Source organism: Pseudomonas sp. W22_MBD1_FP4 (genome assembly GCF_052113765.1).
Classification (GTDB): Bacteria; Pseudomonadota; Gammaproteobacteria; order Pseudomonadales; family Pseudomonadaceae; genus Aquipseudomonas; species Aquipseudomonas sivasensis.
The window spans coordinates 113,612-171,282 of sequence record NZ_JBGQOI010000012.1 but is presented as its reverse complement, the minus strand read 5'-3'; the positions used below and the strand labels follow the sequence as shown (position 1 = coordinate 171,282).

Below are 57,671 nucleotides of genomic sequence, written 5' to 3'. Positions count from 1 at the left end.
TTCAGCCTGCCGCTGTTCAATGGCGGGCGCCTGCAAGGCATGGTGAATCTGCGCGAAGCCCAGCAACAGGAAGCGGCGCTGGCCTATCAGCAAACCGTGCTGCGCGCCTGGCATGAAATCGACGACCAACTGACCCGCTACAACGCCAGCCAACTGCGCCGCGACAGCCTGGCCGAAGCCGTGCGTCAGAACCAGATCGCCCTGACCACCGCGCAACATCAGTACGTGGAAGGTGTGGCAGATTTCGTCAATGTTCTCACCGTGCAAAGCGCGTTGCTGGCGACGCAAGAGCAGTGGGTGGAAAGCTCGACCGGCGTGTCGTTGGCGATGGTGGGGTTGTACAAGGCGTTGGGGGGAGGATGGGAGTCGGTGTATCCGCTGCAAGCTGTTAACCGATGAACTCACGAAGTCGAGAGTAGGAAGGCTCTCTATTTTGGCGCGGGCCAAAAAATCGGGAACGCGAGCAGTACTGTGGCGGGCTATTCCTTAAAGAGCCCTCGCTATGTCCATTGCTGAAAACCCTTACGCACCGCCGCAAGCCGATCTCACCCTCGCAGCGGCCCGGCCCGCTGCCTTTTTTGTGGTGGCCCACCGCAAGCTGCTGGTGATGATGCTGTTGTCCTACGGCCTTTATGGCTTTTACTGGTTGTATAAGCACTGGGATGCCTATCGCAGCGCTACCGGTGCCAGAGTGCTGCCTGTGGTTCGGGCATTTTTTTCAATTTTTTTTGCTTATTCGCTCGTCCTGAAAATCAAGCGGGCGCTCGATTTGAAAGATGCGTCCTATCGATGGTGGCCTCGTTGCTTCGCCCTGGGCTGGATAGGCTGCGCCTTTTTACCCTATACCTACATCTGGTTTGTATCGCCTTTGACGGTAGTAAAAGTGGGTGTCTGCTTCACCATTGTTCAAGTTGCCCTGATGGTGCAGATTCAGCTTGCGGTGAACCACCTTGAGGATGATCCAAAAGGCGAAGCCAACAGCCGTTTTACATGGGCCAACGGAATTTGGATCGTCATAGGCGTGAGTTTGTGGGCGCTGGGAATAGCGTCTGCGTTCCTTACCGCTTAGTAGACGTGAGCTTGCTCGCGAAGGGCCAGCAGTCGCCGCGTGCATGCAGAATGCACGCGTATTTGTTGATGTTTTTCTAGCGTTCATCAGAGGTTCTGCAAAAACACCACATACCCCCGAAACCACTCACTCCCCTTCAAATACTCCGGCTCCTCCCACGCCCCGCCCTGGATCAAACCAATCTTGAACGCCAGCCCCAACCGATTCATACGCGGTAAATACGCCGCGTAATCCGGGATGCTGTGGCGGCCTTGATACGTTTGCACCACCACCTCATCCACCACGCCCTTGAGTTGGGCGATGGCGGCCGGGTCGGCGTTGCTGCTCCAGTCCATCAGGCCGGTGATGCTCAGGCGCAGGTCGGCGGGCAGGCGGTGGCGCAGGTCGCGCAGGAAGTCGGCGTATTCGTGCAGGTATTGGGTGCGGGCGTCGAAGTCGATCTGGATACCGACCACCGGGTTGCCCGCGTCGCGCCAGCGTTGCACCTGGCCGAGCAGTTGGGTGTAGACCCGTTCCGGCCAATGCAGGGTGTGGGCGCGGTAGACCACCCAGACTTCACCTTGAGTGATGCGCGGCACGCTGATGCCCTGGGCGATAAATTGCACGCCGCGTTGGGGCGCGCGGCGCGTTGAGTTGATCTGGCCCTGGAGGATGTACAGGGTTTTCGCCTGTTTGAGTACCGGCTGGGGCGTGACGCCGCTCCACAGCCAGAAGGCGTCATAGTCGCGAGCGTCGACGGCGGCGAAGGCCGGGCTTGCCAGCAACAGCAAGCCCAGCCACAGCTTTTTCACCAGTAGTACTGCAGGGATTTGCCCCACTGGGTGTCGCCAAACCCGGTCTTGAGTTGGCGGAACCAGGCTTTGCGCACAGCCGGTTCCACGTCCTGGCCGCCGCAGCTGTTATAGCCGGCCGGCGCGTAGCAGTTGATGGCGCGGAACAGCGCGTAAGCCTTGTCGTTCTTCGGCGCCTTGGCATTGGCGATGACCTGCTTGTAACCGTCGAGGCGCGAGAAGGTTTCTCCTTTGAAGTCCGACGCGGTGCTGCCCAGGCTACCGGCGGCGCGGGCCTGTTCCAGGGGCATGCCGTCCAAGTTGTTGCGCAGGATGAACTCGCCGAAGCAGTTCAGGGCTTGCGGGTTTTTCGCGTCAGCCTGCAACGCCGCTGCGGTTTGCGCGATGCTCGGGCAGGCGTAGCCGGATTCGGCTTTGTCACCGCTCCACTGGAACAACTTCAGGGTCTGGTTGCCGCTGTAGACATAACCCAGGCTGGCGCCCAATTTGTCCTCAGTGGGCGAGGCGGGCAGTTGCTTGAGATCTTCGGCGAAGGTGGCGTACTGGCCGCGCAGCAGGTCTTTATAAAGCAGGACGAATTGCGCGGTCTGGCGCTCCAGCGGATCGCTGGCCTGGGCGATCTGCTGGCGCAGTAACTCAGGCCCAGCGACGTTGCGCAGCAGAATGTAGCGCACCTGCTTGGCACTGATGGGCGAGTCGCTGGCAAACACCTTGGCTAATTGGCCGCTGCGTTCGTAGTTCATGGCTAGGGCCAGTTCCAGTTGGTCACGTTGCAATGGCAACTTGGCCTGAGCGAGCAGTTTCAGCCACAGTGCTTCGGCGCTTTTCCAGTCCTTTTTATCTTCAAGCGCCAATGCACGCAGCGTCTGTTGGCTGAAGGCGAAATAATCCAGGTTCGACGGCATGTCCTGGGGTAGGTGCTTCAAGGCGGTGTCGGGCTGATGCTCGACGTACAGCGCAAAGGCCGCCTGCAGGTAGTCGTACAGTGCTGGCGTGTTGGCAAACGTGGCTTTCTGCTGGGCGAGGGCTTCGCGGGTCAGGCGTGGCGGAGTGTTGGCGCGCATCAGCATCAGATCGGTGACGGTTTGCAGCAGCGGCTCTTTGAGGTTGGCGCTGTTGACCATCAGCAGCTTGAGGTCGGCTTCTTCCACCAGTTCGTCCACCGACACATTGCGCTGGGCGTCGGTGGCTTGGGTCAACTGCCAGGCGAAGTCTTCAGCCAGTTTGTCGTTGTCGTCCGCCAGCCAGTGCACGCGGCGCAGCAGGCCGTGGGCGGACGTCGCGTAGACACCTTGTGGATAAGTGTTCAGGTAGCCCAGAAACCCAGCTTCCGCCTGGCCCAGTGCAGACTTATCCACATGCTCAAGCTGCGGCATGCCGTACTCATCGAAGGCCTCAGCTTGAGCCTGGTTGAGTGAATTGCGCGCGGTCATGTACAGCGCGGTCTCCTTCAGCCAAGGGATCGTCGACAGGTTGGCGGCGGCGAATCCGCGTTCGGCGTCACTGAAGCGGCCGCTGTAGAAGTCAGCGGCGGCTTGCAGGTAGGTGCGAAAGAGCAGGCCGTGGGCGGACTCGATAGGATCGGTCACCACCTGGCCATCCCAGTCGCAGGTGGTGAGCAATTGCAGGCGAGCCTTCACCAGCGTCGTGCGCTCGGTACTCGGCATGTCGGCGTTGATGACCTGGCTGATAAACGCGGTAGCGCTGTCATCGTCATTGCTGCGGCAGCGGCTGCCTTCGCCGTCGACGAAGGCTTCGCCAGCGGTCTTGTACTCTTCGCGCTTGATCCCCAGACCGGTCAACAAGGTGTCCAGCTCGGCGGTGGGCGATTGGTCGGAGTCGGGCTGCGTCTCTGCGCTTGGGGCGGGTATCAGGCGATACACCGGAAACGGCACCGGGCCAAAGCCCTGGGACAGATCATCTTCACTCAGCGCGTTGGGCGTCAGCGCCGCGTTCTTTTTGTCGGCCAGCAATAGGCGCAGGTTGGCCCGGCTGTCATTGCCAGGGCTCAGAAACGGTAGGTTGTTGCAGGGATCGAGGCTGTCACGTGACACCCGCCAGTCCGGGTAGCACGAATCGTCTGAACTGGCCTGGGCCGGCAGGGAAACACTGGCCAGCAGGGCCAATGCCAGGGGTGACAGAAAACCGATGCGCATGACGTGTCCTTGATCCTGAGTCCTTGGAGGGAGGCAATCATAGCCTGATCCGACGCGTGCTTCGTTGAAGCCCTACACAAATTGCCGATTTGTCCGATTCCAGCAGCGACTCAGGGGCTTTTGTCCTAGAGTGGCGGGAGTTTGCACATGAGCAATCAAGGCAGTGGCAGGGGAATCGGGGTGCGTCGGTCTGTGGTAGAGCAAAATGAAAAGGTCGGGGCGTTGCCCGCAATCAACCGTCTCACGTGGGAGGGGGCTGCTTGGCTGAGCCGTCTTTGGTGGGTGCCGATCCTGGCGTTGGCCATGGCCCTGCGGTTTTATCACCTCACGTCGGCGGCGATCTGGGGAGATGAAGGTTCCAGCCTGCTGCTCAGTGAGTACGCCCTTGGCGACTTGTGGTTTCACGCCGCCCATGATGTGCACCCGCCGCTGTATTTCTTCCTGCTGCGCGGCTGGATCGAGCTGTTTGGCGACAGCATCTGGTCAATTCGCGGCATGAGCGCCATTCCCGGTGTCATTGCGGTGGGGCTGGGCATCTGGCTGACGCGGCAACTGTCCACCCGTCGCGCTGCAGTGCTGGCGGGCGTGCTGCTGGCCCTGCTGCCGACCGCCGTGCGCTACAGCCAGGAAGTGCGCATGTATTCACTGCTCGGTGTGTGGCTGCTGGGTGCCACGCTGGCGTTGGTCTACTGGGTGCGCCAACCTGAGCGCACGCGATACATGGCGGTGTATGTACTGCTGATGAGTGCCGGGTTTTATACCCACTACTTCACGGCGCTATGCGTGCTGGTGCATTGGGCGTACCTGGGGCTGTTGAGTGCCGCCCCCGGTCAGCGTTTGATCAAGCGCCCGGCGTGGTGGGGCGCCAATGTCGTGATTGTGTTGCTGTACCTGCCCTGGTTGCCGAACTTGCTGGACCTGGTGCAACACGTCGACCAGCTCAAAGTGGGCGGTGACATTGGCTGGGAAGAACCGGTCAACCTGCTGTCCCTGCCGTCGATGATCTGGCAGTTCGTGCTGCAGGATGAAGGTGTTGGTTTCTGGCCGCCGCTGTTCTGGCTGTTTCCGTTGCTGCTGGTCGCGGTCGTCGTGGTGACCGCCTGGCGCGACCGCGAGCGCTATCGACCGGCGAGCCTGCTGGCGTTGTTCTTTCTGCTGCCGCTGCTGCTGGTCTACGCCGTGTCGTTTATTTCACCGGTGTTTATCGAGCGTTATCTCACGGTGTACGCCCTGGCTTTGCCGATCCTGCTGGCGCTGGCCATCGACCGTTTGTCGTGGCTGGGTGCGGCGGTGTTTGTACTGTTTGTGGGCGTGGAGCTGGTGGGGCTGAAGAACAACTTCGCTGTGGATGAACACGACCAGTTCAACGTGCCCGTGGAATTCGTCAACCGTAACTACCAGGAAGACGACCGCATCGTGCTCAGCGACATGATGTGGTACCTCAGCTACGTGTATTACGACCAGACCGATGCCCAGTTGCAGCTCTACACCCCGCCAAAACCCGATGGCACGCCGACCCGTCCCAACGCCTACGGCTTCGGCACCCTGGTGGACCAGGACGGTGGCCGTATATACCTCGACCACTTGTCGGCATTGCCCGAAGGCACCCGCCGCGTTTGGCTGATCAGCAGCAACGAAGCCCCGGACGATTTCGCCCCACTGCCTGCGGGCTGGCGCGAACTCAGCCGCCAGGACGGTGGTGGCGCCAGGGCGCGGTTGTTCGTGCTGTGCAACGCGCCATCGGCGCAACCCGAGGGCTGCCGCTAGACTCGTTTCAACCGCCTTTATCAGGAGCTCATCATGGAATCGCCTGTGCACAGCTTGTCGTCATTGTTCAAACAGCTGGGCCTGCCGGATGACCCGGTGAGCATCGAAAAGTTTGTGTCCGTTCACTCGCCACTCAAGTCTGAGCTGCATCTGGCGGACGCGTTTTTCTGGACGGGCAGTCAACGGGCGTTTTTGCGTGAGGAGATTCTGGAGGATGCGGATTGGGCTGAAGTGGTGGATGAGTTGAACTTGATCTTGAGGGGTGGGCGAGGCTAGGAAGAATCCTATCGACTAAGCGGAAGTGGACGATAGTGGCCAGAGGGAGAGCCCCGTTACTAATAGGCGCTGACTCTCTCCTCTGGACGCTATATGAAACGTCTGATCCCTCACGACGAAATTGAGAAATATGATCTCGGAAAAATCGAAAGTCCCTATTTTGCGCGAATAAGTATCAGGGAATTTTTTCGCGTTCCTTATACGTTGCCTGGACTGAGCGAATTGCTTAGGCAGTGCAATATCTCTTCTGCCTGCTGCTCCGCAGAAAAAGACCAACGGCGCGTTTTGGAGAAGCTGGCCGCCGGTGATTGGTTATTTGTGATGGACCGTCCTTTTCTCCCTTTAAGCAGGGAGTGTCGCGTCAAGTACGGACACTTAATGGGGCGTCGACTGTATGTCGGGCCCGGCAAGTGGGAGAAGGTAAGCGTCGATTACGACGGCATCAAAAATACCGCTATCCTCACCGCCAATCGCTTAATTTCCGCAGGTGATGAAGGGCGGGTATTTTTATCGGATGGGAAAGATCTCGCAAACACCACACGAGTTATGACCCAGCGATGGGTAAGGCTGGACAGTGGGGATGATCAGCTTGGCCACCAATCAGTTGAACGTAGATATGGAGAACTACGGCATATAAAACAACGTTATCTGGAGGGAGACGACAACTGGCAGGTCGGTGGTAAGTCGTGGTATTGGCAGCCTGTCACGCCGGATGTGGCCTATGAATACAAGGAAGAAGAAACGTGATGCGCAAGCGTGTTTTTTGGTTTTGGGGAGCCATGGATGCTTTTCTTTTGATTCGATATGCAGTCACCAGTGTAATGGGAGGAAGAATTCCTTATTTAAGCGATATTGAGAATGCGTCATGGCTGCTGCGTGAGCACAGTGTGGTGCAGTTCTACATGTTCGTTTTTGCCATGCTGTTGCAAGTTTCCATTGTCATCTCCTGCGTATTGTTTTTTCTTGGCCGTGAGAGCGTTAAGTGGGTTGTCTACGTTCAAACTCCCTTCCGATTGGCTTTTATTGTGCCTTCCGTTTCGCTGTTGCTTGTAGGCGCTCAACTTTTTCGCGATTACAACCTGGTATTGATGGCCGTGTTAGTGGTCGTTTCCGAAGGAGTGAAGGTCTGGAGTGTCTGGCGATGGGGCAAAAAATCTTGAAGGGCGGTGTGGCAGATATCGCGTTCGTGCGGATGGCCAGCCAAAAATCCGCTTTACTCATCCCATACCCTTCCACCCATCCGCAAAATTGTTTCAAAACTTGACGCATCCTCCTCCTTCCACCATATTGATAGTTAGCAAACTAACTGTATGCGAACTATCCAGTGCCTCAATCCCTCGAACAACTCCAGATGAACCTCAGCAGCAGCATGGTGGTGGGCGCCCGTAATTGGCGCAAAATCTGCCAGACCACGCTGGTGAGCTATGGCATCTCCGAAGCCTGCGCCGTGCCGCTGTTGATGATCGGCCGCTTGGGCGACGGTGTGCACCAGGTCAAAGTTGCCCAGGCATCCGGTATGGAGAGCCCATCCCTGGTGCGCCTGCTCGATCGCCTGTGCAGTGACGGCTACGTATGCCGCACCGAAGATGTCCACGACCGTCGCGCCAAGGCCTTGAGCCTCACCGAGCGTGGCCGTGAGCTGGTGCAAGCGGTGGAAGTCCAATTGGTGCGCCTGCGCCGTGAAGTGCTGGCGGACATCGACTCCACCGATATGGAAGCCGCGCTGCGTGTGCTGCGGGCCTTTGAGGCAGCGACGCTTTGAACGGATTCTTTACCGGTTTTCCGCCGGCCCGCGACTGGTTCTACGGCGTGCGTACTTTCGCCGCGTCGATGATCGCGCTCTATATCGCCATGCTGATGCAAATGCCGCGTCCGTACTGGGCGATGGCCACGGTGTACATCGTCTCCAGCCCGTTTGTCGGCCCCACCAGTTCCAAGGCCCTGTACCGCGCCATCGGCACCTTGATGGGCGCGGCGGCGGCGGTGTTTTTTGTGCCGATGTTCGTGCAGTCGCCGTACATTTTGGTGGTGGTGATCGCACTGTGGACGGGCACTTTGCTGTTCCTCTCGATGCACCTGCGCACCGCCAACAACTATGCCTTGATGCTCGCTGGCTACACCTTGCCGCTGATCGCCCTGCCGGTGGTGGATAACCCGTTGGCGGTATGGGATGTGGCCGAGGCGCGAACCGAAGAAATCTTCCTCGGTATTGCGGTCGCCGCCGTAGTGGGGGCGATGTTCTGGCCGCGCCGCCTGATGCCCGTGTTCGATGGCTCGGTGGCCAAGTGGTTTGCCGATGCTCAGGTCTACAGCCAACGCTTTCTGACGCGCAATGTGCAGCGTGAAGAAGTCAGCACTTTGCGCAGCGGCATGGTCGCCACCTTCAACACCCTCGAATTGATGATCGGCCAATTGCCTCACGAAGGCGCGCGGCCGCAAACGGTGCGTAACACCAAGGAACTGCGCGGGCGCATGATCCACCTGCTGCCGGTGGTGGATGCCCTCGACGATGCGCTCTACGCCATCGAACATCGGGCGCCGGAATTTCTCGACCGCATCCAGCCGATTCTGGAAGCCACAAGCCAGTGGCTGGAAAACACTCAACAAAGTGCACCGTTGGAAAGCTGGCGCGCCCTGCGTGACCAAGTCGACGCCCTGCAACCCCAAGGCGAGGCGCTGGACGACCGCCACACCCTGCTGTTTTCCAACGCGCTGTATCGCCTGGGCGAATGGATCGACCTGTGGCAAGACTGCCGCAGCCTGCAAGCGGCCATCCAGTGCGAAAGCCAGGACAGCTGGCGCGCCGTGTATCGTCACTGGCGCCTGGGCCGGCTCACGCCATTCCTTGACCGTGGTCTGATGTTCTATTCGGCGTTTTCTACCGTCACCGCGATCATCGTCGCCTCGGTGCTGTGGATTCTGCTGGGCTGGACCGACGGCGGCAGCGCGGTGATTCTGGCCGCCGTGGCGTGCAGCTTCTTCGCCTCGATGGACGATCCGGCGCCACAGATCTACCGGTTCTTTTTCTGGACCGCCATGTCGGTGCTGTTCGCCAGCCTGTACCTGTTTCTGGTGCTGCCCAACCTGCACGATTTCCCGATGCTGGTGCTGGCGTTTGCGGTGCCGTTCATCTGCATCGGTACCCTTACTGTGCAGCCGCGCTTCTACCTGGGCATGTTGCTGACGTTGGTGAACACCTCGTCGTTCATCAGCATCCAGGGTGCCTACGACGCGGACTTTCTCAACTTCGCCAACGTCAACCTCGCCGGGCCCGTGGGCCTGCTGTTTGCGTTTGTGTGGACATTGGTCGCGCGGCCTTTCGGCGCCGAATTCGCCGCCAAGCGCCTGACCCGTTTCAGCTGGCGTGACATCGTCGGCCTCACCGAGCCCGCAACCCTGGCCGAACACCGACACCTCGCCGTGCAGATGCTCGATCGCCTCATGCAGCACCTGCCGCGCCTGGCACTCACCGGCCAGGACACCGGCATCGCCCTGCGCGATTTGCGCGTGGCGCTGAACCTGCTCGACCTGCTGGCGTACTCGCCGCGCATCCTTGGAGTGCCACGGGTGTTGCTCAACCAGGTCGTCGAAGGGGTGGGCGCTTACTTCAAAGCCTGCCTCAAGGCGGGTGAACGCTTGCCCGCGCCCAGCGGTCTGCTGATGACCCTCGACCGCACACGCCGGGCCCTCAACGGCCAGGGTCTGCAAGACGAGGACGATACTCGCCTGCACCTGTTGCACGCCCTGGCCGGCCTGCGCCTGGCGTTGTTGCCTGGCGTCGAATTTATTGGCGGCACCGAGATGGAGGCGCCGTTGCCTGATGGAGCGCCTTTATGATCGGTGATCTGGATATCAGCGGGGTGTTCCTGCCCACGCTGCTGGTGCTGATGGGCATTACGTACGTGTTGTTTCTGGTGGTGCACGGGCTGTTGACGCGCATGCACTTCTACCGCCTGGTCTGGCACCGGGCATTGTTCAATGTGGGGCTCTACGCGCTGTTGCTGGGCGCGGTGGACTCACTCAGTCGATACCTGATGACATGAAAAAACCTTTTTTGACCATCGGCCGTGTAGTCCTGACGCTGCTGATCGTGAGCTTCGCGGTCGTCGTTGTGTGGCGCATGGTCATGTACTACATGTTTGCGCCCTGGACCCGCGACGGGCACATCCGTGCCGACATCGTGCAGATCGCCCCGGACGTGTCCGGGCTCATCCAGCGCGTGGACGTGCGCGACAACCAGTTGGTGACCAAGGGCCAGGTGCTGTTTGCCGTCGACCAGGACCGCTTCAAGCTGGCCCTGCGCCAAGCCCAGGCCGCCGTGGCCGACCGCCAGGAAACCCTGGCCCAGGCCCAGCGCGAGTACAAGCGTAACCGTGGCCTCGGCAACCTGGTGCCCAGCGAGCAACTGGAAGAAAGCCAGTCCCGCGTGGCCCGTGCCCAGTCGGCCCTGGCTGAAGCGCAAGTGACGGTGGATTCGGCCCAACTGAACCTGGATCGCTCAGTAATCCGCAGCCCGGTGGACGGCTACGTCAACGACCGGGCGCCGCGTAACCAGGAATTCGTCACCGCCGGCCGGCCGGTACTGTCAGTGGTGGACAGCAATTCCTTCCATATCGATGGCTATTTCGAGGAGACCAAACTCGACGGCATCCACGTCGGTATGGCGGTGGATATCCGCGTGATCGGTGATAACTCTCGCTTGCGCGGCCACGTGCAGAGCATCGTCGCCGGTATCGAAGATCGCGACCGCAGCAGCGGCTCCAACCTGTTGCCCAACGTCAACCCGGCGTTTAGCTGGGTGCGCCTGGCCCAGCGGATTCCGGTACGCATCGCCTTTGACGACGTGCCGGCGGACTTCCGCATGATCGCCGGGCGTACGGCCACGGTTTCGATCATTGGCGACAAGCCCAATGACGGAGCCACGCCATGAAGCAACTGTTGGCAACCGCCGCGTTGGGTTTGCTGCTGTCGGCCTGCCAAGTGGTAGGCCCGGACTACCAGTTGCCGGACAAGGCCGCGGTCAACCGTGGCGACCTGCAAGGGCAACTCGCGGGCGAGGGCTCTAACGTGGTGTCAGCACCGGTGCCGACCGACTGGTGGAAACTCTACAAAGACCCGCGCCTGGATGAGCTGGTGCGCCAGGCCATGGCGTCCAACACCGACTTGCGCGTGGCCGCTGCCAATTTGCAGCGCGCGCGGTTCCAGACCCAACAGGCTGAATCCGCCGGCGGCTGGAGCCTCGGCGCCAAGGCTGAGGCGCAGCGCCTGCAGGAGTCCGGCGAAGCATTTTTGCTGGCCGACAAAGTGCCGGTGGGTAACATCGGCAGCGTCGGCATTACCACCTCGTATCAATTCGATCTGTTCGGCACCTTGCAACGGGGCATCGAAAGCGCCCAGGCCAGCGCCGATGCCGCTCAGGCCGCTGCCGATATCGCGCGCATCACCCTAGTGGCCGATGTGGTGCGTTCCTACACCCAGGTGTGTGCGGCCAACGAAGAGCTGGCGATTGCCAACGAGTCCCTGGACTTGCAAGCCCAGAGCACCAAGCTGACCCAACGCCTGCGTGACGCCGGCCGTGGCGATGAAACCCAGGTCACCCGCTCGCAAACCCAGTACAAATCCCTTCGCGCCGACATGCCGCGCTACGAAGCTGCGCGCCAGGCCGGGCTGTTCCGCCTGTCGATGCTGCTGGCCAAGCCGTTGGACCAACTGCCGGCGGGCACCGGCAACTGCGCCGAGCTGCCGCACATTGCCCAGTTGTTGCCTGTGGGTGACGGCGCGGCGCTGCTCAAGCGGCGTCCCGATGTGCGCCAGGCCGAACGCCAATTGGCCGCTGCTACCGCACGTATCGGCGTGGCCACCGGCGCCCTGTACCCAGACATCGCCATCGGCGCCACCGTGGGCACCGTCGGTTTGCTCGACAACCTCGGCACGCCTGCGACCAACCGCTGGGGTTTTGGCCCGATGATCAGCTGGACCGTGCCGACCAACGGCGCCCGGGCCCGCGTCCACGAAGCCGAAGCCGCCACCCAGGGCGCCCTGGCGCATTTCGATGGGGTGGTGCTCAACGCCATTCGCGAAACCCAGACCGGTCTGGCGCAATACACCGCGCAACTGCAACGCCGTGATGCGTTGGCCGAAGCCGGCGAGTCGGCCAAGGAAGCGGCGGGGCAGACCCATCGCTTCTTCCAGGCCGGCCGCGCGTCGTTCCTGGCCGACCTGCAAGCCACCCGCACTTACACCGATGTGCGTGCGCAATTGGCGGCGGCAAATACCCAGGTCGCCATGAGCCAGATCGATCTGTTCCTGGCCCTGGGCGGCGGTTGGGAAAGCGGACGAACGCAAGCGTCACAGCCCGGCAAACCCTGAGCGGGTAGCTATGCTTTGTCAGGTGGGCCGCCGTGATGGCCTACCTGACACTGCTCGCGTTTGCTCATGGGGATTCCAATAATGAAAAACCCTTATGCTCCCGCTTTCTGGTGCGTGCTCCTCGCACTGGTGCTGTTATCGGCCGCGTATTTCTACGGCGTCATGCTCGCCCACCAGCTCGACAAGGCCATGGTCTTTCTCGACAGCGCCTGCCTGGTGATCGGCACCTTGTCCATCGGCGTGGTGGCCTGGGCCTCTTACCAAAATCAACGGATCAAGAAAAAACTTCTCGAACAAGGCAAGACCCGCGTGGCGATCTGGGACACCAAGGTCGCGCTCCGGCGTGTGGAAACCGTGTTCGATCGTTATTTCTGGGGCAGTTACTGGCAGCCGGGTCGCACCTTTCAGGAGGTCATGGGCGACCTCACCGGCACCCCCCTGGAAAAAAGCCTCGAAGTCCTGAAAAAACAGTGCGTGGCCCTCGATCAGCAGGTCGCCGATGGTAGGCATTGGCTTAACAATGCGCGTGAATTGTCTGACGTCGCGACGCAGATGGCCCGCGAACGCTACCAACTGGATTTTTGCGACCCCAAGGCCGATACCCCCGGCAACGCGGTGATACACCGCGAATTTGAGGTGTTGGTGTACACCTGGACGGCGCGGCTGAAGAGTTTCGATCACCAACTCGACGAGATCGAACTGGAATACTCGTGAACCAACTGCTCGCCTGAACCTCTGAGAAATCTGGGCCCTTCGCGGCCGCCAGTGCTAATCTTCCCCCGTTTTCGGCGGGCTTGAGCCAACCCCATCGGGGTTCAAGGAAGACAGCCCACTTCTCACAGGATTTGATCAGGTCACTTCATGAATAAGCCAGCAGTCGTTCTTTTGGGTTTTGTTGTCGCCGTAGGCGTCGTCAGTGCAGGCGGCGCCTGGTACACCGGTAAACAACTGGAGCCGGTGCTGCAAACCGCGATCCAGAACGCCAACAAGGAACTGCAGACCTCCATGGCCGGCGTCGATGGCACTGTGGCCCTGGAGCTGGTCTCCCTGGACCGTGGCGTGTTCAGCAGCACCGCCCATTACCGCTTGAAAGGCCAGGGTTCGGTCTTCGGCGAAGAAAACCCTAATCCGGAACTGCTGTTCGTCGACCATATCGAACACGGCCCGCTGCCGTTCTCGCGCCTGGTGACACTCAAGTGGCTGCCGGTCATGGCCACCAGTCACTACGAGCTGGAAAAGAACGCCACCACCGAGAAGTGGTTCGCCGCCGCCAAAGACGTATCGCCACTCAAAGGCGTAGCCAACATTGGTTACACCCGTTCGGTCAACGGCAATATCGAATTGCTGCCCCTGGAGTTCAAAGACGATACGTCTTCGGTGAGCTTCTCCGGCGCGAACATGAATTTCGACAGCACTGCCGAAGGCCAGAAGGTCAAGGCCGACGGCTTCATGAACAGCGTCAAGGTCGCCGCGGTAGACGCCAAGGGCGAGCACTTCGAAGCTGAGCTGTCTGGGCTGACCATCGCCAGCAACCTGGAAAAATCCACCTTCGGCTTCTACACCGGGCAAAACACCGTTGAGCTGACCGACAGCAAGTTCACCTTCGGCCCGCAGAAAGCCGTGCTGACCGTCAAAGGCTTCGAGCAGAAAGACTCCAGCGAAACCAAGGACAACAACCTGGCCGGCCGTGTCGACTACAAGATCGACGAGATCGGCTACCAGGGTAAACCTGTAGGTTCGGCGGCCTTGGCCGTGAGCATGAAGAATGTCGACATCCCGGCCATGCTGGTGCTGACCAAGCTGTACCAGGACAAGATGCAACCGGTGCAAGCCGCCGCCGCAGCCAACCAGCCGGCCCCCGAGCTGCAACTGACTGAAGCCGAGCAAGCCCTGGCTGAAGCCAACGTCAATCAGGTCCTGGCTGCCAAGCCGCAAGTGGCTGTGGAAAACCTGTCGCTGAAAACCACCCACGGTGAAAGCAAGTTCAGCCTGCTGGTAGACCTGGCTAAACCGGTGTCCATGGAGCTGCCGCCAGTTGAGCTGGGCAAGCAGATGATTGCGCTGCTGGATGCCAATCTGACCCTTTCCAAGCCGATGATCGCTGACGTTTCCGCACTGCAAGCCCAACTCGGTGGCGTGACCGACCCGAAAGCCATCGAGCAGCAATCCCAGATGGCCGCCGAGATGGTCAGCGGCATGGCGGTTGGCACGCAGTTGGCAACGTTGGTCGGTAGCGACGTGGTCTCCAAGCTGCACTACGCCAACAATGAAGTGACGTTCAACGGCCAGAAGATGACCGTCGAGCAGTTCATTGGTTTTGTAATGGCCAAAGTTGGTGCGGTCAGCGGCGCACAGTAACGCCTCAACACTCGGCCTCTTCGTGAGGCTGCTTGAAATGCAGTCAAAATGTGGGAGCGGGCTTGCCCGCGAATGCAGTGGATCAGTCACCACTGCGTATTCGCGAGCAAGCCCGCTCCCACATTTGTTTTGTGCAGGCCCGACTCAGCGGCTACCCATCAATTCTGAACAATTGTTCTGAATTGGTCTTCTCCCTACTTTCCTAAGAGATAGTTCACACAGGAAAGCTAGGCCGGGTCATTAGACGCCGGCACCCTGTAGCATGTCGCTCAGGATCACCTATCGTTACAGCTTTCCGTGTGTAAGGAAGCTCACGATATGTTGCGAAACCTACCACTCAGTGCATCAGGCCGGTTGCGACTGCTCATCGGGGCAGCTTTATGCAGCCAGCTGTTGATGCCCACTTTCGCCATGGCCGATCCGGCCTATGACGCGCTGATTATCCAGGCGCGCAACGGCAACTTCACACCCGCCCTTACGCAATTGCGTCAGCTGTCTGCCGAGCGCCAGACGCCAGGCCAGGTCAGCGATCATGTGGTGATCGCCGGTTGGGCCGGGCAGGACGCCGAAGTGCTGAAGGTGTACGAAGCTGAGGGTAAACATCGCAACCTCAGTACCCAGGCGCTCGCCACCGTGGCGCGCACCTATCGCAATCAAAAGCAGTGGCCCCAGGCTGAGGCGACCTATCGCCAGGCGCTGCTTCGTGAACCGAATAACGTCGACCTGCAACTGGGCCTGGCCCTGACCCAGGCTGACGGCGGCAAAGCCAATGAAGCCGTGCAACGCACCCGCGCGCTGGTGGCCGCCAAGCCAGACGACCCCAACCGGCGCATGGCTCTGGGGTATGCGCTGACCCGCGCCGGCTTGAACTACGACGCGCTGTTTGAATTCGATCAGGCGTTTATCCGTGCTGGCGACAAGCCTGAAGTCGCCCGCGAATACATCGTCGCCCTGCAAAAGGCTCGCTTGCCGGAAGCCGCTTTGCGCCTGTCGGCCCAGCGTCCGGGCCTGCTGGACCCGGTGACCCAGCGCCGCCTCGAAGGTGACCTCGCCGCCGAACGGGTGCGCATGGCCGAGTTCGCCACGCGCAGCGAAAAAGAACGCTATGTGATTGCCGACCGCGCCCTGGCGGACTACGACAAACTGCTCGCTCGCTGGACCCCGGACGCCACCGCCCATGACGATGTGGTGCGCTGGCGCATCGACCGCCTGGGTGCACTCAAGGCGCGTGCACGTACCGCCGAGGTGATTCGCGAGTACGAAACGCTTAAGGCCGAAGGTGTGCAACTGCCGACCTACGCCGTGCGTTGGGTGGCCGCGTCCTACCTCGACCAGCGCCAGCCGGAAAAAGCCGAGCCGCTGTATCGCCAGGCGCTGAGCGCCACCGACGCGGAGCCCGAAGATCGGGTCGAAGACACCACCGCGCTGTTCTACGCGTTGCAGGAAAGCGACAAAGGCGAGGATGCCAACGAGGTCGCCAAAGGACTCGCCAACAGCCAGAACCCTCGGGTCGAGCTCAAGGGCTTGCCCATCGGCAACCCCAACGATGCGTGGATGGACGCCCAGCAACTGTCGGCCCAGGCCGGCGTCTACGGTGGCGACCTGCCGGGCAGCGAAGCCGGTTTGGAAGCGTTGGTAGCAAAAGCACCGGGCAACGTCGGCCTGCGTCTGGCCCAGGCTGACATGTATCGCGCCCGCGATCTGCCCCGGCGCGCCGAAGGCATTCTCAAGGAAACCGAAGCCCAGGCCCCGCGCGACATCGGCCTGGAAGTGAGCCAGGCCTACACCGCCATGGACCTGCAGGAGTGGCGCCAGCTCGACGTGCTCACCGACGACGTGGTTGCGCGCAACCCGGATAACCGTCAGGTGCAGCGCCTTAGCCGCCTGCGCGATGTGCATGACATGGCCGAGCTGCGCGTCGAGGCTTACACGGGTAAAAGCTTCGGCGGCGGTAATGACAGCGAAGCGGGTGCGGTGTCGGGGAGCCGTGACTGGGGCATCGAAAGCCGTCTCTACACGCCGCCTATCGACGAAGACTGGCGCCTGTTTGCCGGTGCCGGCTATGCCCGCGCAGATTTCGAAGAGGGTACCGGCCAGCATCGTTGGCAGGTTGTCGGCGTGGAGCGGCGCACCCGTGACATGACCATCGAAGCCGAGGTCTCCAACCATTCCTACGGCGATGGCTCCAAACAAGGCGCCGCGATCTCGATTGCCCGCGACATCAACGACAACTGGCAATACGGCGGCAGCCTCGGCTACCTGCTGAGCACCACGCCGTTGCGCGCGCTGAATGATCGCATCACCGCCAACGGCGGCAGTGGTTTTATTCGCTGGCGCGCCAACGAAAGCCGCGAGTGGAAACTGACCCTCAGCCCGTCCCACTTCAGCGACGGCAACGACCGCTTCGAAGCCTTGCTCAGCGGCCGCGAAGGCCTCTACAGCTCGCCGCGAGTGCAAGTGGACCTGGGCCTGGAAGTCGGCGCCAGCCGCAACAGCAAGGAAGACACGGTGTACTTCAATCCGAAGTCGGATTTGACCGTGCTGCCCGTCATCAACATCAACCATGTGCTCTATCACCGCTACGAGACCCAGTGGAGTCAGCAGTTCCAGGTCGGTGCGGGTACCTATAGCCAGCGCGATTACTCCACCGGCGGCATGGCGTTGATCGGCTACGGCCAACGCTATCGCTGGAACGATGTACTCGACGCTGGCGCCAACCTGAGCCTGATCAGCCGACCTTACGACGGTGATCGCGAACGCGATCTGCGCCTGCTCGTCGACCTCACTTACCGTTTCTAAAAGAGCCTGACCATGACCTTCCTCAGCCGTTGCTTGTTGGTTCTGGGCGTATTGCTGGCCAGTGCCTGCGCCCAGCAACCCGCACCTTTCACTCCACCCGCCGAGCGGCCGACACCGCTCAACGAACAGGCGTGGCCGAAAAACCACTTCCTGGGCATTGCCTACCACGATGTGTCGGATCGTGATCCTGACCAGGCCGTGGTGGCGGTGCGTACCGAGCGTTTGATCGAGCAGTTGGCTTGGTTGCGCGAGAACGGCTACCAGGCGGTCAGCGTTGACCAGATCCTGGCCGCCCGCCATGGCGGCCCGGCATTGCCGCCCAAAGCGATCATGCTCAGCTTCGACGACGGCTATTCGAGCTTCTACACCCGCGTGCTGCCTATTCTGCGCGCCTACCACTGGCCGGCGTTGCTGGCGCCGGTGGGCAGCTGGATCGACACACCGCTCAACCAGCCGGTGGATTTTGCCGGTTCACCCCGGCCGCGTGGTGAGTTCCTGACCTGGCAGCAGATTCGCGAAGTGTCCCAGTCCGGCCTGGTGGAAATCGCCGCGCACACCGATGCCAATCACAAAGGCATCCTGGCCAACCCCCAGGGCAACCTGGAGCCAGCTGCGACTTCCCTGCGTTATGACCCGGCCACCGGTCGTTATGAAAGCCAGGCCCAGTTCGATGCGCGGTTGCGTGCGGATGTGGTCGCGATCTCCAACAAGATCCAAACCGTGACCGGCAAGAAACCACGGGTCTGGGTATGGCCGTACGGCGCCGCCAAAGGCACCTCGCTGGCCATCGTTGGCGAGCAGGGCTACCAAATGGCCCTGACCTTGGAAGACGGCCTCGACAGCTCCGATGACCTGATGAACAGCCCGCGCTTTCTGGTGGCCTCCGACCCGGACGGCGAGCATTTCGCCAACAGCATCGTCGCTGTGCAAACCCCGGCACCGCTGCGGGTGTTGCATGTGGACCTGGATAACGTCTACGACCCGGACCCGGCCCAACAGGCGCGCAACCTCGACCAGTTGGTGCAGCGCGTGGTGGACATGGGCGCCGGCACGGTGTTCCTGCAAGCCTTCGCCGACCCCAAGGGTGACGGCCTGGTCCGCTCGCTGTACTTCCCCAACCGCCACCTGCCAGTGCGCGCCGACCTGTTCAACCGCGTCGCCTGGCAACTGCACACCCGTGCCCATGCCAGCGTGTATGCCTGGATGCCAGTGCTGAGTTTCGCCCTTGATCCCAAGCTGCCGCGTGTGACGCGCTGGGACCCGGAAACCGGCAAAGTGGGCATCGACCCGGATCAATACAAACGCCTGTCGCCGTTCGACCCGCAAGTGCGCAAAATCATTGGCGAGATCTATGAAGACCTGGCGCGCAACAGTGCCATCGACGGTGTGCTGTACCACGACGATGCGGTGTTCTCCGACTTCGAAGACGCCAGCCCCGCCGCGCTCAAGGCCTATGCCGCCAACGGCCTGCCGGGCAGCATCGAGGCCCTGCGCGCCGACCCTGCGGTGATGCAGCGCTGGACGCGCTTCAAGAGCCGCTACCTGATCGACTTCACCAAGGAGCTGACCGCCAAGGTCCGCGCTATCTCTGGGCCGCAGGTGCTGACCGCGCGCAACATCTTCGCGCAGCCGATGCTCAACCCAGAAAGCGAAGCCTGGTTCGCGCAGAACCTCGACGATTTCCTCCAGACCTACGACTGGACCGCGCCCATGGCCATGCCGCTGATGGAAGGGGAGACGCTGAAGAACTCCAACGCCTGGCTGGAGAAACTGGTGGCGACGGTCAAAGCCCGCCCCGGTGCGATGCAGCGAACGGTATTCGAACTGCAAGCCAAAGACTGGCGCACCCCGGCAGCCCCCGACCTGTCCGCCGAGCAAATGGCTGAATGGATGGGTGTACTCAAGCGCCAGGGTGTCACGAGTTTTGGCTACTACCCGGACAATTTCCTGGAAAACTCCCCGGACCTGAAGACTGTGCGTCCGGCCCTTTCCAACCAATGGAACCCTTGACCATGATCGACAGAATCCTGGCTTTATTCGTGCTGGCACTGGTATTAGGCGTGCCCCTGGGACTGATCTTCCTGGTCACCGGGCAGTTCCTGATGGACTTCGTGTTTTTCTACCCGCTGTTCATGTCGGCGCTGTGGATCTCCGGCGGCTTGTACTTCTGGCTGCACTGGGAGCGCCACTGGCCCTGGGAAGAAGACACCCCGGCGCCGACCCTGGCCGGCAACCCGCTGATCTCGATCATCATCCCTTGCTACAACGAGGGTGATAACGCCGCCGACACCATTCATGCGGCCCTCGGTCAGATGTACCCGAACATCGAAGTGATCGCGGTCAACGACGGTTCCAAAGACAACACCGCCGCAGTGCTCGACGCCCTGGCGCTGGAGCATCCACGCCTGCGGGTGCTGCACCTGGCGCAGAACCAGGGCAAGGCCGTGGCCTTGCGCATGGGTGCCGTGGCGGCGCGCAGCGAATACCTGGTGTGCATCGACGGCGATGCATTGCTCGATAAAAACGCGGCGGCTTATATGGTCGCGCCGATGCTCGACAACCCGCGCCTGGGTGCCGTGACCGGCAACCCTCGTATCCGCACACGCTCGACCTTGATCGGCCGCGTGCAGGTGGGCGAGTTCTCGTCGATCATTGGCTTGATCAAGCGCACGCAACGAGTGTTTGGTCGGATCTTCACCGTGTCGGGTGTGGTGGTGGCGTTTCGTAAAAAGGCGCTGGACCGCATCGACTACTGGTCCACCGACATGATCACCGAGGACATCGACGTCAGTTGGAAGCTGCAACTCGACCACTGGAGCATCTTCTACGAGCCCCGCGCGCTGTGCTGGATTCTGATGCCCGAAACCGTCGGCGGCCTGTGGAAACAACGGCTGCGCTGGGCCCAGGGTGGCGCCGAAGTACTGTTCAAAAACATCCGTGGCATCTGGCAATGGCGTCACCGCTACCTGTGGCCGCTGTTGTTCGAATACTGCCTGTCCACCGGTTGGGCGTTCACCTTCATGCTGTCGGTCATCTTTTGGGGCGTGGGCAAATTCACGCCGCTGCCCCAGGCGATCGCGGTGGACTCACTGATGCCGCCCGCGTTTACCGGCCTGGTGTTGGCGATGGTATGCCTGCTGCAATTTGCCGTGAGCATCCTGATCGACCGCCGCTACGAGAAAGACCTGTGGAAAACCCTGTTCTGGACCGTGTGGTACCCGATGGTGTTCTGGCTGGTCAGTCTGTTCACCACCCTGGTGAGTTTCCCCAAGGTGCTGTTCAACCAGCACCAGAAGCGCGCGCGCTGGGTCAGCCCGGATCGTGGCATCAAACCTGTTGAAGAGGAGGCGTGATCATGAAACTGGTCAGAACTCGCCAAAGTACCGTCATGTGGATCATCGACGTGGTGTTGACCCTGATGGCCTGGGCCGGATTGGTTTGGCTGCTGGCGCGAGGGATTACCTCGATGCTGGATACCCACGGCGGCCCGCGCATTGACGCGCCGATTTTTGCGGCGCTCAACACCTTGCAGATCTACCTCTGGATCGCGTTGTTCAACGCCGTGATCCTGGTCAGTTGGGCACGCTACCAGCAGCGCAAGGGGCGCAAGTTCGCCCAGCGTCGCGCCCAGGCCAAGGCCCTCAGCGACAAGAGCCTGAGCGAAAGCTTCAGCCTGGCAGAAGGCGACTTGGAGCAACTGCGCCGGCCAGGCGTGCTGGTGATTCATAACGACGAAGAGGGCGGCGTGTCGGAAGTGAAATCCCATGTCTCTCGTGACGTGGAGAAACCGGGGTTGACCTTGGTACCTGGCGCTGTCCAGAACAAAGACGCCAGCTAGTGCGCTAAACAACGCCTAAAGGCCGACCCATAACTCTGAAGTGAGCGGACTTGCCCCGCGCTGGGCTGCGAAGCCGCCCCAAAACCTGCCTCCGCCGTTTTACTGAGTAAACGCGCGGGTCTTAATGGGGCCGCTTCGCAGCCCGGCGCGGGGCAAGCCCGCTCACCACAGAGTCGTGTGGCAGCCTTTAATATTTGCGTCTATATCCATGCACCGGTAGCGGTGGGTCAGTTACAGATTTATTAGCTGACGCTCCCTCATCGGCGGCTGTTTCATCCTGCCAATAGTGATTATTGCGATCCAGTTCCCAGGCCCACCCCCGCGAACTTTTCTGCATTTCCCATTACTAATTTACTGCGCAATAACTTGGCGGCCAACTAGTGGCAGCTTCTAAGTTCTCCGACGAATCGATATCAAAACAGCTGCCGCCTGTCGGATTAATAGATTCGGTTTTAGGTCGCCAAACTTTTTGATAATTGTTTATTGTTATAAATCTATGTGTTGGGGCTTCAGGTAGCGCGAATGTCCAACTAGCTCGGATTCTTTGGTTGGTCAAAGTTTGATGTTGGTTTCCCTGCCCTTGAAATAGGGGTCAGACCACGGTTACATTAATAGTGGTCTGATCCCTGTGGTTTTCCCATTGCACTGCTAGTTGACAGAGAACCACGAATTTATCAAATAAATCAGGAAGTCACGGTGATGATCCAATGGCCTCGCTTGCTTAGATTCAAACAGGATGATGTCCTTGATATACCCGAGGGCTCCCGTTCACTCATTGATGAGGGTGTCTACAGCATTTCAGACACTCAATACTGTCTGGCCGATGTGATTAATGAGAACGGACAGGACACGCTGAGGGTGCTCTCGTTTTACTGGGCTGCCAGTCAGGGTGCGTTTCGGCGAGCCTGTTTCAGAGAAGTTGAAAGTGATGATATGGCTCTCGGTTATCCACCAGAAGTGCTAATACCTGAGCGGGCAGGGGCGACCTATAGTCAAATAAAACAAGCATTGACGGCGATGGGTGACGTCATGAAGCATGCTTCTTATCGAATAATGTCTGATGGCGCCTTTATTCATAAAAGCTTGGAGAGCGCGTCAGTGGTGTATCATTTTCGGTCGCTAGACTCGCTGGATGATGAGTTGCCTTATGCAATTGTATGGAAGTGTCGTCGTACTTAGCGTCTCTGCATAAAGTTGAAAGGAGACAGCGTATTTACATAGCAAGGAGTGGCCATGAGAAAAAATGAACCCTGGTGGGTAGCCGTTTATCTGCCTTGCGCCTCGGCGTTAGCGCTAGTGTCTATGTGTGCATTTTTTCAGATAGCGGGTTATTGGCTGAGTGGTGGTGAGGATATTATTAGCCTCTTGGAGGCGCATGTATTTTTCTATCTGCAAATGGCCGTGGCTGGATTTGCTTTAGGTTTCGTGCTTTGGTTTTTTAATGTCCGTTAGTGTTCCTGTAATAGAAGAGACCTCTTGGTTAGGGTGTAACTCTGATCGGTGAGCTATTAAGTGAAACTGCTTTTTTAATTTAAACTAGTGTGTCGCTATAATGTGCAGGACGACTGGCCTCGACAACCCGGATAATCGGCGCGCTGAGTTATTTTCTCTCTTCAAGGATGATCAATGAATCCCCGTATTCCGACACCACTGGCGCGCACGTTGAGTATCGGCTGTCGAGTCGCGCAGGGGTTGTGCCTGCTGGTAATGGCCGTCAGTGCCACTGCGTTCATGCTGGTCTGGGTCTACTTCGATAGGCGTGCGTCAATGTTGGGCTCGGCGGCGGCCGGTGTTTTGTGGTGCGCCATCGGGCTGTTGTTCGCGTTTGTGTTTGAGCAGCCTCGCACGCCGCGGGCAACGCTGCGATTTATGGTCAGTCGGATTGCTGTGGTGGTGGTGCTCGCAGCAGCGGCCGCCTATTTGGTCGGCACGCTTTGGATTGAGCCTGAGCGCGCATTGCTGGACGCTAATACCATCATGATCCAGCCCGGCAATCTGGCCCAGGTGCTCAGCCTCGCGGACCGTTTTGATGGCGGTAAATCCTGTGGCTGACAATCAACAAACAAGGACATTTCAGATGCTGTACAGAGCTTTTATCCTCCTTTGCCTGACGGCGCTCGCGGGCTGCCAGGGCCTGCCCTACCGGGGTGCGGAAGATCAGGCGCGGATCCGGGCCGACCTGGCGCTGGAGGCGACGCCCGCTGAGTTCACAAGGTTGCGCTGGGCTTATACGAACTACGGCGTTCAGGAGGGCGGCCAGACAAAGGATGCAATCGCCGTGGTGCAACCTGGGCTGGTGACGCTGGTGGGGTATGAGAGTGGGCGTTATGTTCGCCAGGCCAGTTTTCCCGCTGCCGTTGTGGACTGTGCCTACATCTTCGAAAGCCAGACCAGTGATCGGCCGATCTGGCTGTTGCAGAAAGACCGCATCGTGTTTCTGACTGTCAGCGACTTTCGTGGCAACGGCGATGTGCTCAAGCGCACGCAACTGGTCAAGGCGTTGGCCGCCAGCGGTTTCAGTCTGCACAGTGATGCTCAGGGACCTGCCTACCGACCGACGGGGAAGTCGGAACGCCTGTTGGTGCTCAACTCAATCGTCGGCAAGCATATGGAAGAGGTCGCCGAGAACCGGGCCTACAACGTGTGCCGTGGGCAATGATGGGATGGGCGGCACCACGGCCGCCTGATTTAACTCAGGCCGGGTTGGCATTGAGCATGGACTGATCGCATCCAACCGATCAAAGCCGTTGCGCAGCAGAATCGCCAGCAGATGGGCGGTTCACTCAATCGTCGCCAAACCCGGTGGCCATTTGGACGACGGCCGGACGATAAGCCCCCGCCCAGTGGAATCCCGCTCCCCGCTAACACCGCCGCATTGTGATCGACTACACAACTTTCCGACACAATCCTGAACCTTTTCGTACATTTGAAGGTCTTTACCGCGCCCACCCGCACGCGGTCGGGCTGCATGGACTGCAGCGTTTTCAAAAACATTAAGGATTGATGTGAGCCTTTTTCCCCCTATTCCCTTCTTCGCCACTGCCTTGTGCGGTGCGAATGGCTGCGCGCGCGTATTACGCAAACGCGCCGAGGGCATGCCTCTGGATCCGTTGATCCCTCACTCGATACACCTACTGCCGCCGGGCCTGTTGGCGGTTTTGACCTGTAGTTCATGGAGTTTGAAATGAAGCGTAAGCAATTCCAGAAAAGCCTGTTGGCAATCATGGTCGGCGCCATCAGCACGCAAGTGCTCGCGGTGGAAGTGGACCTTGGCGCGGGCAAGACCCAGTTTGTCAGCGAGACCTACAACGAGTCGCTGATCCTCACCGGGCAAACCACCCAGGTGACCACACCGACCAGTGCGCCCCCAGCCGGGCTGGGTGTCGCCGATACCCATATCCAGGGTTCGTTGATCAACCGCGCTGACATCACGCTGAATGCCGACGGCTACACCGTGCGGGGCTTTGCTCTGGACCCGATGTACTGGACTGGCCCGCCCAACCTCAACCCGGGCTCTGTCACCGGTGACGTGGTGCAGGCCGGTAACATCCTGATGAACAACGGTGGCGACGAAGGCCTGGAAATCGGCAAGACCAACATTGGCGGCAGCGTGATCAACTCCGGCACGATCATTTCGACGGCACCGTCGGCGCCTGCACCGCCGCCGTTCTATATCGGTGGGGGCGAGGGCATTTACCTGCACGGCACCACCATCGGCGGCGATGTGTCCAACACTGGTCTGATCGACATGGCCGGCGAAGGCGCGATCGGCATCGTGCTGGATCGCGACAACTTCACCCCCACCACCATCGGCGGCAAGATCCTCAACTCCGGCACTATCAAGGCCACGGGTGAAGGCGCTTGGGGCATCGAAGTGGAAACGGATACCAGCCCGCTGCGTATCGAAAACAGCGGTTTGATTTCTGCCAACGGCAATGACGCCAAAGGCATATTTTTTTATAACGGCACCATCGATTACATCCTCAACACCGGCACGCTTGAGGCCAAGGGCACCAATGCCAATGCCTTTGAGTTCCTGGAGGCCACCTTCGCCCAGAACAGCGCGAGCGGTTCGCGCGGCATCGTCAACCGTGGCACGGTCATCGCCGATGGCACGGCGATTCTGGTCGGCCCCGATCAAACGTCATCGTTCGAGATCAACCAGCAAGCCGGCGAAATCCGCAGCAACGCCGGCACGGCCATCGATGCGCGCAACCTGGCAACCCTGAACTGGACCGGTGGCGACATCATTGGCGATGTACTCAACCTGAGCGCGGTGAATATCGACGGCCAGGCGGGGTTCACCGGCAACCGCATCATCGCACCGGTGTCGGTCAACTCAGGGTCGCTGAACCTGTCGGCGCCCGGCACCGCCATCACCGGCAACCTCAACGTCGCCAGCGGCGCGGGCATCGATATGCACCTGTCCGACAGCGTCGTGCCGACCACGCCGTACCTGACCGTCAACGGTGCCGCCAATTTCGCCCAGGCGTCGAAGCTGACTGTGAGCGCTAACCCCGGCGACTTCGCCAGCACCAACGACGGCACGCAATACACCCTGTTGCAAGCCACCAGCGTGCAAGACAACGGCCTGTCCGTGGGCAGCTCTTCTGCGTTGCTGAATGTGCTCAGCTACTCGTCCGATGCGCAGACGGTCAAGGCCGTGGTGGCGGTCAAGGCTGACCAGCAAGTTGAGACAGACCTCTCTGGCGTGGGCGCGAGCCGTGCGTCGGCAACGGCGGTCAATACCTTCAAGAACGGTGTCCTGAGCCGTCTCAGCGCAGACGATGCAGTCTTCCAGGCGCTGGCCAACGCCGGCACCGCCGACCAACTGGCACGGGTTGGTGACCAGCTCGCGCCGGACGTCAACCGTGGCGCGCTGGACATCGCCTTGTCCGGGCAGACCGTGGTCAACGGCGCGATCTTCAACCGCCTCACCGAGCAGCGTGAAGCCAAAAAAGCCGGCGGTGTGTGGGTGCAGGGCCTAAGCAGCAACATGGATCAGGACGGTCGCGGCGGCAACAACGGCTACTCGGCCAACAGCAGCGGCATGGCGGTGGGCGTGGACAGTCGTGTGAGCGACACCACGACCCTGGGCGTGGCTTACAGCTACCTCAATTCGAATATTCATTCGGACCTGGGCAACAAGACCGACGTCGAGGGGCACGCACTGTCGCTGTATGGCAACTGGTCGCTGCAAGACTGGTTTGTCGATGGCAGCCTCAGCTACGGCCACAACGAAAACGACAGCAAGCGCCATATCGCCGGTACCACGGCCAAGGGCAGCTACGACAGCAATGTGTTGTCGGCCAGTGTGATCGGTGGCTACAGCTTCAAGCCGTCGCAAGCGGTGGTGGTCGAGCCACGGGTGGCTGCGCGTTATTCCAACGTGCGCATGGATGGCTACGACGAGAAAGGCTCCTCGGCCGCACTGAGCACGCGTTCGCAGCGTTATGAAGTGGGTGAGTTGGGCGCCGGTGTGCGTCTGGCGGGCAACCTGCCGATGGGCGCTGGCAGCCTGCAACCGGAAGCGACCTTGATGGCCTATCACGACCTGATGGGTGATCGCGTGGCGCAAACCTCCAGCTTCGTGGCCGGTGGTTCAGCGTTTACCGTGACCGGTGCGTCGGTGGCGCGTGACAGCTATGAGGCCAGTGTTGGCGTTAACTATCAGGTGTCGGACTTCAGCGTGGGCGCCAGCTATACGCGCCAGGCGCGCAGTGGTTTTGATGCTGACGGCGTAATGCTCAAAGCACGCTACGCGTTCTAAGCAACCGTCTGGCCGTAATACTGATTTGTGGTGAGGCTGTTCACCACAGATCAGCCCTGCTTGGGTTGTGATCAGAGCAACTTGCGCTGCACCGGTTAGCAGGTTGCAAGACCTATCCGTGGTGAGCGGGCTTGCCCCACGCTGGGCTGCGCAGCGGCCCCAAGGCCAGACAATGCGTTCTTTCTGAAAGGACGCGGTGTTTGTACTAGGGGCTGCTGCGCAGCCCAGCGCGGGGCAAGCCCGCTCACCACAAAAAAGCCCCAGCTCACCACAAAAATGCCCCTGCTCACTACAAAAAAAGCCCCTGCTCACCAGAAAAAAGCTTCTGTTCATCACATAACAAGCCCCACTGGGCCTGCTTCAGTGGGGTGAGGTCAGAGCAACTTGCGCTGCACCGGTTAGCAGCCTGCAACACCGATCTGTGGTGAGCGGGCTTGCCCCGCGCTGGGCTGCGCAGCGGCCCCACGGCCAGACAATGCGTTCTGTCTGAAAGGATGCGGTGTTTGTACCAGGGGCTGCTTCGCAGCGCAGCGCGGGGCAAGCCCGCTCACCACAAAAATGCCCCAGCTCACTACAAAAAAGCCCCTGCTCACCACAAAAAAGCTTCTGTTCATCACATAACAAGTCCCACTGTGCCTGCTTCAGTGGTGTGAGGTCAGAGCAACTTGCGCTGCACGGGTTAGCAGGTTGCAACACCGATCTGTGGTGAGCGGGCTTGCCCCGCGCTGGGCTGCGAAGCGGCCCCACGGCCAGACAATGCGTTCTGTCTGAAAGGGTGCGGTGTTTGTACCAGGGGCTGCTTCGCAGCCCAGCGCGGGGCAAGCCCGCTCACCACAAAAATGCCCCTGCTCACTACAAAAAAGCCCCTGTTCACCACAAAAAAGCTTCTGTTCATCACATAACAAGTCCCACTGTGCCTGCTTCAGTGGGGTGAGGTCAGAGCAATTTGCGCTGCACCGCTTCATCCAGCGTACTGCGCGTCAGCGCTTCCACGACTTCGCGTGTATCGGCCTGGAATGGGATGCCTACGATCAGCACCAGATGCATCCAGGTGCGCACCGATTCGCTCTTTTTGACCCGACCCAGTTCCTTGCCATCCTTGTCTTTGAACACCGTCTCCAAGGTGAAAATATTTTTCGCCGTGGACGGAATGATGAAGAACGTGAAGCCGGTGATGAACGCCGACACCGGGCTGTACTCTTCGTTGTTATGCAGCGTGGCATCCACGTAGATATCCGAGTCGACCTTGTCGGTGCTCACCCGCGTAAAACGGTTGGACTCGCGAAAGGAATCGGCCACGGCCTTTTCCCACAGCACCACCGGGGCGCCGACCGCAGCGTTGCCCGGGCCGCCGTTGACGTGGTTTTGCGCTGTTGTGTGCACGTACGCCGTGGGTTTTTGCGCCGGGGTGTTAGCGGTTGGCGGCCAGGGTTGCACGGTTGGCAGTTCGTGCTGTGAATACGACACGCAACCGGTCAACAACACGGCGGCCAGTACCAGGCTGTGTTTCATCAATCCTTTCATGCTTCGCTCCTTGAAATTATGGCTTGGCCAAGTTGGCAGTGGCGGTATCGAGCAGTTGCCCGACCAGCTTGGTCAGCTGTTGGCCGCCCATCGAAGGTGCCCAATATTGGCCGCTGTAAAGCCCGACGTTATGTTCGAATTTGATCGAGTCCTTGGCTTTGGCCAGCTCTTTACCGTTGCGGTCGACGATCACCAGGTCGCCGGCCACCTCGAAGCTGTCGACGTAGATCGGGCCGTTGACCCAGATCCAGATGGTCAGCGTCAGCAGCGCGCCGGGTACGTACGCCGGGTGCGGGCTGCGATGGCCTTTGAGAGAAGTCATGTTGAATTTGAGCGTTACGTCTTGCTCTCCCAGGCGTACCGGATACTCGGTGACCTGCTTGAAGTAACCCGCAGTGCGCACGTACTGACTGATCTGGGCCGTCAGGGAGCTGCTGATGGCAGCCTTGTTGGCCTCGTTAACGTCGGCAGCACTCACCGCCACATCAGCGATTTGCGCGCTGCGTGGACTGCTGACAGCTACCGGGTGGAGCGGGGCGGCGATAGGGCCGGTGACGGTGTAGGAAACGCAGCCGGTCATCGACAGCGTCGCGATCAGGGCCGTAGCCCGAAGGAAAACTTTAAACACGCAATATCCCTATTAATAAACGAACACAAAACAGTGTCTCGACAGGATGTTACACAACTTGAGGAATGTGCGGCGGCGCACGCAGGCGACCAAAAGCACTTGAGAAGCCCTCTCAACCCCGTAAAATGCCGCGATTGTTTAAAGCACGATACTTTTCAGGGAAGAAGTCATACATGCGCGTGTTCGCCATTTTCATTGCTGCCTGCCTGATGGCGGGCTGCGCCTCCAAGCCGCAGTACTACATCTCCCCGGCGCCGGTCACCATTCCCAAGAACGCCACTTACTGGCTCGACACGTTTGATGTTGAGGTCGTGGGCAAGAACGAGCGTTTTTTGCCGGATGACAAGGTTCGCCAACAACTCGGCGTCGATCTGGTCGACCGTCTGCTCAGCGCCAAGCGTTATGCGCCGAGCAAAGAAAAGGCCGATTACCTGCTGGATGTCAGCATTGTCTATACGCGCCATATCCCGGACTCAAAAGGCGGCCTCTCGACGTTGATCGTTGATGACAACACCATTCTGGCCGCTGTCGATTTCAGCTATCAGGTCAAGGTCAAGAAGGGCGCTGGCGAGGTGCTGCATTTTGCCAAGACGCGTAACAACCTTGTGCCTGCTGGCGTAATGGGCGAGGCGCAAAAATGGAGAACCATGGGCGGCATTATCACCAACTCCGGTAACTCCAGCGTCGAGCGTTTTTATACCGGCGTTTTGAGTCGCGACATCGTCGATGACCTGCGCGCCATTCCTTCTCGCTAACGCTATCTACCCCCGATTTATCACCTCAGGAGCACTACGTGAAAGCACTCTCCAAAATCCTGCTGTCAGGCCTCACCGTCGCAGCGCTGCTGACCGTGGCCGGTTGCGCCACCGAAAGCAACCGAGCCCTGCCGGTAGAGCAAGTCGCCAGTGCAAACGTCGCCTATTCCGGCGTGCGCGTGCCGATTGCTGTAGGTAAGTTCGACAACCGCTCCAGCTACATGCGCGGCATCTTCTCCGATGGCGTCGACCGCCTCGGCGGTCAGGCCAAGACCATCCTTATCACTCACCTGCAGCAAACCAATCGCTTCAGCGTGCTGGACCGCGACAACATGGGCGAAATCTCCCAGGAAGCTGCGATCAAAGGCACCGCGCAGAAGCTCAAGGGCGCTGACTATGTTGTAACGGGCGACGTGACCGAGTTCGGTCGTAAAGAAACCGGCGACCGCCAGTTGTTCGGCATCCTCGGCCGTGGCAAGACCCAAGTGGCTTACGCCAAAGTCGCGTTGAATATCGTCAACATCAACACGTCCGAAGTGGTGTATTCCACCCAGGGCGCCGGTGAATACGCGCTGTCCAACCGTGAAGTGGTCGGCTTCGGCGGCACCGCCAGCTACGACTCCACCCTCAATGGCAAGGTTCTGGACCTGGCCATGCGCGAAGCGATCAACCGCCTCGTCGACGGCATCAACGCCGGCGCCTGGAACCCGCGCAACTGATCAGCAACACCTCAAGGAGCAGTACACGGATGAGCAAGGCAGTGAAGTTGGCGCTGATGCTGACAGCAATCGCGGCGGTCGCCGGGTGCCACACGGCGCCCCAACCCCTGTATCAATGGGAAAGCTACCAGCCGCAGGTTTACGAGTACTTCAAGGGCGAGCCCAAGGAAGCGCAGGTCGAGGCACTGGAGCGCGATCTGCAAAAGATCAACGCCAGTGGTCGCAAGGCACCGCCGGGTTACCACGCGCACCTGGGCATGCTGTACCTGAGCATGGGCAAGGATGACCAGATGGTGCAGGAGTTCCGCACCGAGAAGGCACTGTTCCCCGAGTCCGCTGCTTACATGGACTTTCTGCTGAAAAACGCCAAGACCGGAGTGGCCACCAAATGAGCCTGTTGAAACTCACTGGCGCCCTGCTGGCCTTGGCTTTGCTCGGCGGTTGCGCGACGCCAAAGACCGTGGATTACACGGCGTATAAACAGGCTCGGCCGAAATCGATCCTGGTGCTGCCACCGATCAACGAATCGCCGGAAGTGCAGGCCTCGTACAGCTTGGTCTCGCAAGTGACCTACCCGCTGGCCGAAGCTGGTTACTACGTGTTGCCGATCGCTTTGGTGGACGAAACCTTCCGCCAGAACGGCCTGACCACCGCCAACGATATCCAAGGCCTGGCGCCGACCAAGCTGCATGACATCTTCGGCGCGGACGCGGCGCTGTACATCACCGTCAGCGAGTACGGCACCAAGTACATGCTGATCACCAGCGACACTGCTGTGACCGCCTCGGCCAAACTGGTGGACCTGCGCACCGGCACCACCCTGTGGACCGGCACCGCACGTGCGTCCAGCGAGGAAGGCAACAACAACGGTGGCGGCCTGGTAGGCATGTTGATTACGGCAGCGGTCAAGCAGGTGATCAACAGCTCCACCGATGCGGCGCACCCGATTGCCGGCATCACCAGTGCGCGATTGCTGTCGCCGGGTCAACGCGCCGGGATCCTGTACGGCCCGCGTAACCCGAAGTACGGCACGGACTGACCTCGATTCTGAACGCGCCTCAGATCAATGTGGGAGGGGGCTTGCCCCCGATGGCTTAGTGTCAATCACTGCATCGGGTGACTGACCCATCCCCATCGGGGGCAAGCCCCCTCCCACACTTGAACTGCAGTGTTTTCTGAATCAGGTTTAACCCGAACCACCCGCACCTTGCGTCTGACCTTGTGAACGGATTATTCACTCACGAGGCTCAGCCCATGTCCTACCCTCTGCTCTTCCTGCGTCCTGCTGCCCAAGGCTTTGCGGTTACCGTGCTGGTAGCGCTGGCCGGGTGTGGGCTGTCGTCTTCGCCTGAGCTGGCCAAACCGGCGGCCCCCGTCGCCGAGCTGCAAAGCGCGCCGGTCCAAGGAGCGTTGGTCAAACGCATGGCAATGCCCGCCCCAATGCGCATGCAGGAATCAGCAGCGATGGACTATCGCAGCGAACCCCGCGAGCAATACGCCAACCTGCCGGACAACCCGGTGCACCGCGTGGCCGAAACGCCGGTGTCCACCTTCAGCGTCGATGTCGATACGGGCAGCTACGCCAACGTACGACGCTTCCTCAACCAAGGCAGCCTGCCGCCCGAAGGCGCTGTGCGATTGGAGGAAATGGTCAACTACTTTCCCTACAGCTACGCACTCCCCACCGATGGCTCACCGTTTGGCGTGACCACCGAAGTTGCCGCCACCCCATGGAACCCGCGCACCCAACTGCTGCGCATCGGCATCAAGGCGTCCGACCGTGCAGTGGCGGAGCTCGCACCGGCCAACCTGGTGTTTCTGGTGGACGTGTCCGGCTCCATGGATCGCCGCGAAGGCTTGCCGCTGGTGCAAAGCACACTGAAATTGCTGGTGGACCAGTTGCGTGATCAGGACCGAGTTTCATTGGTGGTGTATGCCGGTGAATCCCGCGTGGTGCTCAAGCCAACCTCAGGGCGCGACAAGGCCAAGATCCGCAATGCCATTGATCAACTCACCGCCGGCGGTTCCACGGCAGGCGCATCCGGCATCGAACTGGCCTACCAGATGGCCCGCGAAGGCTTTATCGACAAGGGCATCAACCGCATCCTGCTGGCAACTGACGGTGACTTCAACGTCGGCATCAGCGACTTCGACAGCCTCAAGCAGATGGCCGCCGAGCAGCGAAAAAGCGGTGTCTCACTGACCACCCTCGGCTTCGGAGTGGATAACTACAACGAACACCTGATGGAGCAACTGGCCGATGCGGGCGACGGCAACTACGCCTACATCGACACCCTGCGCGAAGCCCGCAAGGTGCTGGTGGACCAACTCAGTTCAACCCTGGCAGTGGTTGCGCGGGATGTGAAATTGCAGGTGGAATTCAACCCGGCCCAAGTCAGCGAATATCGCCTGCTGGGTTATGAAAACCGCGCCTTGAAGCGTGAGGATTTCAACAACGATAAGGTAGACGCCGGCGAGATCGGCGCAGGACATACCGTGACAGCGCTGTACGAAATTGTGCCGAAGGGCGAGAAGGGCTGGTTGGAGCCTTTGCGTTATGCCAGCGCGCCTGCGGCGGAAGGTAAGTCCAATGAACTGGCGATGGTGCGCGTGCGCTACAAGCCTGCGGCGGGCGGTGATAGCCGCTTGATCGAACGGCCCATCAGCAACGAAACCACTAAGGCCAGCGACGACCTGCGTTTCGCGGCGGCGGTGGCCGCCTTCGCCCAACAGCTCAAGGGCGATGGCCGCTACACTGGCAACATGAGCTTGAAGGACACTGCCGCACTCGCCCGCTCGGCGCGAGGCGATGACCCGTTCGGCCTGAGAAATGAATTCGTGCAACTGGTGGACTTGGCCCAAAGCCTAAAACCCTGATCTTAACCACGACACGGATCAAATGTGGTAGGGGGCTTGCCCCCGATGGCGGTAGATCAATCAGTACATTTTTGACTGACCCACTGCTATCGGGGGCAAGCCCCCTCCCACACTTGAACAGCGTTAACTTTACAAAAGGAGTTTGCCCCCTACATGGCTGTTCCCGATGATCCACCCAGCGACGAATCCCTGCTGGCCCGCTACCGCACCGGCGAGGCCGCCGCGTTCGAAGTCTTGTACGCGCGCCACCGTCAGGGCCTCTACCGCTTCCTCGTGTCCCTGAGCAACAAGGCCGAACTGGCCGAGGAAATCTACCAGGAGACCTGGCTCAGCCTGATCCGCAGCAGCACCCAGCCACAAGGTCGGGCGAGCTTTCGTACATGGCTGTTCCAGATCGCCCGCAACCGCCTGATCGATTACTGGCGCAAGCACGGCATCCATAACCCGTTGCACGACAGCTACGACGAGCAACTGCACGCCCAGCCCGACGACAGCGCAGGCCCTGAGCAACAGCTAAGCCTGAGCCGCGACCAAGCGCGCCTCGACGCCGCCCTGCAAGCCTTGCCCGAAGACCAGCGCGAAGCCTTCCTGCTACGCCTGCACGGCGATTTGGACGTGCCGCAAATCGCCGCGCTCACCCACGCGCCGCTGGAAACCGTAAAAAGCCGCTTGCGCTACGCCCAGCAGAAATTGCGTCGTCTGCTGGCCGAGGAGGTACCTGTATGACTGACTCCCGACACACCCCTGACGACGAGCTGCTCCAGCACTTTCGTCAACACAGCCCTGGCGAACCGCCCGCGTCCCTCGACGCCTTCATCCTCAACACCGCCCGCCGCGAAGCCCCGGCGCCGCAACCGAGCTTGTGGCAACGCTGGCTGCACGCCTGCCAACGCCCGCGCTGGCAAATGGCATTCGCCACCGTGGCCGGCTTGGCGCTGATGATCGGCGTGGTCATGCGCTCACCGGTGCCGCAAGCCGAGATATCCACAGCGACCTTCTCCGCCTTGCACGAAGAAGCCGCTCGCCCTGCGCCGCAAGCGTTGTCCGCCCCTGCACCGATGGCTCGCATTGCGGCCGCGCCCAAGGTTGAAAGTGCACCGGTTCAGGCTGAGATCGCCGGAGCGCTGGCAGATCAGTCCGCGGCAAAGCTGAGCAAGCGCGCGCCGCTCGCGCTGCCGTCATTGGAGGAGGAGTTGCAGGCGATTGTGCGCTTGCGTGAAGCGGGTGAAAGCAAAGCCGCGGATGAAAAACTGCTGGCGCTGCACGCGCGCTTCCCCGAGGAAGACCTGCCAGCGCAGCTGGAGGCGTTGCACAAGCGTTGACCCACAAAAAAGCCCCAGATCTTTCGACCTGGGGCTTTTTATCTGTATCTGGTGCCCCGGCGTCGTTTGAACTGGGCAGTGAGAGCCCTGTATTTATTGGGTGTGTTTGGTGAGGCGTCGGTTAGGCATACACGTGGGCATACACGGCGCTTCCTTCTGGCCACTTTTTTCGTGGTATCCCCGTAGGGTAAAGCAACACCAAATGGTTACTGATGTGGTGCTTTCCAGCTGAGTAGTTACTTCTTCGTTCGACCTTCTGCCGCCAGTGAGGCGAGCGCAAGGGTGATGAATCCTGCATTTTCATCCAGGGTATTCAGTGCCCCACGGATGTTATGTGCCACTTCTGTAGATCCTCTTTGCTCAACCCAGTTTGACAGCTCCTCGATAGCTGCCCCCAGCGCCAGTTGGTTTTCATTCATGCGCTTGAGTAATGACGCAAGCAAAGGGGTGTCTTCCATGATGTTCTCCCGCCGTGTCGTCAGGTAGTCAATCTACCTCCAGCCAGTCGCATTGCATATTAGCTGTCCTCACCACCTGGTGATCGGAAATCACGCTGGTCATCTTGATTCCCTAGATGCGTAGTTGCTTGGACTTGACCACCCATTTGCATTCGACTTGACCAGTCGTTTGCATCGGATTTGACCAGCACACTGGGCGGCCTTGATCGGCAAACAACGGCCAAAAGCAGTCAGTCGACGGGTTTGATAAAGATGATTAAACAGCTGGTATTTTGTAAACAACCGAGTCGTACTTGGCTGATGTGCGCATCTCGAGGATGATCCCACCTAGAGCCTCGGCAATACGTCGACTCGCATGGTTGTCCGTCGCAACGGGGTAGATGAAACTTTTTGCTACCACTCGCTGGCTGGCCCACTGAACAACCGCTTGGACCGCTTCACCTCCAAAGCCTAGCCCGTGTTTATCTTCACGAATCCAGATACCCAGCTCCGGTGTTTCACCGTGGGTATCGTGCAACCCGACAAGGCCAGTAAAACGAGTATCTTCGAGTTGTCTAATTGCGAACACAAAGTCGCTGCCATCTGCGATTGAAGGCAGCCATTGCCGCCAGACGTTTGCATAGTCCTCAAGAGAAGCAGGTGGTTCCCACGACATGTAGCGAGTCAACGAGGCGGTTATACAAGAGAAGGATTCAACAGCGTCCTGCGCGCGGAATGGCTCAATTCTAAGGCGTGGCGACTGAATGCAGATTTCGCGGGTATCGACGAGCATCGTAATTTCCTTACAAGAGGTGCAGTACTCCGTGTGTGTCCAGGAAAAGTAACATGCTGATCATTTCTTCAGCGAATCGGACGTCCTCTTTGGGTCGACTTCTGCCAATCAGGGCCACCCAGTGTGCTGGTCAAATCCGATGCGAACGACTTGCCAAGTCGAATGCAAATGAGTGGGCAAGTGCAATACAAATGGGTGGTCAGGGTGAGTGCAATTACCCACCCTATAGGCCAACAATGTGGTGTAGGGCCAATTTGGAAAGGCAGCATGAGAGCACGTATCCAGCCCCCCTCCAAAATTGGTGTAACCGGTGTTACGAGTGTAACGCCCTTCACCAAACACCCGGTTTCATTGGCTTTCATGCCCGTTACACAGTTGAGCGACATAGCGAACCCGTGATGTAACGCTGCCCCTGCGTGTAACGCTAAAGTCAGCATCCGGGTGTTGTGGGCAGGCGCTGTGCGCTCGGGCCTACCAAGCGAATTTCGCGGGCTCCGCCTTTCGATGAGAGGAAATCACGCTGGGGACCCTGAGAGCTTTAGCTTCACACGGGGCATGAAACCCGCGGGATCGTGGTAGCGGTAACCACACCAGCTTACTGAAATTTCAACGTTGAAATTGAAAGGATCTTGAAGAAAAAAGGGCATCGTTACCGTTATGGTAACGGTACTCTCAGACAGCTGAAAAGGTAGGGCATATGCACAGGTGAACTGGAGTTCACCAGGTTCACCTGTTCACTAAGCTGGGCGCCCTTTCGCTAACACGATCCCGCGGGTTTCCTACCCCGTATCTAGTCATCTCCCCCAGGGGCCCCTGGAATTTGCATTTGGGAGAGGCATGACCATGAACTCTATCGCTGAAGGTTTATCCGCTCGCGGGGGCTGGGGGCCAAAAATTGGTGTTAGAGTTGTTACATTTTTGTTATCTATATGATTAGCATTGGTTTTTATGGATTCACACTTCTGTGCGCTTCTGTCTCAATAAGGTTTTACAAGCAGAAAAGGTGTTACATCCGAAGGTGATAATCGTGCTCAAAGCTCCCAGTGTGGGGTTATTTCTATATGAGTACCTTTTTCGGCCCAGAGCTGACATGTCTTGCGACTCGACATTTTCCAAAACGACACGGCTTACTTAGCTAAGGCATATAGCTATCGTATCGTCGGCCAATCCGTTGCGATTGTCGAAACCGTGCTATACCTCAGTCAACGATCGTGGCAGAACGCCGATATGTAATAGATCAGGAGGCGAAGTCAACCACTCGTCTGCTCCCATGGGATGCTCACCTGATTTTATTGACTAATAAACATACGCGCCCATAATTTCGCGCTCGCGAACTGTAATGCCCATGGATGGCGCAAGAGAGGTGACTCTTGATTTTCTCCGAACAAAAAGTGGCCCAGATGGCGGCTTTCTTTTTGGCTCGCCGTGAAGCTCCAATGGCTCATATCAAGCTAATGAAACTGCTCTACCTGGCTGACCGCTTGAGTATGGAACGCTACGACGTTCCAATGTCTGACGACTTCCAATGCAACATGAAAAACGGCCCGATTCTTTCGGCGACCCTGGATCTGATGAACGGCACTCGTCGAAGTGATGCTTGGAGTGCGCTGATTTCCCCCATCCAGCATAACGCGGTGGCACTCCAGCGAAATTTTGCATGGGATGAGCTTGATGAGCTTTCCCGGGCAGAGTTGGCGATTCTTGACGAAGTGTTCGCGAGTTTTGGCCACATGGAGCGCTGGGACTTAGTGGATTATGTCCATACGCTCCCGGAATGGGAGAATCCTGGCAGTTCTAGCAAGCCGATTGACGCCGAGGTGACCTTCAAATCTTTTGGTTTCACCAAAGTGCAAGCTCATGAGAAGGTCGAAATGCTTCAAACCCGTAAGCTGCTAGGTCAGAAACTCGCTGAGATGTCGTGATGCCGCAATGGACCATATTTCAGCAAGGAACGCTGTTCATCCTCACGGGGCCTGTCCCGCACCTCCACGTGGTGATGAACGATCCTGTTCACTGTGGCGAAATCAACGAAATGAGCGTTTTGGTAGTAAATTTTTCATCTGTCCAGCCCGGGACTTTCCACGATCCTGCATGCGTTCTGCAGCCTGGTTGCCATCCGTTCATAAACCGTGAGAGTTGGGTAGTCTACAGAGGCGCTACGGTGCTAAAGGTGCCCAGGCTGGAGGCTCAAATTACAGCCGGGGATGTTCGGCCGGACGCCCCAGTCAGCCGCCTTGTCTATGATCAAGTGAGGGCAGGCTTCGATGTGTCAGATCTGGTCGCTCCGAAAATCTCCCGCTACCTCCGCAAGCACTGTCTCTAGGTAATATTGTACTGATGTTAGATTCAATCTAGATATCACACACAACCTATACCCCCCTACTGTAGCGCCTCGCGACGTTAGCACTAGTCCTTCCATCGATGCTCTTACGGTTGTCGTCCCTGGCGCTGAGCGTCCCGGAGCCGATTGTGCTGGAGCTCATGGACGGTGTTCTCGACGCCCCTTTCGCTGAACCATTTGATGAAGGTTGCAGGCGCCATCCAAAGGGGCCAAACATCGGCGCTTGCGGTATCCGCCGCATCGATCGCGGCAGATATTCTCATCTATCAGCAGAATTAGGGGCCGGCGAGATGATACGAAGCCTTTCGTGAGGACTCAGCTTGGTTAAGGTACGTATAGGCCCGCAATGACTGGTCGCAAGGGTTGTTGCCCTGAGGCTGCCTTGGTTCGGAGGTCGTATGAAGTCTGAGCATTGTGATCCGTGGTCTTCTCGGAGCAAATGCAATAGCGCACTGAACTAATGAGCTCAAGAATGTTGAAAATTAGGCAGTGTCGGCTTGTGGCACACTGAGCTCATAGGTGGAGTCGGGTGTTCTGTGCATGCGTTCTGCATGAAGCGATCTACCCGCACCTAGTCCGAAATCGTTTGATGCCTTTGTGTGAGGAGGTTGCGGTAATGTTCTAGCCCCGAACTGCTTCGGGGCTTTATCGACGGACGACGTGACCTAGCTAAGGTGTCTCCTGGTGGACCGTGGTGCTGACCAGCCGCCCCTATTACCAGGCAAACTTCACCGTGAGGATATCAGCGGTTACGCAATGCCATTCTCGACCGCATCCGGGGTAATCGCACGGGGGCGGCCAATTCTGATGCGGTACGAAGAAGCGTGGTAATCGTTGCCTTTTGCGGGCTGCACCGGTCCAATCAGATGCTTTCTCTGTTGGCTCCATCGTTGTATAAAGGCCAGAAGTGTAAAATGAGCTTTCTCGAGCTAGCAGGGGATCTCTCTACCTTCTGTGTTGCTCCTTCTAGGCACAAGTGTTCGTGTTTCTGAGCGGGGAAGCAACCAGGCGAAAGCCAATGAAAGATCTGTTTTTAAATGGAATATAAAAAAGGATTAGTAAAGTGATACCTGTTCTTCTGGATGATTTACCGACACTTGATGACAAGCTGGGATGGGACCGTGAGATTCAACGTCTTAAAGTTCGCGTTGAAAAATGTCCTACGCCACATGTGCTTGGCATCCATGGTGACTGGGGAGCAGGTAAGACAAGTTTTATGAGGCAACTGCAGCATAGCTTAGGGGGCGAGGCTGAGGCAGGAGTTGTGCGTCAGCAAGCTATCCACGCCATTCCCGACGAAAATAATTCAGTTGTCACTATATGGTTTGACGCTTGGCGATATCAGCATGAAAGTAGCCCAATTGTAGCGCTGCTGCAAGAGATGCGTCGTCAGTTCTCAACTATGAAAAAAGTTAAAGAGAAATTTGAGAAGTTAAGTACGGTAGCGCTTCAGTATACTTTAGATGGTTTGGCCGGAATTGGAAAAGCTATCGGATATGAAGCTATCCCTAATTCAGAGAAAATTAGAGGGTTGGGTGAGGCCTGGGAAAAGTCAAATTTTCATCAGGTCGGTCAGTTTGATTCGTTACGTAAACATCTTCATGATACAATAGTGGCACTGCTTCCTAATGGGGTTGACACTAGAGTAGTTGTGTTCATTGATGACCTTGATCGATGTAATGCTAAGTCTGCTTTTAAACTTTTGGAAGGCTTGAAAATCTACTTAAGCCTACCTAATTGCGTATTCATTCTAGGGATGAACGAAAATATTCTGATTGATGCTGTGCGGGAAGAAATTTCAGCGCCTGCGAACGCAAGTGGAGGGGATGTTTACTTGCGTGCAAGTCATTATTTAGAAAAGATATGTACTGATATATACAGGTTGCCGTTACCTCGAACAGGTTCTGAGTTTTTTTCTAAAATGCTCATGGATGGTTCTGCTGATTCTAACCCGGCTCAGGCATTTGTATTAGCCGTGGGGGATACGATTTGTCTTCCGCCCAATCTTCGTAGATTAAAAGCATTGGCTAATCAGTGGAAACGATTCTCAGGATGCGTGTTGATCCCTGAGGATGTGGAAGACCAAAAAGTGTGGGCAGTGAGAGTTTTAGTGGCTTCATATATACATCAGTTTCACCGAGATCTCTGGGAGAGGTGGCACTTTGATGCTGATTTTTGGAATGAATGTGTCGCATGGTGTTGTGGCGAGCGTAGTCATAATGCCGATGGTGTTGCCATGATCCCTGTTTGGGCGGCGGCTTTGAAGCTCACATCTAAAACCCAGGTCGGAGATAGTGGCGTCAGACCGGCATGGGCTGTTCAATATCCTAATCCTGGTGATATTAATTTATTTTGGATAGATGAGTTGATTAGAGAGTATCGAGATCACCTTCTGTCCGTTGATTTTAGACCCCTACTAGAAGGGCACCAAGCTGCCTTGGAGGTCTAGTGGTATATACTAATGGTGAAATAATGGAATTGTGGAATGAACCTGCACTTCGAGGATATCTCGGTGAGGTCCGGAGGAAGCATGGGGTCGTTGAAACTCTAGCTCTTCCATCCCTGCGAGATCTTCCATCGGTTCAAATAGAAACTCTTTTTGTCCCGCCTATGTTGTCGACAGCTCCTGTTCATACGGACGAAGACCCTGAGGATTGGCCAGAAGGTAAAAACCTCTTGTCTGAGCTAAGTGAGCTAGGGCAATTGGTTGTGTTAGGTGATCCTGGAGGGGGTAAAACCACTCTCAGTAATTGGCTGGCGTGGCGCTTGACCTCTGGATCTTCCGCGCCCTTGCCGGAACCTCTTCAGAATAGAATTCCTTTTCCTTGTATATTGCGGGATATGCCAAAAACCTGCTTTGAAAGTGGATTTACGGTCTCTGATCTCGCATTTGCGACTGTAGTTAAACTAATTGGTGAAGGCAAAGCGGCGCCCCTTGAACGCATTGTTAGAAAATGGGTAAATTCGGGAAGATATGTTCTCGTTCTCGATGGTATTGATGAAATTCCTGTGCATAGACGGCCTCTCATTTCGTCATGGATACGCGAAGCGCATCAGCAAAGTGCGGTTGTATTGGCGACCTCTAGAATTGTAGGTTATGAGGACTGCCCGGTAGACTCAGATAACAGTGTAGGAGAAACAGAAAAAGGATCTCTCGACACTTTGATGGGTAGTGTTAGGGCTGCTTCGGGTAAGCGCCGTGCTCGCAATATAGAAGGATTGGCTAAGCCGGATTATATAGAAAAAAATAAAAAATGGGCGAATATAAGATTTCTAATGCCTTTCAGTCAGGGTCAGATATCGGATTTCGCACGTAATTGGTATAGCCAAAGATGTGTTAGCAATGTTGAGGCTAAACAGAAAACTTCGGATTTTCTAGGGTCTTTGGCTCAGTCTGATATAACTCAAAAACTTGCTCGGACTCCCAATCTATTGAGTCTGATGGCAATCGTTCATCGAGAAAGAGCACATCTACCTGATGGCAAAGCGCTTCTTTACGAAGAAATAGTTAATGCGTACATTAATACTATCGATAATCAGCGGCGAATAACTGCGGAAAGTAACCTTTCCCATTATGGTTGGAAAGACAAAAAGTCTTGGCTCGCGTACGTCGGCTTTAAGTTGCAAAGTTCGAGGGATTGGGGGTCCTCCACTGCGGGAATTTTAGCCTCCGAGGATGAAATTGTCAGTTGGCTTGGAGAGGCCATAAGTCAGTCAGGAATCGCGGATTATGAACTTGTTGCGAGGGAGTTTTTAAGTTGGGTTGCCAGACGGAGCGGTCTACTTCTTCCTCGTGGTGAAAACAGATACGCTTTTGTTCACCTTAGTTTTCAAGAGTATTTCTGTTCCTGCTATCTAAGTGATTGTATTGTTCGGCCTGCATTTGTCACAGGTAAGATGCCTGCCGACGCTTTAGTTACTCGAGAAAAAATAGGCTCATGGGCGCAATTTCCTGAGTGGCTGGAGACGTTCATTTTCCTATTTGAGTCTCTTTCGGCAGAGCATGGGTTTGAGTGGGTAGACATACTGGTTGGTGTGGTGTTTGGGAGCGGGTCTGGAGAGCTTGCAAGTTTGGCCGCTAGATTGATTAAGAATAAGCATGTAAAACTTCCTGAGTATACGAGAGCATTCCTTGCTTCAGGATGCGTGACTACAATTTTCAATGAGGCTGAGTATCGAGCTGAGCCTGTGTCTGAAATTGCCAAAATTATGCTTGATGCAGGATATGCTGCCGTTTTTGCATCTGATAGCGAGTATGCTAGTAAGTCTCCAGAGGAATATGCTTCTTGGGCTGAGAAGGTTAGAGTATTAGTAGCTATTAGTGGCGTTAAAATAAGTGCAAACACCCTGAGTTTGTTTAAAAACTTAGAGGCTATTTCTGTTCGTGACACTGTGATCGATCTTGCCGGGTTAGAAAGATCGGAAGATATCAGTCTTCTTAGATTTACGTCCGCCGCCCCTGAGAACTTTCAAGAAATTGCTTTTTTTAAGAGTTTATCTACTTTGGAGCTTCGCGATATAAAGGTGTTGGATCTTAAGCCGCTGATGAGTTTAAAGGAGCTTGAGGTTCTCGATTTGTCGGGGGTCACGATAACGGACCTGTCACCGATAAAAAACTTGAAAAGCTTAAGGTATTTATGTCTCAAAGATATTGAGGTCTCTGATTTGAGTCCCATTGGTGGGTTGAAAAAGCTGGAGTCTCTTTCTATTACAGGCGTGCCTATTAGAGATGCTAGCTTTGTTAGGGGGCTTACTAATCTTGATTACGTTCAGCTCGCGAATTTGTATCTTGATAGTCTTGAATGTTTTACTGCTTGTAAAAAGATATCGACCATGGACTTTAGTTATGTGGATTTGTCTGACTTTTCTCCTGTTTCAAACTTCAAAAAGCTTGATCATTTGTTTGTCGCTGGAGTGAAGGATTTAGATTTAAACTCAGTGGGAAGGCTTAATAAGCTTGTCATGTTGATGCTAGAGGACCTTGAGGTTGAAGATTTTTCGCCATTGGCGAAATGTAAAAATCTATCCCACTTATTTGTACGTAGGGTCATTTTGAATAATCCAATGTCTTTGAGTAAATTGGCGGGAATCAGTGCGCTTAGTCTCATTGATATTCATTCTGTAAAAGACATATCGTATATTAATGATTTTCGAAGTCTGCGTTATTTAGATATTTCGGGCTGTCCTGTAGAGGATGTTTCGGTGCTTGAAAGTATGTCGGTTCCGTTTACACTAAGGCTTCGCAATGATCACAGCTATGATTTGTCTGCCCTTTCTGTTAAGGACGGTTTTGATGTGGCAGTTAGAGAAGCCGATGTTGAGGTGTAGTGCTAATTTTGGTAGGAAGTAAAATGGGATGGAGCGCTATTTTACGGGCGCTTCATTATTTGAATATCTAGCTCAAGTATCTAGGTGAACTCGTTTTAGTAAGATTTTTACTTGCGCGTAAGAGCTTGTTGAGGTTTTTTGATCTTTAAATTTCAATTGGAGGCTTTGAGATTGATTTTAATAGAAGTCTAATTTTTATTGCGGATTTCGCTGGTGAGTTTGGGAGTAATCGAAGCAGCCTTTTTCTTTTTTTCGCTGCTTCGAATATGTTTTTGTTAAGGTGCTAGTAAGTCGGCCAGGCGATATTGATCTGAGCGGTCTGCGAGTTCTCGCCAGGTCCAGCTTCCAAAGCGCTCGCCCTGTTCCGGGATGTCTAGCTTCAGCAGCGCAACCGGATCCCGACTAATCATTCTTCGTGCAGCCCATAACTTACCGCCGGTCTCCAGCAGTGCTTTCGCGGCCTCGTTCCATTGTTCTTCCAGCACAGTGTTCGCCAGATGTGCCGCTTTACTCTCGATCTTGGCGCGTTCTTTTTGTGCCTCTGTGATATGCAGATCAATCGTCACAAGCTCTTGTTCCAGCGCGGTGATCAGCAGTTGTTGGCGGCGGTGATGCTCAACCGCAGCCGTGAGGTTTTTTGCGGCCTTTTGAGCCTCCGCGTTAGCGGCTTTTTCGCCCTCTACATCGCCCCAAGCCACGGCCTGTGCATAAGCGGTAGCTGCATCCGTTTCAGCTTGTCGAGCCTTTGCCATATCCTCCTGATCGCTCTGGCGGACCTGCTGTAACCGGGTCTCAATGCTTGTGCGCTTTTCGTTGAGCTCCACCTCGTCGGCTTTCCAGGTCGCCATATCGCTGATGTATCCCGCAGCCAAGCTCTCGTGGTTCGCCAGTGCCTCGAGGCGATCGATCTTTTGATTCAGACGGTGGATCTCAAAGTCTCGCGAATCGATGCGTCTTTTGTGATCGTTGATTTCATCTTGCACTGCCCGTTGACGGCCTTGCTGGATAACCTCCGGGCTTTCCAGCGCTTCTTCGAAGGGCGCCAGGTCGCGCTGTATGCTCTCCATTTCGAGGGTCAGTGTGTCGCGGCGGTCTTTCAGTTCTTGGATAGTGTTCATCTGTATTGTCTCTGTGTACTGCGGTTGATTGGGATGGTTGTCGAACGGCTGGCGAGGCCGGTAATCAGCCGGCGCTACCTCGATCAGCAGGCATGCTTCAGGCAGCCCCGGCCTCGCTTTCTTCCTTGCCCGGAATCGTCTTCACGATGTAGCAGCGTTGCTGACCCAGACCGGGTAACCGAACCAGACTCGACGCCTTGCCGTCGCTGGACGGTTCCAGCACGCCTCGTTGCAGCAGCTCCTTGTTCACTGCACTGATGTTCATGCCCTTGAAGATTTCGGCCCTCCAGGCTTCCGGCAGTACGTAGTAGGTGTTGGTGGTGTGCAGTGCGTCGCCCATTCCGTGTTCCATCGTCTTGCGAAAGCCCAACCGATCAATCGTGCGTGGGCCGTGCTCATCGATTTTGGCGGCGGCAGATTCCCAGCGGGTGAAGCGGCTTTCTCCAAACCGCTCGATGATCTGTCTCAGCCGCGCCAAAATCGCATCGCCCTCGAAGTTTCCGGCGCCGCCGCGTTCGGCTAGCCATGCATGCAGGCAAACCCGTGCAGCCGTCGTGGCCGTACCATCAGGCCAACCGGTGACGCCGAAGGCGGTAGCCAACTCTCCGGCCGCTGCTGCGAGGCCAAAGCGAAGGGCGGCGCGTTGCGCCTGACCACTGGCCGACGCGGGCAGGTTTTGGGTGATGAACTGTTCCACCGTTCGGCGAACGATCACCGACCACCTGAGCATTTCTCCAGGCGCGCACAGTGCGTGCAGGAAGGCGGTGAGGGCTGTGCCGTAGTATTTGGCTACACGGGCCTTGAGCGCATCGGAGAGGGCGGCTGCGTCTTCGAAACCGTTCAGCACATCGAACATGCCGAGGCCCTTGCTGGCATCCGCAGGCACCGCAAGCATGCGCATCTCCATGCCCGCTTTCAGCTCCTTGTTTGCATCCGCCATGTGCTGCGCCAATGTCTTCTCGCCGGTCGAGAGAAACAGCAAGCGCCACTCTTGCACCTGTCGGCCAGCTTGTCCTCGATCATTCGCCCGGGCCTTACCGGTGCCGTTGCCGAGCATGTAAACCGTCTCGCCAATAATGCGTGGGTCACACATGCCAATTTCATCCAGCACCAGGAGCCCGTCTGAATGGGCGGCTGCGATGGACTCCAGGGCGTTATCTGTCGAGCGCCATGAACGCACCAGACGCGGCCCGCCATAAACCGATGCAGCGACTTGCAGGTGAGTGGTCTTGCCCCCGGAGCTGTCGCCATACAGGTGGAAACCACCTGACTCATGCCCCAGCAGGTTTAGCAGAGGCCCTGCAAAGGCCACAGAGACGACAAACGCCAAGCGATGGTTACCAACGCACAGTGCGCCGATTTGCTGCTGCCACTGCTCCAGAGAGCCCGCCTCGCTGATCGGTGGCAGTTGGGCACCGGCCTCATAAAAATGCAGATGTTCGGCGTGCGAGCCGATCTGTTGTTCGGGCAGAAGGAAGGCGTTGTCGTGCCAACCTAAGCGCGTTACCAAGCGTGCGCGCTGGGCACTGTCGAAGCCACCGAGGTAACTCTGCAGGTCATTGCGTGTGTTGCGTCCAGATCGGCTTCCCGCGAGGCGCAGGCCCATGTCTACCAGTGGACCGAGTACGTCCTTGCCGAAGTCGCCAGTCATGGTTCGGGCCGGAATGTTCCAGCGCTTTTTGGCGCCGTCCGGGTCGTCGAACTCGACCAATAACCCCCAGTTGTGGCCCTTGTCGTCGCGAGTACGGGCGATGATTTCGAGAGGCGAACAGACAGGACGCGCCTCACCATCATCGCCGGAATAAAACACCCCTTCAGACGTCAGGCGAAAGCCGCCCGGCATTAGGTCGTTTTTCGATTTCGCAAGGCGTTTGGCGGGCACCTTGGCATTCTGTTCTTGAGGTTCAGTTGGCTCAGCGGCACTGCCGAAAAACTCACCGCTGCTCACCAGCTCGGCGACGTGGGCAGCGGTCCAGCCTTTGGCTAACGCATCCGCTGCATCGTCGCCGTCTGCCCGTTTTCCACCCTTGATGAGCGTGGGCTTTCCGCCTTTGCTGCTGGGCTTGAGCTTGAATACGTCGAGCGAGACTCGTTGTACCGAAGCGACGCCCAGCTCAATCAACTTGAGCTCGATGGCGTCCATGCAGGTCTTGCCGCTGGCATCGTTATCCGGCCATAGCACCACCGTGCGCCCTTTGAGTGGCGTCAGGTCCGCCTTGTGCCAAGAGTTGGAGCCGTTCGGCCAGCAGGTGGCGACGTGGTCCGGCATCAGTTCCGCGGCAGCATCAGCGGCCTTTTCACCCTCACACAACACCACATGCGCGCCGGCGCGCTGTGCCAGTTCATCCAGGCGTAGCAGAGGCCTAGGTTCCGGCAATCCTTGCCAGCGCCATTGCGTGGTTTGCCCATCGGAGCGCTTGCACCAGGTCAACGGTGCGAAAACCTTTCGCGTTTTTCCGTCTTCATCTGGGCCCAGGTCAAAGCGATACAGCGCCATGACCGGCTGGCCTTGTGCATCGCGATAGATCCACAACTTGGAGGGAGCACCGTGTTGCCGGTGTTTTGCTGGGCACTTATTCATGGCCTCGACCGGGATCGGCTGAATCGCGATCCACTCCGGCGTTGCGTTCTTGGCCGGTGCGCTTTTCGTTGTCGCTGAGCCAGCAGAAACGCTGAGCAGATCCGCCAGTTTTTTGCAGGCTTCAACATCGGTGCCGCCGTCGATGTAGCGCACTAAATCGATCAGGTCTCCGCCCTTATCGCCGGTGGCAAAATCCGCCCAGGTGCCTTTGCTCAAATTGACCTTGAGTGAGCCTGCACGTTTGTCCGTGCGCGTGGGGTTCGGTGCGGTGTATTCCTTGCCGCCGTCCACGCGTTTGCCATTCGGCAGCCAGTGAGTAAGGACACGGTCGATACTCTTCAAAGCGGCGCTTTTTACGTCGGCAAAGCTGGGACGTTTTGAGGTGTTGCCGGTGCGCGGGGTCATGGCGTGGTACTCGCTGCACACAGTGCATCGTTCACGTCATCGATCAGTGCTTTAGCCATCTCGCCCAGGTAGAACGCCGGCCAACTGAAACGCTCGCCTTCGTCACTCATTGCGGCATCGAGAGTCAGTTGATTGGCGTAGTGCTGAAACAGTGAAATTGCTTCCAGCGCATCCTCAAGCGGCACACCTGCATTGACCCGGAATAGCTTCTGGTGAGTGTCGTTAGCACATGAGAATTCGGCACGCCCGAGAGTAGTGGCAGTGTTCACAGGGCACCGCCTTTCTGGCCCATTGGCACAGAGGAGGCATCACCGTACAAAGCGAGTGTTTTGATCAAGCCCAAGGTGCCGCGCACGTCCCAAATAACGGATGACAGCACACGGTTGGAGAGCACGGGTTTATCGCCGTCTAAATGATCTTCCAGCAGCATCAGAACTGAATCGGCTCGCTCCAGGGCGCAGGTGATGGCATCGATGGGAATACCGGCTTCGGCGTCCTGGCTGACGCAGAGCAGATCCTCGGGAAGTGAAAAACCTGGGAGCATGCTCATTGGGCACCCCCTGCGGCTTCCAGGGCTCGCGCTTTTGACATATGGGCGTTGTAACGGGACAGACGTGTGGCGAGGCTGGAGTTGGCGCGTAAAGCGGCGAGAGCCATTGCTCGATGGGCGGCGGCGCGAATTTTGGACGGATTGAGGGCGTGCATGGGGCGAAACTCCTATTGTTGAGGAGCTGCCACACTTCGTCGCCAAACGAATTAGGGTGGCAGCTGTGCGCAGGTTGGCGAACCGGGACAATAGGAACCCGGCAGACCCGAAGGTCTCCCACGCACAGCCGCCATAGCACGTGAATGCGGGCACAAAAAAAGCGCCTGCAATCGTAATGGGGGCGCCTGTGCGCCTATTGTAGATCGGGTCGCCAAACCCGGTCGCTGAATTTGCAGCGACGGCCAGAGAGTAACGCCCGTTTTTTGAAAGTGCAACTGTGCAGATCGCTTGCGGATTTTTTCGGTGAGGAATAAATTGATCAGGCATGTAGATTTACCTCAACGCCTCCGGTTGCCGCCGGGGGCGTTTTCGTTTCAGGCATGGGCGTCCCAGCGCAGGGAGACAAAGGGCAACAGGTCGCCTTCGAGGCACGCGCGCGCATCCTCGTAGGCGTCGATTTGTTGGCCTTCGTCGACGATGATTGCTTGCGGGGCTTGGCAAGGAACTGACAATGCGCACCAGATGCCATCTGCCCATCGCATCACCATCACGTCCCGGTTCAGGCGTTTTTGCTCTGTGCGGTGGCGCTCAAAACGCTGCATACCGCGTGATGAGAACCCGACTGTTCTGAGTACAGAAAAGGGCTGCACGGTGGCCCTATTGGCGACTCGATTTTTCATGCTGCCACCTGGTCGCGAGCCTCTATGCGGCTTCGTGCCCATGTTTGGATCTCAGATAAAACCCAAGCTACGGGCGCACCGCGGGCGTTGCTGTTGCTCAATTTGACGGGCAAGGGGAAGCCGCTATCTGTGTGCTGCATGAGTTTGTAGATGGTGGAACGCTTCATGCCCACGATCCGCTCGACCTCGGGCATACGGATCAATGTCGACGATGCGTCAAAGATGGGGTTTGGAGTGGTTGGGTTAAAGCGGGGAGGTTTGGTGATAGACGCTTTCATAGGTCTTGCTCTCGACTGGTTAGGGCTGAGAGCAATGATCTAGGTGCGGGTCGGAGATGAGCAGTTCACTTCCAATTGAAATCCGATTGAAATTTCTGGCTTACAGCACGAAGTAGCGTTTGAGAATGGCTTCAACCCTTTTGCGGGTGAGGGCTTTTTCGGTCTCAAGCGCAATCCACTCAGGCCGTTGTTTTGGAGGTTTTGCTACCTCGCCTTGTAGCCAGGCATGCACCTTCGTTGCAATGTTGCGTTTGGACATCCCCGCTGCACGGTAGTGGAGCCCCTTTTTAACTATCGCGGCGTCTCGAACGCTAATTTCCTCGTTACGTTCCATGCCGCTGATGAGACCGCCTTTTTTGCGGATTGCATTTTTGATCGCTCGTTCGGCGATGGGTCTTAGTTCATCGTCGACCAGGCAGGGTATGGATGTGATCGGTTTTAGATAGAGGGCGTAATCATCAAGTGTCTGAATGCGCTCATCCGGATCGACCTGTATCTCTACGAGCTCGCAGTAGAGGTCCCGCGGCAAATCGGTAGGAGGTTCAGGCACATGCGACCAAGCATCTTGATCGGCTGTTTGCATCCAGTTGACTAATGTCTCCAGCGCTTTTACGGCACAAGCCATGATGTAGCCCGCATGAGCATCACGCTCCGACACCGAGTAGTAACCGCTGTACATTCGTACCCAATGCGCCAGGCGTGCCCTGGTGTCGGTGGAGGCATATTGAAAAATGCTCTCCTCATGAATCATTGTCTGAATGCACATGCTGCCGAGATCTTTGATGTCGGCGAGATCTTTATTGATGTCTTCGCGATGAATCCGCAGCCAGCACTGGTCGATCAGGTGGCAGGCGTCAGCGACCTGTTCAAGGCAGAGGTCATAGAAAGGTTGTGCTGAGAGAGATTTGAGCAGGCCGCTGCTTAACGCCGAATGCAATATGGTTTGGCGATCAGTCATTGCCACGTGTCTCAGGCCCCGTGTAACCGAGAGTCCCACGCCCTGCGCTTGAAAGGCGGAGCCAGCGAAGGTCGCTTGGTAGGCTCGGGCGAAAAGCGTCAGCCCGCAGCGCCTGAGGGCTGACTTTAGCGTTACACGCCTGAGCAGCGTTACATCGGATGTACGCTATGTCTCTCAAGTGTGTAACAGGCGTGAAAGCCAATGAAACCGGACCTTTGGTGATAGGCGTTACACGAGTAACACCCGTTACACCGATTTTGGAGGGGGGCTGGGTATGTGCTCTCATACTGCCTTTCCAAATTGGCCCTGCACCACATTTCCATTCACTAGGGCATCAAGGTGATCGGCGTACCACTGCATCATCACTCTGCGCTGAGGCAGGTACACCGCTTTGTTATAGACCCCGGCAATCCCCTCCTTTGCATGAGAGAGCTGGGCCTCAATATGATTCTCATCGAAACCCTGCTCATTGAGTATGGTGCTCGCGATGTGACGAAAGCCGTGGCCTGTTTGCCGACCGGCATATCCCAGTCTGCGTAGCGCCATCAAAAAGACGGTGTTGCTACGGGGGATTGTTCTGTCTTTCCTGCCTGGAAATAGGAGAGGGTACGCACCTGTAAGTGTTCGTAACTCAGTGAGCGCTTCGATTGCCTGTCGAGAGAGAGGCACCACATGTTCGCGACGACGTTTCATTCGCTCGGCAGGGATCGTCCATAGCTTTTTGGTGAGATCGATTTCTGACCAGCGTGCTTCTCGGATCTCGCTCGGGCGCGATGCTAATAAGGAAAGCAAGCGAAGCCCGATACGGACGTCCTTTGCGTGAGGGTAGGAGTTGATTGCTCGAAGTAGCGCAGGCAGTTCTTCAATCGAAACGTGCGCATAGTTTTCAGCGCTACGCGATTGTAGGAATTTGCTGAGACCCTCAAGGGGGTTATGGACGGCTCGTCCTGTTACGCGGGCAAGGTCATAGATCTCTTTACAAAAGGCACGAACCCGGCCCATTTGTTCAATGATCCCCTTTTGTTCCATGCCTCGTAGAAACTCCATCCATTCCAGGGGCAGTATTTCTGTATATACGCGCTTGCCGAAGACGGGGAATACGTGAAGCTCCAGTGCGCCAAGCACTCGTCGAGACGTACCTGACTCCCAGCTTGTGCGTCTGGCCTCAAACCACTCGCGGCCTAACGCTTCAAAAGTATTGTTGGCAGCAACCTGGTCTGCAACTTTGCGAGCTTGCTTGCTCACTAATGGATTTTTGCCGGTCGATGCGTCTTCCCGCAGTTGAGCTGCTTTCTGCCTCGCCAATGAGCCACTAATTTCCGGGTAGCCGCCTAGGCCCAGCCAAGACCATTTGCCGTCTGGCTTTTTGTAGCGAAGCTCCCACGATTTTTGCCCGTTAGGTTTTACCCGAAAGTACAGACCATTCCCGTCCTGCTCCCGATAAGTAGCGTGCTCAGGCTCTAGCCCTGCAAGCGTGGTGTCTGCTAAGGGGCGGCGTTTGATTTCAGAGCGCTTCACTTCCTGTATGCCTCCAGTTATAGGAATTGCGAAGCATACACGTGGGCATACACGGCGGGAAGTTATAGGGGTAGACAGGGACGGATAGCCAGAAACAAGAAAGCCCGCACAGGGCGGGCTTCTTGGGGTGTTTCGTAGACTGTCTGAGACAGCCCGAGACTGCTATATGGTGCACCCGGCGGGATTCGAACCCACGACCCCTGCCTTCGGAGGGCAGTACTCTATCCAGCTGAGCTACGGATGCTTGTGCGGGCGACATCATACCCATGTCGTCCTTGGGCGTCCATGCTGGTGTTTGGCGCTAGACCGGTAGGAAAAGGCCCTAAGTCGGGCGCCGTTGGTCAAAGTGTGGGAACGTGGCGGGAGCGCGCTGATCTGAAAGTTCTGGCTAATGCGCCATTTTCGTTCTTTTTTTCGAACAGACTATTGCCCTGTACCCCCATTGATCCTAGGATTCGTTTGAGATTTCAAACGCTCTGTCTCCCGTGCGCATTCATCTTTCTCGCGTGCTGGGGCTGATTTCCCTGACGGCAGCCCACAAGGCGCCTTTCAACAACTCTAATTCGCTCCGCGTGCGCGCGGTGCTGTTAAGGAAAGCCGACATGCAGCTTAAAGATACCCAGTTGTTCCGCCAGCAAGCCTTTATCGATGGCGCTTGGGTCGATGCGGACAATGGTCAAACCATCAAGGTCAACAACCCTGCCACGGGCGAGATTCTCGGTACCGTGCCAAAGATGGGCGCCGCGGAAACCCGCCGTGCCATCGAAGCCGCCGACAAGGCCCTGCCGGCCTGGCGTGCGCTGACCGCCAAGGAGCGCGCCAACAAGCTGCGCCGTTGGTTCGAACTGCTGGTTGAAAACCAGGACGACCTCGGTCGCCTGATGACTCTCGAACAAGGTAAGCCGCTGGCCGAAGCCAAGGGCGAAATCGTCTACGCCGCGTCCTTTATTGAGTGGTTCGCCGAAGAAGCCAAGCGCATCTATGGCGACGTGATCCCCGGCCACCAGCCCGACAAGCGCCTGATCGTGATCAAGCAGCCAATCGGAGTGACCGCAGCTATCACTCCTTGGAACTTCCCTGCCGCGATGATCACCCGTAAAGCCGGCCCGGCCCTGGCCGCCGGTTGCACCATGGTGATCAAGCCTGCGTCGCAAACCCCGTTCTCGGCCCTGGCTCTGGTTGAGCTTGCCCACCGTGCCGGTATCCCGAAAGGTGTGTTGAGCGTGGTCACCGGCAGCGCTGGTGACATCGGCGGCGAGCTGACCAGCAACCCGATCGTGCGTAAATTGTCCTTCACCGGCTCGACTGAAATCGGTCGTCAACTGATGGCTGAATGCGCCAAGGACATCAAGAAAGTCTCCCTGGAACTGGGCGGCAACGCGCCGTTTATCGTGTTCGACGACGCGGACCTGGATAAGGCCGTCGAAGGCGCGATCATCTCCAAGTATCGCAACAACGGTCAGACCTGCGTCTGCGCCAACCGCTTGTACATCCAGGACTCGGTCTACGACGCGTTCGCCGAAAAACTGAAAGTCGCGGTGGCCAAATTGAAGATCGGCAACGGTCTGGAAGACGGCACCACCACCGGCCCGCTGATCGACGAAAAAGCCGTGGCCAAGGTTCAGGAGCACATCGCGGATGCCTTGAGCAAAGGCGCCAAGCTGTTGGCCGGCGGCAAGGTCATGGAAGGCAACTTCTTCGAACCGACCATCCTGGTCGACGTGCCGAAAAACGCCGCTGTCGCCAAGGAAGAAACCTTCGGCCCGCTGGCGCCGCTGTTCCGTTTCAAGGACGAAGCCGAAGTGATCGCGATGTCCAACGACACCGAGTTCGGCCTGGCTTCCTACTTCTACGCCCGCGACCTGGGCCGTGTGTTCCGCGTGGCTGAAGCCCTGGAATACGGCATGGTCGGCGTCAACACCGGGTTGATCTCCAACGAAGTGGCGCCGTTCGGCGGCATCAAGGCCTCGGGCCTGGGCCGTGAAGGCTCCAAGTACGGGATCGAGGATTACCTGGAAATCAAATACCTCTGCCTGGGCATCTAAGCCCCGGTTTGGCATTGCAGTAAACGCAAAGGGCACGAGAGCGCTGACCCTTTGCGTGTTTCACACCGTTATTCGTAGTGGCCGGGAAAGCTGTGGCAGTCGATCATCGCATGCTGCCGTAGTTGCCTCCCCGCCACGTATTCCTTGGACCACGCCACCCGATGAGTGGCGAATGAGGACTTTATGAGCAAGACCAACGCATCCCTGATGAAACGCCGCGAAGCCGCTGTACCACGCGGTGTTGGCCAGATTCACCCGATCTTCGCTGAATCGGCGAAGAACGCCACCGTGACCGACGTTGAAGGTCGCGAGTTCATCGACTTCGCCGGCGGTATCGCCGTGCTGAACACCGGCCACGTGCACCCGAAAATCATCGCCGCCGTGACCGAGCAACTGAACAAGTTGACCCACACCTGCTTCCAGGTACTGGCTTACGAGCCGTACGTAGAAGTGTGCGAAAAGATCAACGCCAAGGTGCCAGGTGATTTCGTCAAGAAAACCCTACTGGTCACCACCGGTTCCGAAGCCGTTGAAAACGCCGTGAAAATCGCCCGTGCCGCCACGGGCCGTGCTGGCGTGATCGCTTTCACCGGCGCTTACCACGGCCGTACCATGATGACCCTGGGCCTCACCGGCAAAGTCGTGCCTTACTCGGCCGGCATGGGCCTGATGCCAGGCGGCGTGTTCCGCGCGCTGTACCCGAACGAGCTGCACGGTGTGAGCGACGACGATTCCATCGCCAGCATCGAACGCATCTTCAAGAACGATGCCGAGCCGCGTGACATTGCAGCCATCATCATTGAGCCGGTGCAGGGCGAAGGCGGTTTCTACGTCGCGCCTAAATCGTTCATGAAGCGCCTGCGCGAGCTGTGCGACAAGCACGGCATCCTGCTGATCGCTGACGAAGTGCAAACCGGTGCCGGCCGTACCGGTACCTTCTTTGCCATGGAGCAGATGGGCGTTGCCGCCGACCTGACCACCTTCGCCAAATCCATCGCTGGCGGCTTCCCGCTGGCCGGTGTGTGCGGCAAGGCTGAATACATGGACGCCATCGCTCCAGGCGGCCTGGGCGGCACCTACGCCGGTAGCCCGATCGCGTGCGCCGCTGCGCTGGCGGTGATGGAAGTGTTCGAAGAAGAACACCTGCTGGACCGCTGCAAAGCAGTGGGCGAGCGTCTGGTGACCGGTCTGAAAGCTATCCAGGCCAAGTACCCGGTGATCGGTGAAGTGCGTGCCCTGGGCGCAATGATCGCGGTCGAGCTGTTCGAAGACGGCGACAGCCACAAGCCAAACGCAGCGGCCGTTGCCTCTGTAGTAGCCAAGGCGCGCGACAAGGGTCTGATCCTGCTGTCCTGCGGCACTTACGGCAACGTGTTGCGCGTCCTGGTCCCGCTGACCTCGCCGGACGAGCAGTTGGACAAAGGCTTGGCGATCATCGAAGAGTGCTTCTCGGAGCTGTAAGCGCAAGCTGACCTCTGCGACAGAAAAAACCCGCTTCGGCGGGTTTTTTTGTGCCCGTTGCCGCGTATTCAGGCCTTGTTCATTGTACGTATGGGCTTGCGTTGTCTAAGGTTGCAGCATTGCCGATGGAGCGTGCTGGATGACTGCTGTTGATTTACCGGCTGTACCCCGTGTGTTGATTGCCGAGGCGGATCCCTGGTCGCGGGATCTGCTCAAGCAAGTGCTGTTGAATGTGCGTTGCGACGCGCGGCTGGATGTGTGTGCCGATGGGCAGCACGCGGCTACGTTGCTGCGCGAAAAGGGCTACGACCTGATCCTGGCGGATTGGGAGCTACCGGGCATCGACGGCCTGAGCCTGCTGCGCAATGTCCGCCAGCAACGCCGCTCGCCCGCGTTACCGTTTATTTTGCTGAGCAGTCGCAATGACAGCGCCAGCGTGCGTGAAGCCTTGCCCCTGGCGCCCACGGCGTACCTCACCAAACCCCTGAACATGGAAAGCCTGACCCAGCGCCTGCAGGATCTGCTGCTTAATGAAGGCGAAAACGTGTACTGCGAAATTCCGCCGCTGGCGCCCGGCATGACGTTGCCCGTGTTCCTGGAGCGTCGTCGCGAAGCGTCTGATGGCGCGCCGTTGCGGGTCGATGTGAAAGCTGCCGTACAAGCCAGCCTCGGGCCTGATGGCCTGGACCTCAAACGCCTGGAAGACCTCGTGCGCATGGACCCGCAGATCACCGCCGTGCTGGTCGCTGCCGCCAACAGCGCCGGCCATCACGGCAAGCCGGTGCAGACGCTACCGTCGGCCTTGCACAAGCTCGGCGCTGGGCAAAGCATGAACCTGATCCTCGGCCTGGCTCTCAAGCACAATGTGGTGCTGGGCGACCCGGGCTTGGAGGCCTACGCCGAGCGTCATTGGCAGGTGTCCCAGGACACCGCCGACTTTGCCGGTCGCCTGGCGCGCATGTTGGAGCTGGATCACGAGCGCTGTTACGCCGCCGGCATTCTGCATCGGCTGGGTGATTTGGCATTGCTGCGCTGCCTGGAAGACTGGCGCCAGGGCGGCGGGGCGTTGGCTGACGAAGCAATTGGTGAGTCCCTTTACACCTTCGGCGCCGCCTTTGGTTCGGCGTTGCGGGCGCGCTGGCGCTTGCCGCTGGAGTTGCGCCAGCTGATCGCCGCGATTTATTCACTGGAGGGCGGGGTGTATGCCCGGGATGCGCTGGTGGTGAACCTGGCGGCGCAGATGGCACGACTGACCGAACATGAAGGTCTGGAAGCGCTGGCCGTGAGCAAGACCGCGCGCTTGCTCAAGATCGGTTTGTCTGAGCTGACGCGGGTGCGCAAGGCCTAGAGGGTGATGACATTCAAGCCTTCCCACAGGTCATCTCTGCTGTTGCATAGAGTGGGGGATGAGCCTAACCCGCAATCACGCGGTTCTTGCCCTGGCGCTTCGCCTCATACATGGCGGCATCGGCCCGGGCGAACAGGCTGTCCAGGGTCGAGTCTTCTTCAGTGAGGCTGGCCAGGCCCTGGCTGATGGTCACGCCGAACGCTTGGCCTTCGTAGCTGAAACTCAGCTCTTGGATTTCCTTGCCCAGGCGCTCAGCCACTTGCAAGGCCATCTCCGGCGCGCAACCCGGCAGTACGGCCGCAAATTCTTCGCCGCCAATGCGCCCGAACAGATCACCACGGCGTAATACGCCACGACCACTCTCGGCGATACGCCGCAGCACCTGGTCGCCTTCCAGGTGGCCATAGGTGTCGTTGACGTCCTTGAAATCATCAATGTCCAGCAACAGGAAGGCCAGTTGCGCGCCTTGGGCACAGGCGGTGTCGAAGGCCTGGTTGGCGCATTCGAAGAAGTGTCGGCGGTTGCTGCTCTGAGTCAGAACGTCGGTGGTGGCGAGACGGTGCAGCTCCAGTTCCAGCTGCTTTTTGTCAGTGATGTCTTCGGCCATGCCCACGACGATCAGGGGCTCGCCGGGCTCGGCCTGCTGGTTGATGTAG

51 protein-coding genes and 1 tRNA gene (2 of these 52 running past the window's edge) are annotated in these 57,671 nt (G+C 57.9%); 35 read left to right on the top strand and 17 right to left on the bottom strand.

Annotated features, from left to right (window positions below):
- Together ACEN2T_RS17060 and ACEN2T_RS17055 are read left to right on the top strand one after the other, a co-directional pair.
- On the top strand, positions 1–399 hold the 3' portion of the coding sequence (locus ACEN2T_RS17060; RefSeq protein ID WP_442117053.1) for an efflux transporter outer membrane subunit. The gene continues 1,047 nt to the left of window position 1, outside the view; only the last 399 of its 1,446 coding nucleotides appear in the window; its start codon lies beyond the left edge, outside the window; its stop codon occupies positions 397–399.
- 103 nt (positions 400–502) lie between these two features.
- A complete protein-coding gene (locus ACEN2T_RS17055) occupies positions 503–1,069 on the top strand; it encodes a hypothetical protein (RefSeq protein WP_095186336.1) in 567 nt (188 codons plus the stop codon).
- Positions 1,070–1,155: 86 nt separating this feature from the next.
- Here the strand turns inward: ACEN2T_RS17055 and ACEN2T_RS17050 are convergent, their stop codons facing one another.
- Positions 1,156–1,860, bottom strand: a complete 705-nt coding sequence (locus ACEN2T_RS17050; protein WP_095186335.1) for a DUF3142 domain-containing protein — start codon at positions 1,858–1,860, stop codon at positions 1,156–1,158.
- The gene (locus ACEN2T_RS17045) at positions 1,857–4,016 is read right to left on the bottom strand and encodes an outer membrane assembly lipoprotein YfiO (protein ID WP_442117052.1); all 2,160 of its coding nucleotides are present in this window, start codon (positions 4,014–4,016) and stop codon (positions 1,857–1,859) included. Before ACEN2T_RS17045 ends, ACEN2T_RS17050 begins: the two co-directional genes overlap by 4 nt.
- 180 nt (positions 4,017–4,196) lie before the next feature.
- On the opposite strand from ACEN2T_RS17045, the gene ACEN2T_RS17040 reads away from it, so the two are divergent.
- The 20 genes from ACEN2T_RS17040 to ACEN2T_RS16945 all read left to right on the top strand — a co-directional run bounded on the left by ACEN2T_RS17040 (position 4,197) and on the right by ACEN2T_RS16945 (position 27,193).
- A complete protein-coding gene (locus ACEN2T_RS17040; protein WP_122764519.1) occupies positions 4,197–5,783 on the top strand; it encodes a glycosyltransferase family 39 protein in 1,587 nt (528 codons plus the stop codon).
- Between the two features lie 33 nt (positions 5,784–5,816).
- Positions 5,817–6,059 (top strand): DUF2789 domain-containing protein, encoded by a 243-nt coding sequence (locus ACEN2T_RS17035; RefSeq protein ID WP_442117051.1) that lies wholly within the window; start codon positions 5,817–5,819, stop codon positions 6,057–6,059.
- Positions 6,060–6,152: 93 nt separating this feature from the next.
- Complete coding sequence (locus ACEN2T_RS17030; protein ID WP_050442798.1) at positions 6,153–6,806, top strand: hypothetical protein; 654 nt, start codon at positions 6,153–6,155, stop codon at positions 6,804–6,806.
- Positions 6,803–7,219: a hypothetical protein gene (locus ACEN2T_RS17025; protein ID WP_032884829.1), complete on the top strand. Its 417-nt coding sequence runs from the start codon at positions 6,803–6,805 to the stop codon at positions 7,217–7,219. The genes ACEN2T_RS17030 and ACEN2T_RS17025 overlap by 4 nt, the downstream gene beginning before the upstream one ends.
- A gap of 191 nt (positions 7,220–7,410) precedes the next feature.
- Positions 7,411–7,821, top strand: a complete 411-nt coding sequence (locus ACEN2T_RS17020) for a MarR family winged helix-turn-helix transcriptional regulator (protein WP_032884831.1) — start codon at positions 7,411–7,413, stop codon at positions 7,819–7,821.
- Positions 7,818–9,896 carry an FUSC family protein gene (locus tag ACEN2T_RS17015; RefSeq protein ID WP_032884832.1) on the top strand — a complete coding sequence of 693 codons (2,079 nt, stop codon included), beginning with the start codon at positions 7,818–7,820 and terminating at the stop codon, positions 9,894–9,896. Before ACEN2T_RS17020 ends, ACEN2T_RS17015 begins: the two co-directional genes overlap by 4 nt.
- A complete protein-coding gene (locus ACEN2T_RS17010) occupies positions 9,893–10,102 on the top strand; it encodes a DUF1656 domain-containing protein (RefSeq protein ID WP_003187469.1) in 210 nt (69 codons plus the stop codon). Before ACEN2T_RS17015 ends, ACEN2T_RS17010 begins: the two co-directional genes overlap by 4 nt.
- Complete coding sequence (locus ACEN2T_RS17005; RefSeq protein WP_442117050.1) at positions 10,099–10,989, top strand: efflux RND transporter periplasmic adaptor subunit; 891 nt, start codon at positions 10,099–10,101, stop codon at positions 10,987–10,989. The genes ACEN2T_RS17010 and ACEN2T_RS17005 overlap by 4 nt, the downstream gene beginning before the upstream one ends.
- A complete protein-coding gene (locus ACEN2T_RS17000) occupies positions 10,986–12,428 on the top strand; it encodes an efflux transporter outer membrane subunit (protein ID WP_099602106.1) in 1,443 nt (480 codons plus the stop codon). The genes ACEN2T_RS17005 and ACEN2T_RS17000 overlap by 4 nt, the downstream gene beginning before the upstream one ends.
- Positions 12,429–12,509: 81 nt before the next feature.
- A complete protein-coding gene (locus ACEN2T_RS16995; RefSeq protein WP_032884836.1) occupies positions 12,510–13,142 on the top strand; it encodes a hypothetical protein in 633 nt (210 codons plus the stop codon).
- Between the two features lie 147 nt (positions 13,143–13,289).
- Positions 13,290–14,786, top strand: a complete 1,497-nt coding sequence (locus ACEN2T_RS16990; protein WP_032884838.1) for a YdgA family protein — start codon at positions 13,290–13,292, stop codon at positions 14,784–14,786.
- 318 nt (positions 14,787–15,104) lie between these two features.
- Positions 15,105–17,585 (top strand): poly-beta-1,6 N-acetyl-D-glucosamine export porin PgaA, encoded by a 2,481-nt coding sequence (gene pgaA, locus ACEN2T_RS16985; RefSeq protein ID WP_442117049.1) that lies wholly within the window; start codon positions 15,105–15,107, stop codon positions 17,583–17,585.
- Positions 17,586–17,597: 12 nt separating this feature from the next.
- Complete coding sequence (pgaB, locus tag ACEN2T_RS16980; protein ID WP_181640224.1) at positions 17,598–19,595, top strand: poly-beta-1,6-N-acetyl-D-glucosamine N-deacetylase PgaB; 1,998 nt, start codon at positions 17,598–17,600, stop codon at positions 19,593–19,595.
- Positions 19,596–19,597: 2 nt separating this feature from the next.
- A complete protein-coding gene (gene pgaC, locus ACEN2T_RS16975) occupies positions 19,598–20,938 on the top strand; it encodes a poly-beta-1,6-N-acetyl-D-glucosamine synthase (RefSeq protein WP_442117048.1) in 1,341 nt (446 codons plus the stop codon).
- A 2-nt stretch (positions 20,939–20,940) separates the two neighbouring features.
- Positions 20,941–21,423 (top strand): poly-beta-1,6-N-acetyl-D-glucosamine biosynthesis protein PgaD, encoded by a 483-nt coding sequence (gene pgaD / locus ACEN2T_RS16970; protein WP_032884843.1) that lies wholly within the window; start codon positions 20,941–20,943, stop codon positions 21,421–21,423.
- Positions 21,424–22,122: 699 nt separating this feature from the next.
- On the top strand, positions 22,123–22,602 hold the full coding sequence (locus ACEN2T_RS16965) for a hypothetical protein (RefSeq protein WP_442117059.1): 480 nt from the start codon (positions 22,123–22,125) through the stop codon (positions 22,600–22,602).
- Between the two features lie 54 nt (positions 22,603–22,656).
- Positions 22,657–22,875, top strand: a complete 219-nt coding sequence (locus ACEN2T_RS16960) for a hypothetical protein (protein ID WP_032884847.1) — start codon at positions 22,657–22,659, stop codon at positions 22,873–22,875.
- Between the two features lie 174 nt (positions 22,876–23,049).
- The gene (locus ACEN2T_RS16955; RefSeq protein ID WP_442117047.1) at positions 23,050–23,475 is read left to right on the top strand and encodes a hypothetical protein; all 426 of its coding nucleotides are present in this window, start codon (positions 23,050–23,052) and stop codon (positions 23,473–23,475) included.
- Between the two features lie 25 nt (positions 23,476–23,500).
- Positions 23,501–24,082 (top strand): hypothetical protein, encoded by a 582-nt coding sequence (locus ACEN2T_RS16950; protein ID WP_095186323.1) that lies wholly within the window; start codon positions 23,501–23,503, stop codon positions 24,080–24,082.
- Between the two features lie 525 nt (positions 24,083–24,607).
- The gene (locus ACEN2T_RS16945) at positions 24,608–27,193 is read left to right on the top strand and encodes an autotransporter family protein (RefSeq protein WP_032884849.1); all 2,586 of its coding nucleotides are present in this window, start codon (positions 24,608–24,610) and stop codon (positions 27,191–27,193) included.
- Between the two features lie 936 nt (positions 27,194–28,129).
- Here the strand turns inward: ACEN2T_RS16945 and ACEN2T_RS16940 are convergent.
- Positions 28,130–28,717, bottom strand: a complete 588-nt coding sequence (locus ACEN2T_RS16940) for a hypothetical protein (RefSeq protein WP_442117046.1) — start codon at positions 28,715–28,717, stop codon at positions 28,130–28,132.
- A 16-nt stretch (positions 28,718–28,733) separates the two neighbouring features.
- Positions 28,734–29,345 (bottom strand): hypothetical protein, encoded by a 612-nt coding sequence (locus ACEN2T_RS16935; RefSeq protein WP_095186321.1) that lies wholly within the window; start codon positions 29,343–29,345, stop codon positions 28,734–28,736.
- A gap of 173 nt (positions 29,346–29,518) precedes the next feature.
- On the opposite strand from ACEN2T_RS16935, the gene ACEN2T_RS16930 reads away from it, so the two are divergent.
- The 7 genes from ACEN2T_RS16930 (at position 29,519) to ACEN2T_RS16900 (ending at position 35,018) form a co-directional block, all read left to right on the top strand.
- Positions 29,519–30,100: a hypothetical protein gene (locus tag ACEN2T_RS16930; RefSeq protein ID WP_442117045.1), complete on the top strand. Its 582-nt coding sequence runs from the start codon at positions 29,519–29,521 to the stop codon at positions 30,098–30,100.
- A 38-nt stretch (positions 30,101–30,138) separates the two neighbouring features.
- Complete coding sequence (locus ACEN2T_RS16925) at positions 30,139–30,819, top strand: CsgG/HfaB family protein (RefSeq protein ID WP_179179684.1); 681 nt, start codon at positions 30,139–30,141, stop codon at positions 30,817–30,819.
- A gap of 29 nt (positions 30,820–30,848) precedes the next feature.
- Complete coding sequence (locus tag ACEN2T_RS16920; RefSeq protein WP_032884856.1) at positions 30,849–31,211, top strand: DUF4810 domain-containing protein; 363 nt, start codon at positions 30,849–30,851, stop codon at positions 31,209–31,211.
- Positions 31,208–31,858 (top strand): DUF799 domain-containing protein, encoded by a 651-nt coding sequence (locus ACEN2T_RS16915; RefSeq protein WP_032884857.1) that lies wholly within the window; start codon positions 31,208–31,210, stop codon positions 31,856–31,858. The genes ACEN2T_RS16920 and ACEN2T_RS16915 overlap by 4 nt, the downstream gene beginning before the upstream one ends.
- Before the next feature lie 215 nt (positions 31,859–32,073).
- Entirely contained in the window at positions 32,074–33,696 is a 1,623-nt protein-coding gene (locus ACEN2T_RS16910; RefSeq protein ID WP_442117044.1) for a vWA domain-containing protein, read from the top strand.
- Between the two features lie 153 nt (positions 33,697–33,849).
- Positions 33,850–34,422, top strand: a complete 573-nt coding sequence (locus ACEN2T_RS16905) for an RNA polymerase sigma factor (RefSeq protein WP_442117043.1) — start codon at positions 33,850–33,852, stop codon at positions 34,420–34,422.
- A complete protein-coding gene (locus tag ACEN2T_RS16900) occupies positions 34,419–35,018 on the top strand; it encodes a hypothetical protein (RefSeq protein ID WP_442117042.1) in 600 nt (199 codons plus the stop codon). Before ACEN2T_RS16905 ends, ACEN2T_RS16900 begins: the two co-directional genes overlap by 4 nt.
- Before the next feature lie 236 nt (positions 35,019–35,254).
- On the opposite strand, the gene ACEN2T_RS16895 is transcribed toward ACEN2T_RS16900, so the two are convergent.
- Entirely contained in the window at positions 35,255–35,476 is a 222-nt protein-coding gene (locus ACEN2T_RS16895) for a hypothetical protein (RefSeq protein WP_442117041.1), read from the bottom strand.
- Between the two features lie 256 nt (positions 35,477–35,732).
- On the bottom strand, positions 35,733–36,248 hold the full coding sequence (locus ACEN2T_RS16890) for a GNAT family N-acetyltransferase (protein WP_442117040.1): 516 nt from the start codon (positions 36,246–36,248) through the stop codon (positions 35,733–35,735).
- A 1,370-nt stretch (positions 36,249–37,618) separates the two neighbouring features.
- On the opposite strand from ACEN2T_RS16890, the gene ACEN2T_RS16885 reads away from it, so the two are divergent.
- The 3 genes from ACEN2T_RS16885 to ACEN2T_RS16875 all read left to right on the top strand — a co-directional run bounded on the left by ACEN2T_RS16885 (position 37,619) and on the right by ACEN2T_RS16875 (position 43,917).
- A complete protein-coding gene (locus ACEN2T_RS16885; RefSeq protein ID WP_442117039.1) occupies positions 37,619–38,170 on the top strand; it encodes a Panacea domain-containing protein in 552 nt (183 codons plus the stop codon).
- 1,482 nt (positions 38,171–39,652) lie between these two features.
- The gene (locus ACEN2T_RS16880) at positions 39,653–41,038 is read left to right on the top strand and encodes a KAP family P-loop NTPase fold protein (protein WP_442117038.1); all 1,386 of its coding nucleotides are present in this window, start codon (positions 39,653–39,655) and stop codon (positions 41,036–41,038) included.
- A 23-nt stretch (positions 41,039–41,061) separates the two neighbouring features.
- Positions 41,062–43,917 carry an NACHT domain-containing protein gene (locus ACEN2T_RS16875; RefSeq protein ID WP_442117037.1) on the top strand — a complete coding sequence of 952 codons (2,856 nt, stop codon included), beginning with the start codon at positions 41,062–41,064 and terminating at the stop codon, positions 43,915–43,917.
- Positions 43,918–44,192: 275 nt separating this feature from the next.
- Here ACEN2T_RS16875 and ACEN2T_RS16870 read toward each other — a convergent pair whose 3' ends face one another.
- The 10 genes from ACEN2T_RS16870 to ACEN2T_RS16825 all read right to left on the bottom strand — a co-directional run bounded on the left by ACEN2T_RS16870 (position 44,193) and on the right by ACEN2T_RS16825 (position 52,405).
- Positions 44,193–45,035, bottom strand: a complete 843-nt coding sequence (locus tag ACEN2T_RS16870) for a chromosome segregation protein SMC (RefSeq protein ID WP_442117036.1) — start codon at positions 45,033–45,035, stop codon at positions 44,193–44,195.
- Between the two features lie 97 nt (positions 45,036–45,132).
- A complete protein-coding gene (locus tag ACEN2T_RS16865) occupies positions 45,133–48,021 on the bottom strand; it encodes a DUF927 domain-containing protein (protein WP_442117035.1) in 2,889 nt (962 codons plus the stop codon).
- Positions 48,018–48,290: a DUF3077 domain-containing protein gene (locus ACEN2T_RS16860; protein ID WP_442117034.1), complete on the bottom strand. Its 273-nt coding sequence runs from the start codon at positions 48,288–48,290 to the stop codon at positions 48,018–48,020. The genes ACEN2T_RS16865 and ACEN2T_RS16860 overlap by 4 nt, the downstream gene beginning before the upstream one ends.
- Positions 48,287–48,571 carry a hypothetical protein gene (locus ACEN2T_RS16855; protein WP_106805476.1) on the bottom strand — a complete coding sequence of 95 codons (285 nt, stop codon included), beginning with the start codon at positions 48,569–48,571 and terminating at the stop codon, positions 48,287–48,289. Before ACEN2T_RS16855 ends, ACEN2T_RS16860 begins: the two co-directional genes overlap by 4 nt.
- Entirely contained in the window at positions 48,568–48,726 is a 159-nt protein-coding gene (locus tag ACEN2T_RS16850) for a hypothetical protein (RefSeq protein WP_442117033.1), read from the bottom strand. Before ACEN2T_RS16850 ends, ACEN2T_RS16855 begins: the two co-directional genes overlap by 4 nt.
- 375 nt (positions 48,727–49,101) lie before the next feature.
- Positions 49,102–49,407 (bottom strand): hypothetical protein, encoded by a 306-nt coding sequence (locus ACEN2T_RS16845; protein WP_442117032.1) that lies wholly within the window; start codon positions 49,405–49,407, stop codon positions 49,102–49,104.
- Positions 49,404–49,685 carry a helix-turn-helix transcriptional regulator gene (locus tag ACEN2T_RS16840; RefSeq protein WP_442117031.1) on the bottom strand — a complete coding sequence of 94 codons (282 nt, stop codon included), beginning with the start codon at positions 49,683–49,685 and terminating at the stop codon, positions 49,404–49,406. The genes ACEN2T_RS16845 and ACEN2T_RS16840 overlap by 4 nt, the downstream gene beginning before the upstream one ends.
- 100 nt (positions 49,686–49,785) lie before the next feature.
- A complete protein-coding gene (locus ACEN2T_RS16835; protein WP_442117030.1) occupies positions 49,786–50,643 on the bottom strand; it encodes a hypothetical protein in 858 nt (285 codons plus the stop codon).
- 282 nt (positions 50,644–50,925) lie between these two features.
- Complete coding sequence (locus ACEN2T_RS16830; protein ID WP_442117029.1) at positions 50,926–52,161, bottom strand: tyrosine-type recombinase/integrase; 1,236 nt, start codon at positions 52,159–52,161, stop codon at positions 50,926–50,928.
- A gap of 167 nt (positions 52,162–52,328) precedes the next feature.
- Positions 52,329–52,405 (bottom strand) — tRNA-Arg (locus ACEN2T_RS16825).
- Between the two features lie 358 nt (positions 52,406–52,763).
- Between ACEN2T_RS16825 and gabD the strand changes: the two genes are divergently transcribed.
- The 3 genes from gabD to ACEN2T_RS16810 all read left to right on the top strand — a co-directional run bounded on the left by gabD (position 52,764) and on the right by ACEN2T_RS16810 (position 57,015).
- The gene (gene gabD, locus ACEN2T_RS16820) at positions 52,764–54,206 is read left to right on the top strand and encodes an NADP-dependent succinate-semialdehyde dehydrogenase (protein WP_442117028.1); all 1,443 of its coding nucleotides are present in this window, start codon (positions 52,764–52,766) and stop codon (positions 54,204–54,206) included.
- Between the two features lie 183 nt (positions 54,207–54,389).
- Positions 54,390–55,667 carry a 4-aminobutyrate--2-oxoglutarate transaminase gene (gene gabT, locus ACEN2T_RS16815; RefSeq protein WP_032884867.1) on the top strand — a complete coding sequence of 426 codons (1,278 nt, stop codon included), beginning with the start codon at positions 54,390–54,392 and terminating at the stop codon, positions 55,665–55,667.
- A gap of 139 nt (positions 55,668–55,806) precedes the next feature.
- Positions 55,807–57,015: an HDOD domain-containing protein gene (locus ACEN2T_RS16810; protein ID WP_442117027.1), complete on the top strand. Its 1,209-nt coding sequence runs from the start codon at positions 55,807–55,809 to the stop codon at positions 57,013–57,015.
- A gap of 64 nt (positions 57,016–57,079) precedes the next feature.
- Here ACEN2T_RS16810 and ACEN2T_RS16805 read toward each other — a convergent pair whose 3' ends face one another.
- Positions 57,080–57,671 carry the 3' portion of a sensor domain-containing diguanylate cyclase gene (locus ACEN2T_RS16805; protein WP_032884871.1) on the bottom strand. 410 nt of this gene lie beyond the right edge of the window, so the window shows 592 of its 1,002 coding nt (coding positions 411–1,002); its start codon lies beyond the right edge, outside the window; it ends in the stop codon at positions 57,080–57,082.

Coding starts and splice junctions, on each gene's coding strand:
- ACEN2T_RS16955 (WP_442117047.1), top strand. CDS start 23,050: ATGAATCCCCGTATTCCGACACCACTGGCGCGCACGTTGAGTATCGGC.
- ACEN2T_RS16960 (WP_032884847.1), top strand. CDS start 22,657: ATGAGAAAAAATGAACCCTGGTGGGTAGCCGTTTATCTGCCTTGCGCC.
- ACEN2T_RS17005 (WP_442117050.1), top strand. CDS start 10,099: ATGAAAAAACCTTTTTTGACCATCGGCCGTGTAGTCCTGACGCTGCTG.
- ACEN2T_RS16995 (WP_032884836.1), top strand. CDS start 12,510: ATGAAAAACCCTTATGCTCCCGCTTTCTGGTGCGTGCTCCTCGCACTG.
- ACEN2T_RS16875 (WP_442117037.1), top strand. CDS start 41,062: ATGGAATTGTGGAATGAACCTGCACTTCGAGGATATCTCGGTGAGGTC.
- ACEN2T_RS16835 (WP_442117030.1), bottom strand. CDS start 50,643: ATGACTGATCGCCAAACCATATTGCATTCGGCGTTAAGCAGCGGCCTG.
- ACEN2T_RS17000 (WP_099602106.1), top strand. CDS start 10,986: ATGAAGCAACTGTTGGCAACCGCCGCGTTGGGTTTGCTGCTGTCGGCC.
- ACEN2T_RS16840 (WP_442117031.1), bottom strand. CDS start 49,685: ATGAAAGCGTCTATCACCAAACCTCCCCGCTTTAACCCAACCACTCCA.
- ACEN2T_RS16920 (WP_032884856.1), top strand. CDS start 30,849: ATGAGCAAGGCAGTGAAGTTGGCGCTGATGCTGACAGCAATCGCGGCG.
- ACEN2T_RS16850 (WP_442117033.1), bottom strand. CDS start 48,726: ATGCACGCCCTCAATCCGTCCAAAATTCGCGCCGCCGCCCATCGAGCA.
- pgaD (WP_032884843.1), top strand. CDS start 20,941: ATGAAACTGGTCAGAACTCGCCAAAGTACCGTCATGTGGATCATCGAC.
- pgaB (WP_181640224.1), top strand. CDS start 17,598: ATGACCTTCCTCAGCCGTTGCTTGTTGGTTCTGGGCGTATTGCTGGCC.
- ACEN2T_RS16940 (WP_442117046.1), bottom strand. CDS start 28,717: ATGAAAGGATTGATGAAACACAGCCTGGTACTGGCCGCCGTGTTGTTG.
- ACEN2T_RS16900 (WP_442117042.1), top strand. CDS start 34,419: ATGACTGACTCCCGACACACCCCTGACGACGAGCTGCTCCAGCACTTT.
- ACEN2T_RS16865 (WP_442117035.1), bottom strand. CDS start 48,021: ATGACCCCGCGCACCGGCAACACCTCAAAACGTCCCAGCTTTGCCGAC.
- ACEN2T_RS16905 (WP_442117043.1), top strand. CDS start 33,850: ATGGCTGTTCCCGATGATCCACCCAGCGACGAATCCCTGCTGGCCCGC.
- ACEN2T_RS17035 (WP_442117051.1), top strand. CDS start 5,817: ATGGAATCGCCTGTGCACAGCTTGTCGTCATTGTTCAAACAGCTGGGC.
- gabD (WP_442117028.1), top strand. CDS start 52,764: ATGCAGCTTAAAGATACCCAGTTGTTCCGCCAGCAAGCCTTTATCGAT.
- ACEN2T_RS17055 (WP_095186336.1), top strand. CDS start 503: ATGTCCATTGCTGAAAACCCTTACGCACCGCCGCAAGCCGATCTCACC.
- ACEN2T_RS16950 (WP_095186323.1), top strand. CDS start 23,501: ATGCTGTACAGAGCTTTTATCCTCCTTTGCCTGACGGCGCTCGCGGGC.
- ACEN2T_RS16890 (WP_442117040.1), bottom strand. CDS start 36,248: ATGCTCGTCGATACCCGCGAAATCTGCATTCAGTCGCCACGCCTTAGA.
- ACEN2T_RS16855 (WP_106805476.1), bottom strand. CDS start 48,571: ATGAGCATGCTCCCAGGTTTTTCACTTCCCGAGGATCTGCTCTGCGTC.
- ACEN2T_RS16910 (WP_442117044.1), top strand. CDS start 32,074: ATGTCCTACCCTCTGCTCTTCCTGCGTCCTGCTGCCCAAGGCTTTGCG.
- ACEN2T_RS17010 (WP_003187469.1), top strand. CDS start 9,893: ATGATCGGTGATCTGGATATCAGCGGGGTGTTCCTGCCCACGCTGCTG.
- ACEN2T_RS16990 (WP_032884838.1), top strand. CDS start 13,290: ATGAATAAGCCAGCAGTCGTTCTTTTGGGTTTTGTTGTCGCCGTAGGC.
- gabT (WP_032884867.1), top strand. CDS start 54,390: ATGAGCAAGACCAACGCATCCCTGATGAAACGCCGCGAAGCCGCTGTA.
- pgaA (WP_442117049.1), top strand. CDS start 15,105: ATGTTGCGAAACCTACCACTCAGTGCATCAGGCCGGTTGCGACTGCTC.
- ACEN2T_RS17030 (WP_050442798.1), top strand. CDS start 6,153: ATGAAACGTCTGATCCCTCACGACGAAATTGAGAAATATGATCTCGGA.
- ACEN2T_RS17045 (WP_442117052.1), bottom strand. CDS start 4,016: ATGCGCATCGGTTTTCTGTCACCCCTGGCATTGGCCCTGCTGGCCAGT.
- ACEN2T_RS16895 (WP_442117041.1), bottom strand. CDS start 35,476: ATGGAAGACACCCCTTTGCTTGCGTCATTACTCAAGCGCATGAATGAA.
- ACEN2T_RS16965 (WP_442117059.1), top strand. CDS start 22,123: ATGATCCAATGGCCTCGCTTGCTTAGATTCAAACAGGATGATGTCCTT.
- ACEN2T_RS16845 (WP_442117032.1), bottom strand. CDS start 49,407: ATGAAAAATCGAGTCGCCAATAGGGCCACCGTGCAGCCCTTTTCTGTA.
- ACEN2T_RS16930 (WP_442117045.1), top strand. CDS start 29,519: ATGCGCGTGTTCGCCATTTTCATTGCTGCCTGCCTGATGGCGGGCTGC.
- ACEN2T_RS16810 (WP_442117027.1), top strand. CDS start 55,807: ATGACTGCTGTTGATTTACCGGCTGTACCCCGTGTGTTGATTGCCGAG.
- ACEN2T_RS16915 (WP_032884857.1), top strand. CDS start 31,208: ATGAGCCTGTTGAAACTCACTGGCGCCCTGCTGGCCTTGGCTTTGCTC.
- ACEN2T_RS16870 (WP_442117036.1), bottom strand. CDS start 45,035: ATGAACACTATCCAAGAACTGAAAGACCGCCGCGACACACTGACCCTC.
- ACEN2T_RS16945 (WP_032884849.1), top strand. CDS start 24,608: ATGAAGCGTAAGCAATTCCAGAAAAGCCTGTTGGCAATCATGGTCGGC.
- ACEN2T_RS17020 (WP_032884831.1), top strand. CDS start 7,411: ATGAACCTCAGCAGCAGCATGGTGGTGGGCGCCCGTAATTGGCGCAAA.
- pgaC (WP_442117048.1), top strand. CDS start 19,598: ATGATCGACAGAATCCTGGCTTTATTCGTGCTGGCACTGGTATTAGGC.